Genomic DNA, 57,671 nt, shown 5'->3' with positions numbered 1-57,671 from the left:
TATTACTGGAAAATATCCGTCAGGCAGCGCGTGGCGAGAATGTATTCAGCAATGAAGTTGCACAGTACTTATCCTCCCGCCATGAAGAGATTAATCCTTTCTCCGAGTTAACCGAGCGTGAATTAGATGTGCTGCAAGAAGTGGCGCGCGGTATGTCCAATAAGCAAGTCGCATTTGAATTACACATTTCAGAAGAAACCGTAAAAGTACATATTCGCAATTTATTGCGTAAGTTAAATGTGCGTTCGCGAGTGGCAGCAACCATTTTGTTTTTGGAAAATAAAAAGTACTAACCACCACCCAATTATTTAATAGCCACCAAACTATTCGCTGGCTGTCAGGCTACTCAATGGCCGCTAAAATAAAATCATGGTTATCGTATATCCATTTTTTGTTCAGTGGCCCCCAACTATCTAACTGGTAATAACCCGCGTTATTGCGCACGCCATGCTGCACAAAAGTCAGAGTGATACCCAAACCGGGTAGCGCCTTCAAGACATCTTGCAAAGTGCGCCGTGGCCAGCCGGTCAATTCCATCAAGCGCGGTACATTAAGCGAGTCACCACTGCTGATTAACCAGCAGAGATAGAGACGGCGGGCAAACACTGGATTTAGCTCCATAAAAATTCCTATTTTGAGTGACTGCTATTCCCTGCTTATTTAACATTGCAACCTGGCTGCCACGCTAAATTCTTGGGATATAATCAGTTTACCTGATGCCAGAAAAAACACCTGTTTATCATTATTTTCTACATTGAGATGGATTAACTCAGTTTTATCGAGGTTTTTTACAGGTTCTCCATATTTTCTTCACGTTTCCACCCGCATTCCCGCGTAAAGTGCACAGTAGATTCTGCTGGATATGATTTTTTATTTATAGAGGCTGGCACTGCATGGCTAATTTTTTCATCGACCGCCCGATCTTTGCTTGGGTATTGGCGATAATTTTGTGTCTTACCGGGGCTTTAGCAATCTCAACGCTGCCGGTTGAGCAATACCCGAATCTGGCACCACCTAACGTCCGCATCAGTGCCTCATATCCAGGAGCCTCGGCACAAACACTGGAAAATACCGTCACGCAGGTTATCGAGCAAAGCATGACCGGCCTTGATAAGCTGTTGTATATGTCATCGCAAAGCAGCAACTCTGGCAGCGCATCAATAACCCTGACATTCCAAGCGGGTACTGATCCTAACGAAGCGATGCAGCAGGTACAGAATCAGTTGCAGTCTGCCATTAAAAAACTGCCACAAGACGTACAACAGCAAGGGGTTTCAGTTTCAAAATCCGGTGATAACACCTTGATGATGGTGGCCTTTGTCTCCACCGATGGCAGTATGGATAAACAAGATATTGCTGACTATGTCGCCAGTAATCTACAAGACCCACTTAGCCGTATCGAAGGGGTCGGCAGCATTGATGCCTTCGGTTCCCAATATGCTATGCGTATCTGGCTCGACCCCAATAAACTCAATAATTATCAACTGACCACCCAAGATATTGTCAGCGCTATCCAATCGCAAAATAGTCAGATTGCGGTGGGCCAATTAGGTGGAACCCCTGCCGTCGATAATCAGGCATTAAATGCCACCATTAATGCTCAATCTCAATTACAGACACCAGAGCAATTTAGGGAGATCACGCTGCGGGTCAACCAGGACGGGTCGCTGGTCACATTGGGTGATGTGGCTAAAATTGAGATGGGTGCTGAAAGATATGATTATCTGAGTCGCTTTAATGGCCAGGCTGCATCAGGAATGAGTATCAAGCTCGCCTCCGGTGCCAATGAATTGCAAACCGATGCGTTGGTTAAGGCCCGGATAGCAGAACTGGCCCCGTTTTTCCCGCACGGTCTTGAAGCCAAAATCGCTTATGAAACCACACCGTTCGTTAAAGCCTCAATCAAGGATGTGGTAAAAACATTGTTGGAAGCCATTTTGTTGGTTTTCCTGGTGATGTATCTCTTTTTGCAGAATTTCCGCGCCACCCTTATCCCAACAATTGCCGTCCCAGTGGTGCTATTGGGCACGTTCGCAGTACTGTCGGCGTTCGGATTCAGTATTAATACCCTAACCATGTTTGCCATTGTATTGGCGATCGGGCTGTTGGTTGACGATGCCATCGTGGTGGTGGAAAACGTCGAACGAGTGATGAGCGAAGAAGGACTAGGGCCACGCGAAGCCACTCGTAAGTCTATGGGGCAAATTCAGGGCGCATTGGTGGGTATTGCGCTGGTGCTGTCTGCCGTGTTTATCCCGATGGCATTCTTCGGTGGCACCACCGGGGCCATCTACCGCCAATTCTCCATTACCATCGTTTCTGCCATGGTGCTTTCGGTGCTGGTCGCCTTGATTCTAACCCCAGCACTTTGCGCCACCATGCTCAAACCCATTCAGCAGGGCCATCATCACGCCAAGCGCGGCTTTTTCGGTTGGTTTAACCGTATGTTCGATAGTAACACTCGCCGTTACGAGAAAGGTGTGGCTCAGGTGTTACATCATAGTCTGCGCTATATGTTGCTCTATTTTCTGCTGTTGGGCGGGCTGGCGCTGTTGTTCATCAAGTTACCGACGTCGTTCTTACCATTGGAAGACCGTGGTGTGTTTATGGCCCAAGTCCAGCTCCCGGTGGGTTCAACCCAACAACAGACACTGAAAGTGGTTGAAAAAGTAGAGAACTACTTCCTGACGGAAGAAAAGAATAATGTGTTGTCGGTATTCTCAACGGTGGGGTCCGGCCCAGGTGGTAACGGCCAAAATGTGGCACGCCTCTTCATCCGGCTGTCTGATTGGGATCAGCGTAAAGAGAGTAATAACTCTTCTTTTGCCATTATTGAACGCGCCACCAAAGTATTTAATAAAATTGCCGAGGCCAGAGTGTCGGTCAGTAGCCCGCCAGCCATTTCAGGCTTGGGTGGCTCATCAGGTTTTGATATGGAATTACAAGATCACGGCGGTTTGGGTCATGACAAATTGATGGCTGCTCGCGATCAGTTATTACAGATGGCTGCTAAAGAGCCAGCCCTGACCCGAGTGCGACATAACGGATTGGACGATAGTCCGCAGTTGCAGATAGATATCGATCAACGCAAAGCACAAGCGTTGGGCGTAGCACTGGATGATATTAACAACACCCTGAAAACGGCCTGGGGTTCGACTTATGTTAACGACTTTGTTGATCGTGGGCGGGTGAAGAAAGTCTATGTGCAGTCTGAGGCCACCGCCCGTATGCTGCCGGAAGACGTTAACAAATGGTATGTCCGTAATAAAAGCGGCAGCATGGTGCCCTTCTCGGCGTTCTCTACTACCCGCTGGGAATATGGCTCACCACGATTGGAGCGCTATAACGGTTATTCTGCACTGGAAATTGTCGGTGAGGCGGCACCAGGTATCAGTACCGGTACTGCAATGGATGTAATGGAGAATCTGGTCAAACAGCTACCGAATGGTTTTGGTCTGGAGTGGACAGGTATGTCCTATCAGGAGCGGCTATCGGGTTCACAGGCCCCGGCCCTCTATGCCATCTCGTTACTGGTGGTGTTCTTGTGTTTGGCGGCATTGTATGAGAGCTGGTCAATACCGTTCTCTGTGATGTTGGTGGTGCCTCTCGGGGTTATAGGTGCGGTGGCGGCCACCTGGATGCGCGGGTTGGAGAATGACGTTTATTTCCAGGTCGGGTTGCTGACCATTATTGGCTTATCGGCCAAAAACGCCATTTTAATCGTCGAGTTTGCCAGCGAATTAAACAATAAAGGTAAAGATTTAGTCGAAGCCACTCTTGAGGCTTCCCGCCAGCGGTTGCGGCCTATTTTGATGACCTCGCTGGCATTTATCTTTGGTGTGTTACCCATGGCTATCAGCCAGGGTGCAGGCTCAGGTAGCCAACATGCCGTAGGTACTGGTGTGATGGGGGGGATGATTTCAGCTACCGTGCTGGCGATTTTCTTTGTACCGCTGTTCTTTGTTCTGGTGCGTCGTCGCTTCCCAGGCAGGCCACCGCGCGCGAAAGAGTAACGAGAGCCGCTAACCCCCAAGGATGGGCCGGGTAACTAGAGCCGCCAACACACCTACGGTTTGAAAGATGACTCCTGATTATGCCCAATAGATTTCAAGCTGTAGGCAGACGGCAAGCAAGAGAACCCCGATGAGCTGACATCAAGTCAGTGATTCGGGTGAACGAGAGCCGCCAACACACCTACGGTTTGCAAGATGACGGGCATAAAAAAGGCAGAGCCAATATGGTCTCTGCCTTTCTGGCGAGCGATTTTTCGCCCCTGGGTGTGTAATAAGTCAATCGTTAAAACAACAAAAAGATAGTTACTCTTACTGCCGGTTTATTCGCTTATGCCTTACGCAGCATAGCATCGATAAACTCTTTCCACGTGCTTAACTCAAATTCAACCATAACATCCTCTCTAATTATCGCGGCCAATTATACGCCTATTTTTTGAACAGTCAAAATCGAAAGTAAGCTACCTAACGGTTGAAATGAGATCTGTCGCAGAGATCTTGAATTTTGCCCTGTCACTGAGTTTCCTCAGCCAGCATTACATCACTTGCCTGTTTTATCATTCGAGAGTAGCGTGCTCAGATATATAGGGGTAAACGCCGTTTTTGACAAAACCCGTTATTGGCAAAATACAGAGCACAACCATGAAACACTCCATCGACTCATTAAAAGAGCTGGGCCGTTATGATGATGCGGTGGCAATGGCGCTGGACTTACTGCGTCGTTCACCAGATAACGCCAGTCTGCTGTATAAGATTGCCTCACTGTATGATGTGCAGGGGTTGGAGTTGCAGGCAATCCCATTCTATCGGGCCGCTATTGAGCACAATCTGGTAGGTAAAGAGTTGCAGGAGGCTTATCTGGGGCTGGGCAGCACTTATCGCGCTCTGGGGCTATATCAAGAGTCACTGGATACATTTGACCGCGCGTTAGCCCATTTCCCACAAGCGAAAGAGATTACCTTATTCCGTGCCATGACACTGTATAACCTCGGTGAAACCAAAGAGGCAGTCGCTACGTTATTGATATTGCTGGCTGAAACCTCAAGCCATCAGGACATCAGCCTCTACCAAAAAGCGATTCGCCAATATGCCGCTAACCTTGACCGTATCGGCTAAATCAACAGGTCAGTTCTGATTACCGCCGCGCTCAACAACGCATAGCCGTCTGGATTCAAATCACATTTTCCCGCATTATGGGCAAATTGCTCCCCTTGAGCCGGGCAGTCGTCTATACGGCTGACCTGATTTGCCATTCTAGCCGAGGTATTATTTTTCCATGTCAGATAGCCTAGCCACTCCATCATTGCGCCTTTATGGCATTAAAAATTGCGATACCATAAAAAAGGCCCGCCGCTGGCTGGAAGAGCAAGGTATTGCCTATCAGTTTCACGATTATCGTGCAGACGGATTGAGTGACGAACGCCTGCAAGGTTTTATCGATCAACTGGGTTGGGAACCATTGCTCAATACGCGCGGTACCACCTGGCGTAAATTGCCACAAGCCCAACGTGATGCAATAACCGATGCTCTGGCCGCCAAAGCGCTGATGCTAGAACAGCCAGCCATAATTAAACGCCCGCTACTGGAAGCCACCAATGGCGAAATGCTGCTGGGCTTCAAAATTGAAAGTTATCAACTCTTTATTAAGAAACATAATATTAAACAACACGTTATCGAGGTGCAATAACATGATCTGTCCGGTAATCGAACTGGCCCAACAATTAATTAGACGCCCGTCGCTCAGCCCTTCTGATGCGGGCTGCCAGGCGATCATGATTAAGCGCTTAGAGGCTATCGGTTTTACGGTAGAACCTATGAATTTTGGCGATACCCTTAACTTCTGGGCCTGGCGCGGCGAAGGTGAAACCTTGGCATTTGCCGGTCATACCGATGTGGTCCCCACCGGTGATGAAAGCCATTGGAGCAGCCCACCGTTTGAACCGACCATTCGTGATGGCATGCTGTATGGCCGTGGTGCCGCCGATATGAAAGGTTCACTGGCTGCAATGGTGGTCGCCGCCGAACGTTTTGTCGCGGCTCATCCAGAGCATAAAGGCCGGTTGGCATTTATGATTACCTCCGATGAAGAAGCCAAGGCCATTAACGGTACGGTCAAAGTCGTGAATGCGTTGATGGCGCGTAACGAGCGGCTGGATTACTGTCTGGTTGGCGAACCCTCCAGTACTGACCGAGTCGGCGATGTGGTGAAAAATGGCCGCCGGGGTTCTATTACTGCCAACTTGCGTATCCATGGAATTCAAGGGCACGTGGCCTATCCTCATTTAGCAGATAATCCGGTTCACCGGGCAATACCAGCGCTGAATGAGCTGGTTGCTACACAATGGGATGAAGGCAATGAGTTCTTCCCTGCTACCAGTATGCAGATCGCCAATTTGCATGCCGGAACTGGCAGCAATAATGTGATTCCCGGTGAGTTCTATGTGCAGTTCAACTTCCGTTTCAGTACAGAACTGACTGACAGCATGATTAAGCAGCGAGTAGAGGCGCTGTTGGAACGCCATCAACTAAATTACACCCTCGAGTGGGTGTTGTCTGGTCAACCCTTCCTTACCGCAAGGGGTGCGCTGGTCGATGCAGTAATTAATGCTGTTGAGCACTACACTGAAATCACGCCGCAACTGTTAACCACCGGGGGCACCTCTGATGGCCGTTTTATCGCGTTAATGGGCGCTCAAGTGGTGGAGTTAGGGCCGGTTAATGCCACTATCCATAAAGTGAATGAATGTGTTCACGCCGCTGACTTGCAGCTACTGAGCCGGATGTATCAGCGAATTATGGAGCAGCTCATCGCATGACAGCTAATACATTAACACCAGAGATGCTTACCGGCCGTTCAACCGATCATCTGACGGTGTTAAGCGGCAACCATCGCCTGCAACCACAAGCTGTTGCGGCCTTTCAGGCTATGCAACAAGCCGCTAAACGAGCGGGGTTTGATTTACAACCTGCCAGCACTTTTCGCGATTTTGACCGCCAATTAGCGATCTGGAATGGTAAATTTCGCGGTGAGCGACCAGTATTAGATAAAGACAGCCAGCCGATAGAGATTTGCCAACTTGATGCTCAGGCTCGCTGTGAGGCTATTTTACGCTGGTCTGCCCTGCCGGGAGCCAGCCGCCATCACTGGGGCAGTGATCTGGATATTTACGATCCCTCCCTGTTGCCCGCAGAGACCAAATTACAGCTGGAGCCATGGGAATACCAAGCGAGTGGCTATTTTTATCCGTTGACCCAGTGGCTGGATGTTCATATGGCTGAATTTGGTTTTTACCGGCCATTTAGCGAGGACAACGGCGGTATTGCAGCAGAACCTTGGCACCTAAGTTATCGCCCGTTAGCTGCGGCGGCGGAACATTTACTGACACCCAACATTCTACTAGAAGCTTGGCAATCACAGGATGTGGCAGGCAGTGAGTGGCTGACAAGCCATTTACCCATGATTTTTTCGCGATTTATTCATACCCTATAGATTTCAAGATGCAGGAAGTCGGCAAGCGAGAATAAGGTTGATTAATCCCGACGTGCTTACGCAGTCAGGTGATTCAGGTTCTTGAGTGCAGCCACACTGGCAGTTTGAAAGATGACAGGTATATCAACGGAAGGAACTTAACCATGCACTGGTTAGCAGATTATTGGTGGATCATACTTATCCTGCTTGCAGGCATTATCTTAAACGGTATCAAAGAGTTACGCCGTCTTGATCATAAAAGCTTTTTAAAAAACAAACCAGAATTACCGCCTCATCGCGATAACAATGCGCAATGGGACGACGATGACGACTGGCCGGATAAGAACAAGAAAAAATAAGTGAAGCTCGAGTCACATCAAACGAAGGGGTCAGCCCCTTCGTCAAGGTGAATTACCTCGCAACAATGTCGTCACGTAAATGGTCGTCACGCAAATGGTCGATAGCCAGTTTGAGCATCGGTTGATTAATACCATGCCCGGTATTGGCATCCAGACTCAGTGTTACGCGGCTGCCCAAAGCCATTAAGCTACTGGTTGCAGCCTTGGCATGTTCCACACGAATCACCCCATCCTGCTCACCATGAATAAAATGGATCACCACGTCAGCGATGGGTTGCTGTGGTAATGTTGCAAAACGGCCACTAAACGCCATAACTTGCCCGGCTAACTGCGGCTGAGCTTTCACCCCCTCCAATGACATAATAGTGCCCTGCGAAAAACCGACCAGGGTGGTCTGCTGTGCCCCAAGGCCACTCTTCTGTTGCCAATAACGTATAATATCAATGAATTGCGACATCACCGCATCAACTCGCTCCTGACGATTATCTTCAGTAACACCTTGCACTGAGAACCACTGACGCCCACTCCCCATGTTGCTGGCGAATATACCATCAACACTGACGACCAGCGCCTGAGGAAAGGCTTGTGCAAAATGGCTACCGACCGGTGCCATTCCAGCGGCGCTATCACCAACACCATGAAACAATAGTATTAATTGTTCTGGCGTTGCGGGTTGCTGCACTACGATAGAAGTCTGATTCATCAAGCGGCCTTTAATCATTAAATAACAATAACGTTACTATACGCTGCTGGTTTCGCAGAGATATTGGGTTTTATTGATGGAGTTGGTGGGAATTATTGAAGGTAACGGCGGATGCGGGATCTGACTCGGTGGATATCCTCGCTATACTCATCCTGAATATGGCGAATACCTTACCCTAAGAGCCTCTTCGCCACATCATGAGAAATTGAGTTTTAAGACAATAAAAGATAACTGTCATCAATCCTCTGCCATCCCCTCGGCTGCCTCTTGCCGCCACCGCGCCACTAATGCTTTTCGCCCTGTTAGGGCTAGATTGTTAACAATCTGCGCGGGCGAAATACCCTGCTGTAAATAATACCGTAATGCGGGAAGGGGTAATTGACTGCGTAATAACAAACGCTGTAGTGCGGGTAAACTCGCCTCTAACGGCCGAAAAGCAAAGGCAAAACCAGCCAGTTCACGCCAGTCGTCGTCATTTAAGGCAATGTCAGGTTGTTGAGGCTGGGATAGCGATAAGGGCGTTGGAATGTCGACCCATTGCTGCAACCAATACCAATCACGCTCTAATTGCTGCCGTGCTGCCTCACAGAGCGATTGTCCCGCTAAACTCAGGGGTAATATCGCCATTGCCGCATAACAGCCGCTGCTGGCTTCCTTATGGCTACCAATACGCACCAGATGAAAGCCGCAGGCACGCCAGAAGCGTTCTAATTCGGGGGTATAACCAAAACTGACTGAAATATAATCAAGCCTCTCGCGCTGCCCACGCGCAAGCTCGGCGGCAATCATCTGTTGTGCTATCCCCTGCCGCCGCCATGACGGTGCTACCGCGACTCGACTGATTCGCCGCGACCGTAAGGTGGGTGCATGCCATTGCCCACTATGAGCCGCCAGTGACTGAGCCACCAAACTCCCCTTTGGCCGCCGTTTCCCTGCCCAAACGGCATGGGCTAATGCACTGCTAAGCCCCCCCTCATCCACCAGCCACAGTGCACCAATGACTGAATCAGCCACCCTGGCCGCAGAAAAATGCATCCCTGGCGCATCCATCAAACGCCGCAAATCAAGGGGGGTGGTGCGATAATGCGCACTGGCAAGCAAACCATAAAAACGTCGCAGCAATTCGGGGTAGTGCAGCCAATCGCGCTGCTTACAGGGCATAATATCGACTGACGCTGAGAGAGATTCGCGGCGCGGTAGCTCATCGTCAAATAGCATAACTTCATCCACGACACGCTCTAGCGGATCACCGCTGGCCCAACGAATAGGGTCTGTTAGCGCCAAAGGGTGCCAATCGTGTAGTGTTGTACAGAACTTCAACAAGAAACCACGCCCGGTGCCTTCGTAACCCTGCACGGTGGTGGTTAATAATGCCCGTGGGAAGTACACCAATAACGCCGATAGGAGTGTGGCAGGGATAGCCGCAGCCTCATCAATCAATAACCAGTCAATTCCGCTGACATCGTTTAACCGACAGTAGTCTAATAGTGCATCTGGCGCCCAGAAGTGCGCTCGTTCTCCCGCGCACTGATTCAGCACTTGTGTGGCTGCTTTACCCGGCCCGGTGACCCAGCAGCGACCGGGCCACTGCGCTACCAACATACCGGCCAGCGTCGATTTACCGCGCCCACGGGCTGCCGTCAGCACCCAAGTGCCGCGTTCTGCCTGCATCAGGCGTTGAAGGATAGTATGCTGTTCCGTGGTAGGGGAACCGTCGGGCTGCTGCCAGTCTGGGCGAGAGTACAGCATAGGCATGGATAGCGGCTGGTTCTGTTGCCACAAAATAACATCAGGATCAGCCTGAAGTTGACGTTGCAGATGGTGAATAAAATTCGGTGTAGTGATGGGGGTGAGTTGTTCACTCCAGCGCAAACTATCAGCGTCTGGTAAGCACTGCCACCTATCCCACTGCGGCACTAGCAGCACCAGCCAGCTACCAGCTTGCAATGCGCCGGCCAGCACCGCCAGTGCTTCGGTATTCAAACCATCGGTGGCATCAAATACGCCATGTAACCCTTCCTGCCCGAGTAAGGTTTTTGCCGCTGTCGGGTGAATTGCATTGCCAGTGTCAGCGGCCTGTTCTGCTATCCATAACCAATCACCCGGCAATTGCTGACGCAGATTTAATGCCTGCTGGCGCGACCAATCCGCGCAACCGCTGAGGACCAGTAAACGCCGTATCCCCTGCCGTGCCATTAGTGGTTGGCTGAGCACAATTTGATCGATCACGTTACGATTTACCGATCACCAGTGAAAGCAAGCCCGCGGCGATCAACGGCCCAACCGGAACTCCTCTAAATAACGCAACCCCCAGTACCGTTCCGACCAATAGCCCTGCCACCACGGACGGTTGGTGAGTCATCAACGACACGCCACGGCCACCTAACCAAGAGACCGCAACCCCGACCACAATGGCTAATATCGATTTCCACTGCACAAAGGAGTGCAGCACCTCGCTGGCGCTAATTTTACCACTGGCAATCGGCGTCATCACGCCAATGGTCAGAATCAAAATACCGATGGTTAAGCCATACTTTTCTATCCATGGGAAAAACTGATTTAACGGAGTAATACGAATGGCGAGTAGTGTCAGAATAGCTAATGTGACGGTCATATTGTGGCTAATGATGCCAAGCGCAGCCAACGCCAATAGAATCAATAAAGTTGGATCAAGAGCGGCCATGGTTATCCCTGCCTTGCAATAAATGCCGGCAGCTAGCGTGCCGGTAAGAGGAAAGTGGTCTTATGATAATCTATTTATACTTTTCGTACCTGACGCTACAGCGCTGTTCGCTGTAACGCCAATGATTTTAGCTGATCAGTTTAACGGGTGGAGAACGTGTTGCAGCTATTAGGATCACCGCTATCGAAACCACGTTTAAACCAGGTATAGCGCTGTTGTGATGTGCCATGAGTGAAGCTATCAGGAACGACACGCCCTTGCCTTTGCTGCTGTAAGCGATCATCCCCAATTGCCTGTGCCGCATTTAGTGCCGCTTGTAAATCACCCACTTCCAACACCTGCTGGTCTTCCATGGCTTTGCCCCACACGCCGGCAAAACAGTCCGCCTGCAATTCCATTTTGACCGAGAGGCGATTAGCTTCAGCCTGAGATGCACCCTGCTGCTGCTGACGCACTTTAGTATCAATACCCATCAAATGCTGCACATGGTGGCCAACTTCATGAGCAATCACATAGGCCTGAGCAAAGTCGCCCCCCGCACCCAGTTTATTCTTCATATCTTCATAGAAAGATAAGTCGATATAAACCGTGCTATCTGCTGGGCAATAAAACGGTCCCATAACGGACTGACCGGTACCGCAACCGGTGCGCGTTGCACCACGATACATCACCAGTTTAGGCTCCTGATAGGTACGCCCCATCTTTTGGAAAATAGGTTTCCAGGCGTCTTCTGTATCCGCCAGAACGACCGAGGTGAATTTGGCATATTGGTCATCTTTAGTGCTGACTGAACTTGGAGAACGTGGCTGTGTTTGAGTTTGTGACATCGGATCACTGCCATTTAACAACGGGGTCAAGTCAACCCCGTAGTAGCCCGCAACCAACACCACAATGAGAATAACAATACCGCCCTTGCCGCCAATCGGAGGCCGGAACCCACCACCGCCCCCGGATGCATCCCCGCGCCTATCTTCTACATTGTCACTTTCACGACGACCTTGCCAACGCATAGCAATACTCCCAGATATTTTCCTTACATATTATCGTAGGAAATCTGTTGAGCTAATACCATTAAAAGCTTAAATGATTGGTGTTATTAGCGGAGTTGGGCATTCAAATACATGCTCAAAGTACTTAGAGGAGGCGGCAAGTGAGAGACAAATCTGTCTGGAGCTAAACTAAACGCTGCTTGCTGCGGCTGGCCCAGAGAGGGGCTGAGTGGTGAACATCGCTAATAATGCTGTAGCGTTAAGAAAGAAAAGCATGGGGGAGATAGCGACTATCTCCCCTGCGCCAGACAAAACGGAATCGATTGCGCGGTTAGTCTAATTTTACGCCGATACGGTGTGCAACTTCTTCGTAGGCTTCAATCAAACCACCCAGGCTTTGACGGTAACGGTCTTTGTCCATCTTGTTCAGGGTTTCCTTATCCCATAAACGGCTGCCATCAGGTGAGAACTCATCACCCAAAACCACTTCATCACCGAACAAACCGAACTCCAACTTGAAGTCCACCAGGATTAAACCGGCATCATCAAACAGTTTACTCAACACATCATTCGCCAGATAGCTCAGCTCTTTCATGCGGGCCAATTGTGCTTCTGTCGCCCAGCCAAAGGTCTTGCAATAAGACTCATTGACCATTGGGTCATGCATGGCATCGTTTTTCAAAAACAGGTCGAACAGTGGTGGGTTCAGTTGCAAACCTTCTTCTATTCCTAAGCGTTTTACCAACGAGCCTGCGGCACGGTTACGGATAACACACTCAACTGGGATCATTTCCAGTTTTTTGACCAACACTTCGGTATCTGACAGCAAGCGTTCCATTTGCGTTGGAATACCGGCTTCTTCCAATTTAGTCATAATGAAATAGTTAAATTTGTTATTTACCATTCCCTTACGATCGAATTGTTCAATGCGCTGACCATCCAGTGCTGACGTATCGTTACGGAACTCCAATACCAACAGGTCAGGATTTTCGGTGGTATAGACGGTCTTCGCCTTCCCACGATACAACTCAGCTAGCTTTTGCATCTTAATTACTCCAGTAATGTGAAAATATAACTCGCTATAAAATGACTAAACCCTAAATAATTCGAGTTGCAGGAAGGCGGCAAGCGAGTGACAAATTGGTTGTAAACCATTTTGAACAGCGCCTGCGCTGGCCCGCAGGGTGAGCCTCATTAGAGGCTCATAATCCCGATGAGCTTACTGTGTTGTAAGTGACTCGGGTGATTGAACGTCGCCAACGCACATGCAGCTTGAAGTATGACGGGTTTAAAGGGGCCGAAGCCCCTTTGGTTTTATTTGGTACTTGTAGCACCAGTTTGGCTAAATGCTGCCTGGAACACCGCGACCAGAGCATCGTTCTGAGACTGAGTCAGAGTATGCCCTTTCGGACCGATGAACTGTAAGCTACTGCGGTTATCGAGATCACCGACCTGTAACTTATAATCGCCTTCTGGCAATTCAGGGTCTTTGGCACCCAACGCATCCCAACTGCCGCTACTCATGGATTTATTGGTAACGTTAATCGAACCTTGTGGACGGCTACGATCAGTAACCTTCATGCCAATCTTCTCAAGGGCGGCTGGCAGACGTTCCCACAATACAGCATAAGGGGCACGTACAATCAGTTGCGGTAAACCAGTATCATCGCTGCCGCTTTGAACATCTAGCGTGCCGACTTTACGGGAAGCCTGACTGCTTTCGCTATCAGAACGCACCTTATCCAGACCTTCGATAATGGCATTCAGCATTGCACCGTTGTAGCGCTGGATTTCGGTATAGCTGGTGACCGGTTGCCCACCTTGCTGTAAAGCAAGAGATTTCACCACTAACACCAACTGATAACCTTGCTCCTGCACGCTTATCTGATAACGGCCTTCAAACTGCACGTCTTCATCTGCACGATTCCATTTGACCCAGTCAGTTGTCAACGTTTGGCTGGCATCCTGACGGCTGGCTATCGCCCAGTTTTTATCCTGTAGAACGCGGGTAACTTGCGCCCAAAGATTACGGTTTTGCGGGCTATTTTCTAACAATAGCTTGCTGGTATCGTTAGCATTTTCAGCGCGAGAACCGCTAAGCAATGCCAGTGGTTGTACCGGAGGACGGATGTCCAACTGTTTGCCCACAGCACCTTGAGAGTTGACGGAACGGATATCAAACTCACCATTTTGTATCGGCAGAATCATCCCTGCTGGTGAGTTAAGCGGCTTTAGCCCCGGAGCTTCAAGATAAGACTCGTCACCGCCAACCTGGCGTTTGTAGCGTTGGTCAGTGGAGCAACCTGCCAGCAGCATTGCCAGCGAAACACCCACTACCGTTACCACCGTCGACTTTTGCAATGTTATTGCCATCAAATTTCCCTAAGAGTTACAGCAAACCTGCGCTTTTCAGCGCATCTTCCACAATCCGTTTAGCCGGGTCAGTCAGTGGGGTCATTGGCAGACGAAGAGTGTCATTCGCCATTAATCCCAGCTTCTTCGCGGCCCATTTCACCGGAATTGGGTTTGCTTCTACAAATAAATGCTGATGCAACGGCATCAAGCGCTGATTCAAACGGCGTGCTTCTGCAAAGTTACCCTGTGCAGCCAAGTCACAAAGTTCAGCCATTTCACGCGCAGCAATGTTCGCTGTCACCGAAATAACCCCTTTGCCGCCCAGTTGCATAAAGTCCAGTCCGCTCGCATCGTCACCACTGAGCAGGATGAAATCTTCATCATCAACCAGCACTTGGATCTGACTAACCCGACTTAAGTTCCCTGTTGCTTCTTTAACAGCAACAATATTTTTAATTTTGGCTAAGCGAGCAATGGTCGGCGGTAACATATCGCAACCGGTACGCGAAGGCACATTATAGAGAATTTGTGGCAAATCGGTACTTTCAGCAATCGCTTTGAAGTGTTGATATAACCCTTCCTGCATTGGCCGATTATAATATGGCGTGACAGTCAAACATCCCACCACACCGGTATTATTAAACCGTTGGGTGAGAGAAATTGCTTCGGAGGTGGCATTAGCGCCGGTTCCGGCAATGACTGGGATTCGGCCGTCGGCCAGTTCGAGCGTCTGCATGACCACATCGACATGTTCGTCATGGTTCAGTGTTGCAGACTCACCAGTTGTGCCCACGGAGACAATCGCCGCAGTACCACTGGTTACATGGTAATCAATCAGTTTCTTCAGGCTTGCACGATCGACCGCACCTTTATCGTCCATCGGCGTTACCAGTGCAACTATGCTTCCTGTAAACATTGGACTTCCCGTAAACATTGCCCACCCCCTCCTTAAACAAGTTCCTCATGGTACTTTTGACCTCTATCCAAAAGCAAGCAAACAACTGTGTTGTAAGCGCTTGGCAGCAGGTTTTTTTTATGTTTACCATGGTAACCCCAAAGAGCATGACAGGAAGAGCGATTTTGCCGCAGCTTGATGAACATTATCTGGTCATTACCGCACTGGGTGCTGACCGCCCAGGAATCGTGAATACCATCACCCGCCATGTCAGTAGCTGCGGTTGTAATATTGAAGATAGCCGGCTAGCCATGTTCGGTGAGGAGTTCACATTTATTATGCTGCTTTCAGGCAGTTGGAATGCGATTACCCTACTGGAATCCACCTTACCGCAAAAAGGGGCAGAGCTTGATTTGCTGATTGTGATGAAGCGAACCAATGCCCAGGACCAAAAAGCGATGCCTGCCACAGTATGGGTAAAAGTTGAAGTCAATGACTCCCCCCATATTATTGAACGGTTTACCAACTTGTTTCATTGTCACAATATGAATATCGCCGAGTTGGTTTCCAAAACTCAGCCGGCTGAAGGTGGCAACCCTCCTCGGTTGCATATCCAGATTAGTGCGCACAGTCCCGCCAGCCAAAACAGTTCGATAATTGAACACGCTTTTTATCAGCTATGTACAGAACTCAACGCGCAAGGCAGTATTAGCGTTGTGAACTATCCACAGCATGACTCACGAATGGAGAGTTAGTAATGAGCCCATTGAAAGCCGGTGATATAGCGCCGAAGTTTAGTTTGCCCGACCAAGATGGCGAGCAGATTAGTTTGGCCGACTTCCAGGGACAACGTGTCTTGGTCTACTTCTACCCTAAAGCCATGACACCAGGCTGTACTGTTCAGGCCTGCGGTCTGCGCGACAACATGGATGAATTGAAGAAAGCGGGTGTCGAAGTGCTCGGTATTAGCACCGATAAACCTGAAAAGCTGTCACGTTTCGCTGAAAAAGAGCTACTGAACTTCACATTGCTGTCTGATGAAGATCATCAGGTTGCAGAGCAGTTTGGTGTCTGGGGCGAAAAAAGCTTTATGGGTAAAACCTACGACGGTATCCACCGTATCAGTTTCTTAATTGATGCCGACGGTAAGGTGGAGCATGTGTTTGATAATTTCAAAACCACCAACCACCACGATATCGTAATGGATTACTTGCGCCAAAGTGCCTGAGTCATCACACCCTGGCCCTGGCCGATAAGTTGCAAAAAAAGAGCGCTCAAGTGCTCTTTTTATTGGCAATAAATCGAATGTTCCCCAAAGCCATTGCTGTTGCAGCAACGCAGCCAGCTAACACCGCTGCGGCATCAAGGGCACAGGGGATAGTTAATCTGCGTCGGGGATAAACTCCTCCGGCCAGGCATGAATAACCGCTTTCACCAGCGTAGCTAACGGGATAGCAAAAAATACCCCCCAAAAGCCCCACATGCCGCCAAAAATGATCACTGACAGAATAATCACCAAAGGATGCAGGTTTACGGCCTCAGAGAACAGTACCGGCACCAGCAAGTTACCATCCAGCCCTTGTACTACCAGATAGGCGATAAAAAGTGTCCAGAAATCGGCCCCAACCCCCCACTGGAATAACGCCACCAACACCACTGGAATCGTGACAATCACTGCGCCAATATAAGGGATCAGTACCGAGAAGCCGACTAACACCGCCAGTAACAGCGCGTAATTCATGCCCATAACAAAGAACACTAAATACGTGGCGATGCCAACAATCACCATCTCCAATACTTTGCCACGAATATAATTGGTTATCTGCTGGTTCATTTCCAGCCAGACTTGCCCAGCCAGACCGCGATTACGCGGTAAAATACGCCGTACTGCATTCAGCATCTGCTCTTTATCTTTGAGCAGGAAAAACAGCATCAGTGGCACCAGAATCAAATAAATTGCCAATGTCAGTAAACCTATCAGTGAAGCGAGAGAGATTTTAACCACGGACTCCCCCATCCCCGACAGCTTGCTTCGCAGATTTTCTGCCATCATATCGACAATGCCGGCATCCACCAGCGCGGGATAACGCGCAGGTAACGTCTGAGCAAACGCATTGAATTTATTTAGCATTTTCGGCATGTCTGATATCAGATTATTGCCCTGTTGCCACACCGTTGGCGCCACAACAAATACCGCCAGTAGTGTGATACCACCGAAAATCACCAGTACGATACTGGCCGCCCATGGGCGAGAACAACCAATACGTTGTAATCGGGCGGTTGGCCATTCTAACAAATACGCCAACACGATCGCCGCCAGCAGAGGAGCCAAAATGCCACTGAAGAAGTAGAGAATGCAGAATCCAGCCAACAGAATAACCAATAAAGCGATAACCTGCGGGTCGGTAAAACGCCGACGATACCACTGTAACAACAGCTCTAGCATCCGTAATTGCTCCTTAAGTGCCATGAGAGATCGACAAATTAGTCGATCCCTTTAACCGCCCCGACATGCAGGGACATAACGAAGGTAAATTGTTTTCGTCAGACGTTCCCTTATCTCCACATGCTGGCTAAGATAGTTGCGGGCCTCAGCACGGAGGTTGAGCTTAACCTTTGACGTATTTGATGCTATTTATGTGATCTATACCCAATTGTACTGGAGAGTAGAGTAAGGAAGAAGAACTCTTACACATCTCGGAGTCTAATTGTCATTACATTAGCAAGGGCAGCCTCGTTTATGACTTATCGGTTAACTAAAACAGGTCGGTTAAGTAAGACAATGATCGCCACACTACTCAGTAGCTTGCTGCTCACTGGCACAATACCTGCCAGCGCTGAGACACAAGACCTGCTGCCCGATATTGGTACCTCTGCGGGTGCCACTTTGAGTATCGATCAGGAAAAGGCAATGGGGGATTTTTATGTCCGCCAAATGCGCGCCAGCACCCCGCTGATTTATGACCCGCTATTGACTCAATATATCAATACGCTGGGTAATCGGCTGGTCGCCAATGCCTACTCAGTACGTACGCCGTTTCATTTCTATTTAGTGAATAACGATCAAATTAACGCTTTTGCTTTCTTCGGTGGCAATGTGGTACTCCACTCTGCCCTGTTTCGCTATACCGAAAACGAAAGTGAACTAGCATCTGTATTAGCACATGAAATATCTCATGTGACTCAACGCCATCTGGCGCGCGCGATGGAAGAACAGCAAAGAATGGCGCCGCTGACGTGGGTCGGGGTACTAGGTTCTATTCTGTTAACCATGGCCAGCCCACAAGCAGGGATGGCGGGTTTGAGCGGTACGTTAGCAGGCGCTCAACAAGGCGTCATCAGCTTTACTCAAGGCAACGAACAGGAAGCTGACCGTATAGGTATTCAGGTATTACAGCGTTCGGGGTTTGATCCGCAGGCCATGCCTAACTTCCTGCAAAAGTTAGCCGATCAGTCACGATATACATCAAAACCACCGGAAATGCTGCTGACTCACCCCTTACCAGATAGCCGTTTATCTGATGCGCGTAACCGTGCTAATCAGATGAAACCGCACCCTATCGCGTCATCACAAGATTATTTATTCGCCAAAGTTCGTATTCTGGGTATGTATGGCTCAACTGAGAACAGCCTCACGCCAGACCTACTGGAAACATTGAGTAAAGGCACGGTGCGCGAGCAATTGGCGGCCAAATACGGTCAGGCCATTTTGTGGTATCAGGCCAAAAAGTACGATGAAGCCCGCAATCTGTTACAGCCCCTGTTAGCGCAACAACCGGGCAATATTTGGTTCCTTGATTTGATGACTGATATTGATCTGGGGCAAAACAAAGCCGCCGCCGCCATTGCCCGCCTGCAAGCGGCAACCGCTAAACAAAATGATGAGCCGGTGTTGCAATTGAACCTGGCCAACGCTTATGTCCAAGGTGGCCAACCGGCAGCGGCAGTCAAGATACTAAATCGCTACACCTTTGCTAATCCAAACGACCCTAATGGCTGGGATCTGTTAGCCCAGGCAGCAGCTGCACTGGGTTTACGTGATCAGGAACTGGCTGCTCGGGCAGAGAGCCTGGCTTTGAGCGGCAAATTGCCACAGGCCATCGGCCTGCTCAGCGATGCCAGTGCTCGGGTGAAATTGGGGAGTCTGGAACAGGCGCGTTATGATGCGCGCATTGACCAGTTACGCCAGCTAGATAAGCGCTTCCAGAAATACCAGAAGTCTTAAGGAAATTTATCATGAAAGATGTCACGTTTTATCATAATCCACGCTGCTCTAAAAGCCGGGAAACACTCGCACTGGTTGAACAGCAGGGGATTCAGCCACAGGTCATATTATATTTAGACAATCCACCGTCTGTGGCGGGGTTAAAAGCGTTACTGCAACAACTCGGCTTTCATGACGCGCGGCAGCTTATGCGCACCAAAGAAGATCTCTACCAAACACTGAATTTGGCAGATGAGACATTGACGCAGGATCAGTTACTGCAAGCGATGAGCGATAATCCAAAACTTATCGAGCGCCCGATTGTGGTTTATAACGGCCAGGCACGTATCGGCCGCCCGCCAGAGCAGGTGCTTGAGATTTTACCGTAACTTGATTGCAACCCATGATTGAACGCTGCGTATCGAAGCGAGGCCGATGGAAGGGCCGAGTCACCAACGCAGCGCCCCCTACCACTTGCCAAAGGAAGGGTATTAAAGGCTAAGAGTTTCTTTTACAAAAGGAATGGTGAGCTTACGCTGGGCGGTGATAGAGGCCCGATCAAGTTGATCCAGGGTCATAAACAGTGTGCGCATTTCCCGATCCAACCGTTTTAGCAAGAAACGGCCAACGTCTTCGGGTAATTCAAAACCACGCAATTTGGCACGTAACTGTAAAGCCTGCAATTTTTCATCATCCGACAACGGCTGCAATTTATAGATCTGCCCCCAATCCAGACGTGAAGCTAAATCAGGCAAACCGAGATTTAATTGCCGTGGTGGGCGATCACCGGTAATCAATAAACGGGTGCGGCCGGTTTCAACAATGCGGTTATAGAGATTAAATATCGCCATTTCCCACTGCTCATCGCCCGCGATACACTCAATGTTATCAATACACACCAGCGCCAACTGCTCCATACCATCTAATACTTCGGGCACAAAATAAGCGCGTTTATCGAGCGGGACATAGCCTACCGCCTCGCCTTTTTGCGATAACTCCGCACAAGCTGCATGTAATAGATGACTCCGACCACCGCCTTCGCGCGACCAAAAATAGATATAACTGCCGTGGGACTGATGAACAGTAGACTGGATCGCCGCTAACAGGGACGGGTTCTCCCCCGGATAAAAACTGGCAAAAGTTTCATCATCGGGAAGATAGAGTGGCAGTGAAAGCTGTGCCGGCGTATTCAGAAGCACCTCAACCAACAAAACGGGCGGGAAAACGTGGCAAGCTTACCACAAAAATTAACAACAGCATAAAAACCTGATCTGAAGCGAAAAACTGGCCGAACCCACAATAACCGCCCGGCCAGATATCACTTTTTATTGCACCGATATTAACGTGTGGACTCGTCTTCCTGAGCGTCAATAATCTCTTCTTCAGGTCGAATCAGACTGATCACTTTAAACAGCAGGCTCAAGCCAATCCCCACAACCGTTGCCAAAGCCATGCCTTTCAGTTCGGTTGCGCCGATATTCACTTTCGCGCCACTCACCCCGATGATCAGGATAACGGAGGTTAAGATCAGGTTTTGTGCTTTGTTATAGTCAACTTTTGACTCGATCAGCACGCGGATACCTGATGCGGCAATAACACCGTACAGCAGTAGTGAAACACCGCCCATCACCGGTACCGGCACCGCTTGAATGGCAGCAGCCAATTTACCGATACAAGACAGCATGATCGCCAGAATCGCAGCGCCACCGATCACCCAAGTACTGTAAACACGGGTGATCGCCATAACACCGATATTCTCACCATACGTGGTATTGGGGGTTGAGCCAAAGAAGCCGGAAATCACCGTCGAAATACCGTTGGCAAACATCGAGCGATGCAGACCGGGTGAGCGAATCAAATCTTTTTTCACGATATTAGCAGTCACCACCAAGTGACCGATATGTTCAGCAATAACCACCAGCGCCGCAGGCAAGATGGTTAAAATAGCGAACCATTCAAAACGTGGGGTATAAAACGTCGGTAAGGCAAACCAATGGGCCTGACTAATTGGGGTTAAATCAACCACCCCCATCACAAATGACAAAGCATAACCGACCAACACACCGATCAAGATAGGGATAATGGCGAAGAAGCCACGGAACAGCACCGATCCCAGAATGGTTACCCCTAACGTCACCATTGAAATGATGATAGTGGTTGAATCTACTGTCACACCTTGGGCGGGCAATAATCCGGCCATACCCGCAGCAACGCCAGCTAACTCAAGGCCGATAACGGCAACAATCGCCCCCATCGCCGCGGGCGGGAACAGCACATTCAGCCAACCCGTTCCGGCTTTTTTCACAATCAGCGCCACCAGACAAAACAGCACGCCGCACATGATAAAACCCCCCAAGGCAACTTCGTATCCCAAGGGTAATAGCAGCAGTACCGGTGAGATAAACGCAAAACTTGAGCCGAGGTAAGCCGGGATTTTTCCCTTACAAATAAACAGATAGAGCAAGGTTCCGATACCGTTGAACAGCAGCACCGTGGCCGGGTTAATTTTAAATAGAATAGGAACTAAAACGGTGGCACCAAACATGGCGAACAAATGTTGAAAACTCAGGGGGATCGTCTGGAGCAGCGGTGGACGCTCGCTGACACCGATGGTGCGACGGCTCATTTCTCTATCCTCTTAATGGTGTGTTTAAAAATGATTATGCTAAAAGTTATTCAAAAAAAAGCCGACTATCGAGTCGGCTATCTAAAGGTTATTCCAGTATGCGGTAATGAGCACAGGCAGTTTGGACACGGACAGCGCACAGAAACCGGGAGCGTACACCATGACCTTGTAAATCATAAGTACGTGAGGATTCCGAGCACTGCTCAGGTTCAAAATGGCAAGCGAATAGCATAATAGTGTGACCTTTTATTTTGTTCCGAAAATCTTATCCCCGGCATCACCCAAACCTGGAATGATATAACCGTGTTCGTTCAGGCACTGATCGATGGCGGCGGTATACAGCTCTACGTCTGGATGCGCCTCTTCCAGCGCTTTGATACCCTCCGGTGCGGCAACCAATACCAACACTTTAATGCTCTGGCAGCCGGCTTTCTTCAGCAAATCGATAGTCGCAATCATCGAACCACCGGTTGCCAGCATAGGGTCAACAACCAACGCCATACGTTCGTTGATATCAGCAACCAGTTTCTGGAAATACGGTACCGGTTTTAGTGTCTCTTCATCACGATAGACACCCACCACGCTGATGCGGGCACTCGGTATATTTTCCAACACCCCTTCCATCATGCCTAAACCAGCACGTAGGATCGGCACCACCGTAATTTTCTTACCTTTAATCTGTTCAATCTCTACCGGCCCGTTCCAACCCTCGATGGTGACTTTCTCAGTTTCCAGATCGGCGGTTGCCACGTAAGTCAGCAAACTCCCTACTTCAGACGCTAACTCGCGAAAACGCTTCGTGCTGATATCATTCTCACGCATCAAACCAAGTTTATGTTTTACTAGCGGGTGTTTCACCTCAACGATCTTCATTATTTTTCTCCTGGTTAGGCGGTTGACGGCCAAAAAAATCGCGAGATTATACCGCCTTTTTTTTTGAACACCACAATGAATAGCCTGATTCAGATCAATAGAAAATCAATCTTAAGTCAAGAAAGCTAAAAATCAGCGTGATATCACAAGCTACTCGCAAACGTTTGCCTGCGCTGTTAGAATTGTCGCGTTTTCTTCCTATAGCCAAAGTAATTGGCGTTGCAGGTAGGCTGCCAGCAAGCGACCCCCGATGAGCTGACTCAAGTCAGTGATTTGGATGAGTTCGTGCAGCGAGCCCTCTTGCGGCTTCAAGTATGAAGGATATAAGCTCAAACAGCCAACCGCCGTGGGGACCTCGCTGTGACCAACAAAACCTCTCTCAGCTATAAAGACGCAGGCGTAGATATCGATGCCGGTAATGACCTTGTTGATCGCATAAAAGGTGTGGTTAAACAAACTCGTCGCCCAGAAGTGATGGGTGGATTGGGCGGGTTCGGTGCCCTGTGTGCTTTGCCACAAAAATACCGTGAACCTATTTTAGTCTCAGGCACCGACGGCGTAGGCACTAAGCTGCGCCTGGCGATGGACCTGAAACGCCACGATACCATTGGTATCGATTTAGTGGCCATGTGTGTCAATGACCTGGTGGTTCAGGGTGCTGAACCGCTGTTCTTCCTTGACTACTTTGCCACCGGTAAACTGGATGTGGATACTGCCGCCAGTGTGATTACCGGTATCGCCGAAGGGTGTAAACAATCAGGTTGTGCACTGGTTGGCGGCGAAACCGCAGAAATGCCGGGGATGTACCACGGTAAAGATTATGACGTTGCCGGTTTCTGCGTTGGTGTAGTTGAAAAGTCTGAAATCATTGATGGCAGCAAAGTGACACCGGGTGATGCGTTGGTTGCCTTAGGTGCCAGCGGCCCGCATTCCAATGGTTATTCCCTGGTACGCAAAATTCTGGAAGTCAGCAACACCAATCCTGAGCAAACTCAGTTGGATGGTAAATCGCTGGCTGACCATTTGCTGGAACCGACCAAAATCTACGTTAAATCCATTCTCAGCCTGATTGAGCAGCTTGATATTCATGCTATTGCTCATCTGACTGGCGGCGGCTTCTGGGAAAACATCCCACGGGTATTACCCGCAGGGACTCAAGCGGTTATCGATGAAGCTAGCTGGCAGTGGCCTGCGGTATTTAGTTGGTTGCAGCAAGCCGGCAATGTCAGCCGCCACGAAATGTATCGCACCTTTAACTGTGGTGTCGGCATGGTTGTTGCGCTCCCGGCAGAACTGGCTGATATCGCCGTTGAGTTACTGACCGCATCCGGTGAGAAAGCCTGGAAAATCGGTGTGATTGCGGCGGCGACTGATGGTGCAGATCAAGTCATCATCAATCCATAACATTGCTGATTCAGCCCGCAGCTTCAAAATCCCGATGAGCTGACTCAAGTCCGTGATTCGGGTGACAAATCTGCCGGGAGCAGATTTCAACGCTGCTTGCAGCGGCCTCAACGAGGCGAGGCCCACGGATGGGCCGAGTAATGCGCGCAGCCAACACCCCCGCAGCTTCAAGTACGAAGGGTATATGAAAAAGATAGTGGTTTTGGTCTCCGGCCAGGGCAGTAATCTACAAGCGTTGATCGACGCCCAACAACAAGGGCGTATTTCAGGCACCATCAGTGCCGTGTTCAGTAATAACCCCGATGCTTATGGGTTGGAACGAGCTGAATTGGCGGGTATTCCCCACCATGCTGTGGATGCCAAGTCCTATGCGGATCGCGCCAGTTTTGATTTGGCATTGGCGCAAGCCATTGACTACTATCAGCCTGACTTACTGGTGTTAGCCGGTTATATGCGCATTCTCAGTGCAGAGTTTGTTCAGCACTATGCTGGACGAATGTTAAATATCCATCCGTCACTGTTGCCGAAATACCCCGGTCTGCACACTCATCGTCAGGCACTGGAAAACGGTGATCAGGAGCATGGCACCTCGGTGCATTTCGTTACTGAAGAGCTGGACGGCGGCCCGGTTATTCTGCAAGCCAAAGTACCGGTTTTCAGTGAGGATAGCGAAGAGGATGTGGTCGAAAGAGTACAAACTCAGGAACACAGCATTTATCCGCTGGTAGTCAGTTGGTTTACCGATGGCCGTCTTGCTATGCGTGATAATGCCGCCTGGCTGGATGGTGAACGCCTACCTGCGCAAGGCTACGCGGCTGAATAAAACAAGTTAATAAATATTGATTAAAGGCGCGGCCATTAATGGTTAGCGCCTTTTTTAATTCCCCTGTGCTTACCTCTTGTGCTAATAGTATAATTTTTAGGGCAGCAACCGCTGTCGCCAATGAGGAATATGTATGTCTACCACTAACAGCGTCAGGTTACGCCCACTGGAACGGGATGACTTGCCGTTTGTTCACCAGTTAGATAACAATGCCAGCGTAATGCGCTATTGGTTTGAAGAGCCTTACGAGGCCTTTGTTGAACTGTCTGATCTGTATGATAAACATATCCATGACCAGAGTGAGCGCCGCTTTATTATTGAAAGCCAGGGGACAAAAGTCGGTCTGGTGGAGTTAGTTGAAATTAACCATATTCACCGCCGTGCTGAGTTTCAGATAATTATCGATCCGGCTCATCAGGGTCAAGGCCATGCCGGGGCTGCCGCAAGACTGGCGATGGAATATGGTTTTTCGGTACTGAATTTGTACAAACTTTATCTGATTGTTGATAAAGAAAATCAAAAAGCCATCCATATCTATACAAAATTAGGCTTTGAAATAGAGGGTGAATTAAAGCAAGAGTTCTTTATCAATGGTGAATACCGTACTGTAATTCGTATGTGTATTTTCCAGCCACAATATTTGGCTAAATATAAAACACCATCGATAAAGAGTGCTTAATCCACTGGGGCCAGTTCAGTTGGCCCCAATATCAATTCAACATATTCATCACTGGATAGCACCCTATTAAGAACAGATAACAAACGACACAACCCGCCACTAAGTTAAATACTATTTCACGCCAACAACGATAATAATGAAAAATCTTCTTTTAGCGCCCAAGCCATAACGTCTTGTTTAAATTTCTGGCTTGAGCTATCCGTGGATTCCCGACACGCATGATAAGAATAGATAATACCAATCACGTCATCTTCGGTTAGCTCCCCATGCTGGCTGGCATAGGCTGAAATGAGTGCTTTCAAATAGAAGAAATCTATGGCTTGTAGATTAAATACCGTAACCGCCGCTTGCTCATCCCCCATCGCCAATTGGTCATGATGAATGCGTAACAGAAAATAATTGCGCCATACCGACGGGTATTTGGTAAAAAAGGGCAAGGCATACTGTTGCCATGCATTGTTTAGTTGTTGTTTATTGTGATTTTGCCCAACCAAATCATTAGTGGCGTAGCTCAGCAACGGTTGAGCATAAGCCGCCAGCGTATTTCGCCCCCGAATATCAGCCAGTTGTGCAATAAAATCAGCCAAATAATTTAATAGTTCATCACTGATAGCCGGAGCTATCTTCATCGCTGCCAGTTCATGGGCTGCTTGCCCTGCCGTCATAGTGGCGATAAGTTCAGTGCGCAGGTTGTCTATCTCAACCATTTTAATTTTATTCACGTCATCCCAGGCTTGATAATTATGTAAAAAACAATTTATCGCCCAAAGATTTTCTTCAATATTCGGTTGCTGGCTGGCTGCAATTGCCGCACAAGCGCGATTAACCAACCGCTCTTCAATAACAATATCCGGTGCTTTGTAATAGTCATATTGGTTGATAGTAGAAAAACGCAACGTTAGCGCGTCATCGGAAAATAATGCCTGCCGGGTTACCTCAGGGCAAGAGAGTGACATGCTTTTGATTTTCTGATTTTTATAAACATGTTCAACGCGGGGGAAAGTTGCGCAACTGTGACTCAGTGCATGAGCGCCGGCATGTTTGTGAATTTGACATAACCGTTGTTCATCAAGAAAGGGGCAATTCCCCTGACTATCCGGGTGAATATTAGCCCAAGAGGCAAGGCTGGCTTGAGTAACCGAAATCTGGTTAATGGCAATACGTTTAATTTCTGCGTAAGGGCTTTTAATGTATTTTTGATAACGATTTCTATCAAGCGTGACATTTTGGCCTTTGCAGCAGTGTTCGCGACATGCTGTGCCGACACAACTAAATGTCTCCATAAAATCAGGCTGAGTTATCAATAGCTCTTTCACTTAACGCTTCCATTCAGTAGTCACCTAAATAACGAGCGGCACATGAAAGTGTAAACTTAAATCGCAATTGATAAATAAAGCAAACACCTTAGAAACTGCTGTACTGGCGCTAAATGTTCAACCGTAACGCCCGGTGATATAATCTTCCGTCCGGCGCTGACGCGGTGAAGTGAACAACGCATCGGTATCGTTATATTCCACCAGGCTCCCTTGATGAATGAAGGCGGTGTAATCCGAGACCCGCGCCGCCTGCTGCATATTATGGGTGACCAGTACCACGGTGTATTGCTGCTTGAGTGTGGTTATCAACTCTTCGATGGTTAGGGTGGATATTGGGTCCAGAGCGGATGTCGGCTCATCGAGCAATAACACCTCAGGTTCAATAGCAATGGCTCTGGCGATGACCAGGCGCTGCTGCTGGCCGCTGGAGAGACGAAAGGCATTTTCCCGCAACCGGTCCTTCACTTCATGCCACAATGCTGCGGCCCGCAATGAGCGCTCAACAGCATCATCAAGCACCCGACGGTCACGAATCCCCTGTAAGCGCAGGCCATATACCACATTCTCATAAATTGACTTAGGGAATGGGTTGGGCCGCTGAAACACCATGCCAACCCGCCGACGCAATGCGGCAACGTCAGTGGTTTTATCGGTGATAATTTCACTACCTAGCCGGATTTCACCCTCAAGATGACAGTTATCCAGCAAATCATTCATGCGGTTAAAGCAGCGCAATAAGGTAGATTTACCACAACCAGACGGGCCAATCAGCGCAGTAACACGGTGCTTAGGCACATTAAATGAAATATCGTGCAACACCTGTTTGTCACCATAAAATAAATTGAGCTTTTCGACCGCCAGCGCCGTTTGCTCGTCGGTCAATTGCTGTACATCAAGCAGCGGCAGCGAATCCGGCGTCAAAAGTCCCATATTTCGTCCTGCGGGTTAAAAAGTTCAGTCACAACAATAAACCTCGATATTTTTCACGCAAATGATGGCGAATACCAATAGCCGCTAAATTAAGGCCGACCACAATGATCACCAGCAGCAGAGCTGTGGCAAAGACTAATGGGCGAGCCGCTTCCACATTGGGGCTTTGAAATGCCATATCGTATATCTGGAAGCTCAAATGCATGAACTTACGTTCTAAATGTAGGAACGGGAAGATACCATCGACTGGCAAGAGCGGCGCTGATTTCACCACCCCTACCAGCATCAGCGGCGCGGTTTCCCCCGCAGCCCGTGCCACCGCCAAAATAAGCCCGGTAATCATCGCCGGTGCCGCCATCGGTAACACAATATGCCACAGTGTCTCAGCCTTAGTGGCTCCCAGCGCTTGCGAGCCTTGCCGCAAGCTGGCCGGAATGCGTGACAGCCCCTCTTCGGTGGCAACAATCACCACTGGCAACGTCAGCAGTGCTAGCGTTAACGCCGCCCATAAAACGCCAGGGGTACCGAATGTCGGGTTGGGGAGCGCCTCTGGGTAAAACAGTTTATCCAGTGATCCACCAATCAGATAGACAAAGAAACCGAGGCCAAATACGCCATAAACAATAGAGGGCACCCCAGCCAGATTCACCACAGAAATACGGATCATGCGGGTCAGCCAGTTTTTGCCGGCATATTCATGTAAATACACCGCTGCAATCACCCCTAATGGCATGACCACGATAGACATCAGTATCACCATCAGTACCGTGCCAAAAATCGCTGGGAACACACCGCCCTCGGTATTGGCATTGCGCGGATTATCGGTCAGGAATTTCTGAGTTTGTGCTGCCCAATGATGTAGTTTTTGCCCGAAAGTCATGTCATTGGGATACCAGGCGCGGTTAATCTGGCTAAGTGACAGTGGGTGGATTTGCCCATTCATGTCGCGCAATAACAGCGTGTAGCGACTTTGCTCGGTTTGTAGCCCGCGTAATGTTTCCATCATGGCTTGATGGCTACGTTGCAGCGCCCCCCACTCCGCCTCGATACGGTCCTGCGATTTACTGTCAAGGTCGCCATTCATTTGTAGCCGTTTTTTCTCTAGCCGCAACGCCTCAAACTGTTGATTGAGCATATTCATTTGGCGGAACTGAATATCATTCGCGCGCTTGACCAGACCTTGTATCACAGGAATACGTTTTTGCAGTTCCTGAGCCAAATCATTGCCCACTAACGGTTGGCCGTTATCCAACATGCCAGCGAGGAAACCGTATGCCATACCATTGTTTTGGCGATCCAGCACCAGCAGATCTTTAGGCAAAGTGCGTTGCTGGATATCACTGTCCAGCAGGCGATGGAAATCCTGCCCCTGAATCTCGCGGTTACCGGTTTTAATCAAATAGCGGGTTACGGTCTCACCGGCCTGCGACGGTAACATCACGCCGGCTTGTTCTAATTGCTGACGTGACAGCGTCTGCTGTTGATAAATTTCGCCAATCATTTTGACCGGGCCTGCCGCCGTTTGCTTAAGCTCAAACAGATAGACCGGGGCGGGCCAGAAATATCGCATCCCTTGGCCTGCCAACAATAATATGATCCCAAGCAACGCCAGCAGGCTGATACTGACAGCACTGGCGGTTAGCCAGATCCACGGGGAACCCGATGCAAACCACTTTTTGGTCACGCCAGACACGTTAGGCTTAATGTTCATCACGCCGTCCGCTCCATCTGATAGCGTTCACGCAACCGCAGACGAATAGCCTCGGCCAGTGTATTGACTAAAAATGTGAAGCAAAACAGCACCAGTGCGGTCAGGAATAGCACCCGATAGTGGCCGCTACCGACGACCGCTTCCGGCATCTCGATAGCGATATTGGCTGCCATCGCCCGTAACCCCTGAAAAATGCTGCCATCAATAATGGGTGTATTGCCGGTCGCCATGAGCACAATCATGGTTTCCCCCACCGCACGGCCAAAACCAATCATCAGTGCAGAGAAGATACCAGCGTAGGCTGAGGGCAGAATGACCCGGGTTAACGTCTGCCACGGGGTCGCCCCTAGTGCCAATGAGCCTTGGCTGAGTGACGGCGGCACACTGAATAGTGCATCCTCTGCCAGCGAAAAGATGACCGGGATCAGCGCAAACCCCATGGCGACACCGACCACCAGCGCATTACGTTGAGAGTAGTTGTCACCCAACCACTCATGTAATGGCCCTCCTAGCACCCACTGCGCCAGTTGTGGTCCCAACCATAATGCGAACCAGCCGGTCAGCAGGATAACCGGCAACAGCACAATCACGTCCCAGCCCGCAGGTAACCGCCATTGTGTCTTTTCCGCCAGACAACTACTCCCCCAGCCACACAATAAAATAGCCAGCGCCAACAGCGGCGGAAGTAGCAGAATGCCCGTCAGATAATGTTCAATTACCGGAGCCAACCAAATACCGGCAATCAAACCTATAACCACGGTTGGGAATGCCCCCATCATCTCAATGGCCGGTTTAACCACTCGCCGCAAACCTGGCGACATAAAATAGGCCGTATAAATTGCCCCCGCCAATGCCAATGGAACGGCAAATAACATGGCATAGGCGGCAGCCTTTAATGTGCCGAAAATAATCGGTACCAGGCTGAATTTAGCCTGATAGCTCTCTTCGGCCGAGCTTGATTGCCAAACATAGGCTGGCTCAGGGTAATTCTCATACCACACCCGTTGCCACAAGCTACGCCAGCTAATGTCTGGATAGCGATTGTCCAATTGATAGGTAGACCAACCGGCAGCATTCTCAAGCAGCAAACTATCACCCCAAGGGGAGAACGCAGCGTCGGTAACGCCGTCAGCTAATTTATGTTGCAGCAAAGGCGTTGACTGGATACTGGAGAAGAGTGATAGCTCGCCTTGTGGCGATAATGAGGCAAAAACCCGACGCGCGCTCTCCGTGGTCAATAAGCCCTTACCTGTCGGAGTGAAACTGCGTATGCGCGTCAAGTGAAATTGATTATCCGACCCTTTCTGCACATCAAACCATTGGCTGATTACGCCGCCCGGCGCTTGCACCAGCAACGACTTGCCACCTGGCAGCAAAGAGAGGGTCAATGGCCCATCAGACGCATGCTGGTCATCCAGTAACGACACAGTTTCACGCAATTTCAGTTCCGGACCAAATTGATAGATAGATAACTGCTGGCCGGATAACAGATAGAGCAAACGCCCGTCAGGTGCCAATAACAGTTGACTGACCGTTTTCGGCACATCCGTCAGTTCAGTGACCTGCTGCCCCTGGGCAGTAAACGTCCCTGCCAGCAAGCGGCCATCATCGGTAACCGCGGCAAGGGTAAATTGCTGTGATTGCGGTTCAGCCAGCACCAAATGCTGCAAGCGTTGGCCTTTCAAATCCATAAACCGCGGCTGTTCACCCAGCGGAAATTGCCAGCGTGGCGGTGTGGCTGAGAAATCGGGTTGCAGTAGAGTAAGACGGCCATTGCTCAGGCCAACGCCATACAAAGGTTGCCCATTGGCTGCACGGCTGATTGATACCGGTGGCGGCGATAACCGCTGTTCGCTTATCAGACTACCTGCCGGGGATGCCCCCAGTGCATTGAGCCGAATAAAGTAGCCATAGCCTTGATTATCAATGCGATATCCGACCTGCCCTTGAATATCAATACCCAGCGCGGCCGTCGGCGCACTGCGAGTGACAGCGAACTGATTATGCAAACTGATAGAGGCCGGTTTAAACAACGGTAATACGGCATACAATAGGTAAACGAAAATCAACATCAGTGTCAGCAGCACTAACAAGCCACTACTCGTCACCGCCATGTGCACTAAACGATCAATGGCAGCCCGGCGCTTATCTCTCCCTGATGGTGTTGCTTTGCCTGTTCGCTGCATACTCTTCGATTGCCCCATACCCCGTCTACTATTATCAATCCAAGCGTATATCTATACCGCCAGATGACCGAGCATCTTATGTCACTTTTGTGGCGTTTGCATGACAATGTTTTATACCCATCATCTTTCAAAATGCAGGTGTGTTGCTCAAACCCGTCTTTGACCAATCTGCCTGTTGCTTACAGCTTTCCTGCAACTTAAGATCGATTGGGTATAAGGTTTAACGGACAAAGTTAACTAATGATATCTGTTGGACTTTCTTGTCAAACTTTCGCAATAATGATTGAGGACACTAAATACTCCCACAATAATCTTACTGGAGTTGCAATGGGTCAGGAAAAGCTCTACATCGAAAAAGAACTTAGCTGGTTATCTTTTAATGAGCGGGTATTGCAGGAAGCAGCAGATAAGAGCAATCCACTCATCGAGCGGATGCGATTTCTTGGCATTTACTCCAATAATCTGGACGAATTCTATAAAGTCCGATTTGCCGATCTGAAACGGCGCATTTTGATCAGCGAAGAGCAAGGCTCTGCCGTGACCTCTCGCCATTTGCTGAAAAAAATTCAGAGCAAAGTGGTGAAAGCCGATCAAGAATTTGATGGGTTATATAATGATCTTTTACTGGAAATGGCGCGTAATCAGATTTTCCTGATTAATGAACGGCAGATTTCCGAAAATCAGCAAGCCTGGCTAAAAATCTATTTTAAACAGCATCTGCGCCAACACATTACGCCGATCTTGATTAACCATGACACCAACCTGGTGCAGTTCTTAAAAGACGATTACACCTATCTGGCGGTGGAGATTATCCGCGGGCAGGAAATTGCCTATGCCCTGCTGGAGATTCCTTCAGATAAAGTCCCGCGTTTTGTCAATTTGCCACCAGAAGCACCTCGCCGCCGCAAGCCAATGATATTACTTGATAATATATTGAGATTTTGCCTCGATGAGATTTTTAAAGGCTTCTTTGATTACGATGCGCTAAACGCCTACTCCATGAAGATGACCCGTGATGCCGAATATGATTTGGTCACTGAAATGGAATCCAGCCTGCTGGAGCTGATGTCGTCGAGCCTTAAACAGCGCCTGACGGCAGAGCCGGTGCGCTTTGTTTACCAACGTGATATGCCCGATGAGATGGTGGAATTACTGCGCAATAAATTGGGTATCTCTAATGATGACTCGGTTATTGCAGGTGGCCGTTACCATAACTTCAAAGACTTTATCAGCTTCCCGAATGTGGGCAAAAGCAATCTGGTTAACCGGCCAATGCCGCGCCTGCGCCATATTTGGTTTGATAAATTCCGCAATGGCTTTGATGCTATCCGTGAACAAGATGTCCTGCTGTATTACCCTTATCACACCTTTGAACACGTATTGGAATTACTGCGTCAAGCCTCTTTCGATCCCAGCGTATTAGCGATTAAAATCAATATTTATCGGGTCGCCAAGGATTCACGCATCATCGAATCGATGATCCATGCCGCCCATAACGGCAAGAAAGTCACGGTAGTGGTAGAGTTACAGGCGCGCTTCGATGAAGAAGCCAATATCCACTGGGCCAAAAGCCTGACGGCCGCTGGTGTACACGTTATTTTCTCAGCACCTGGTCTGAAGATCCACGCCAAATTATTCCTGATTTCCCGCCTTGAAGGCGAGGAGATCGTGCGCTATGCCCATATCGGTACCGGCAACTTCAATGAGAAGACCGCCCGAATCTATACCGACTACTCATTACTGACCGCAGATGCCCGTATTACCAATGAAGTACGGCGGGTATTTAACTTTATCGAAAATCCTTATCGCCCGGTCAAATTCGATAATCTGATGGTGTCACCGCAGAACTCGCGTTTAATGTTGTATCAATTGATTGATCAGGAAATTATTCATGCTCAAGCCGGAGAAAGCGCCGGTATTACCCTGAAGATAAATAATTTAGTAGATAAAGGTCTGGTAGATAGGTTATATAGCGCCTCCAGTGCTGGGGTAAAAATCCGATTATTGGTACGTGGCATGTGCTCGTTAATCCCCAATATGCCGGGGATCAGCGATAATATTCAGGTCACCAGTATCGTTGACCGTTTCTTGGAACATGACCGGGTCTATGTGTTCGAGAATAAAGGCGACAAACTGGTGTATCTCTCTTCCGCTGACTGGATGACCCGTAACATCGATTACCGTATTGAAGTCGCGGTCTCATTGCTGGATCCGAAATTAAAACAACGGGTGCTAGATATTTTAGAGCTGTTATTCAACGACACGGTAAAAGCCCGTTATATTGATAAAGAACTGAGTAATCGTTATGTACCGCGTGGTAATAGGCGCAAAGTACGTGCACAGATTGCCATCTATGATTATTTAAAAGCGCTGGAACAACCAGACGCATCGAGCTAAATTATGCCGCTATCCAACAGTTCATCGACCACCAAGCCGCAGGAAATTGCAGCTATCGATTTGGGTTCTAACAGTTTTCATATGGTCATTGCCCGGGTCGTCAACGGCGCGCTACAGGTTTTAGGTCGCCTAAAGCAGCGCGTACATCTGGCTGATGGTTTGGACCACAATAACATGCTTAGCGAAGAAGCCATCGAACGGGGTTTAGCCTGTTTGGCGCTGTTTGCAGAACGCTTGCAGGGTTTCTCACCTGATAATGTGTGTATTGTTGGCACCCATTCGCTGCGCCAAGCCGCTAACGCGGAGGCATTCCTCAAGCGGGCGGCGGCGGTTATTCCGTATCCGATCGAAATCATTTCCGGCCAAGAAGAGGCCCGTTTGATTTTTATGGGCGTCGAACACACTCAGCCGGAAAAAGGCCGCAAGCTGGTCATCGATATTGGTGGGGGTTCAACAGAGTTAGTTATTGGTGAAGATTTTGAGCCTCTGTTGGTAGAGAGCCGCCGTATGGGGTGCGTGAGTTTTGCCCAGCAGTTCTTCCCACACGGTGAGATAAGTAAGGCCAATTTCAAACGTGCCCGTCTTGCGGCAGCACAGAAACTGGAAAACCTGGCATGGCAATACCGCATTCAGGGTTGGCAATATGCGCTGGGGGCATCCGGTACCATTAAGGCCACCTATGAAGTGTTGGTGGAAATGGGCGAAAAAGACGGTTTGATAACACCAGATCGCCTCGAAATGCTGGTTGAGCAAGTGTTACAATTCAAACACTTCTCAGCCCTGAGCCTGCCGGGATTGTCAGAAGATCGCCAGTCGGTATTTGTACCGGGCCTGGCTATCTTGTGTGGGGTATTTGATGCGTTAGCAGTCAAAGAGTTACGCTTATCCGACGGCGCGCTGCGCGAAGGTGTGCTGTATGAGATGGAAGGCCGTTTCCGCCATCAGGATATTCGTCAACGCACGGCAAAAAGCCTGGCGGAACACTATAATATTGACCGCGAACAAGCCCGCCGAGTGCTGGAAACAACCGAACAACTTTATACCCAGTGGTTAGCGCAGAACACCAAGTTGGTGCAGCCGCAGCTTGAAGCATTGTTGAAATGGGCGGCAATGTTGCACGAAGTGGGTCTGAGTATTAATCACAGTGGGATGCACCGCCATTCTGCCTATATCCTGCAAAACACCAACTTACCGGGCTTTAATCAGGAGCAACAACTGCTGCTGGCAACGTTGGTACGGATGCATCGTAAAGGCATCAAGCTGGATGAATTACCGCGTTTAAATTTATTCAAGAAAAAGTATTATTTACCGTTAATTCAGTTATTACGTTTGAGTACGTTACTGAATAATCAGCGTCAGTCGACTACCACGCCAGAGAGTCTGCGTTTGATAACTGACGATAGCCATTGGACATTACGTTTCCCCGTCGGTTATCTGACACAAAATAATCTGGTACAACTGGATTTTGAGCGTGAGCAGGCATACTGGGATGATGTAGTAGGCTGGAAGCTGATCATTGAAGAAGAAGAAGAGCCAGAAGCAGCGGATGTGGTTACCGTCAAAGAGTAATCAGAATCAATCCCGCATCACTGACTGTAGTCAGTGATTCGGGTGACAAATCTGCCGGGCGCTGATTTGAACGCTGCTTGCAGCGGCCTCAACGAGGCGAGGCCCATGGATGGGACGAGTAGTGAGAGCAGCTAACATTAATTGTGACAAACACCGCTGCAACGCCAAGAGCGAAGGGTAGGAAGGTAAATGATGAGAAGACGGCCATCGACACAGCTAACAAAAATAATCCTACTGGTGAGCTTTCTCATTCTGTTTGGCCGTTTATTGTATGCGGCGGTCGCTTCTATTTCCCATCATCAGGAGCGCAGGCAGTCACAGCAACTTGAACTGACTGTAGAAGGCGAACCACCTGGCCCCCATGAGAGCGATCTCAGCCCCTAGATGTTTTGTCGTTAATGTTTTAGTGCCTATCCCTACGACTTCAGGGGCAAAGGGTCGTTTTCGAATTAAGGACACATTATGCCAGTGCCGATTATTCCTGTGCCAATTTCTGCCGTTATAAAGAATAAAACTAAAAATAATACGAAAAAACTGGCTGAAATACGCAACCGGATACTTTCTCTATTATTGAATAATAAGGCTTTGGTTGATGGCATTCTTGGCCGTCAGGAAGAGAAAGAAAAGCTCAGTGATGAACAACTGTCCGAGCAAACGTTAGAAATCAGAAGTCTACTTGATGATCTGCATGCAGCCGACCTTGCTGACTTACTGGAGGCGTTGCCTCATGACGAACGTTTGGCATTGTGGCGGTTGGTCAAAAATGAGAAACGCGGCCAAACGCTGGTTGAAGTCTCTGAAACAGTGTGGGATTCGCTGATTAAAGAGATGAGTGATAAAGACCTGTTGAGGGCCATGCGCACTTTGCATGTCGATGAACAGGCTTATTTGGCTGAATACCTGCCACGTAATTTGATGGGCCGCCTGCTCACCTCATTGGACCCGGATCAACGCGCCCGAGTGCGGGAAGTTATCCAATATGCCCGTGACACTGTCGGTCAGATGATGGATTTCGAGCTGGTGACGGTACGTGCCGATATTACGCTGGCAGCCGTGCAACGCTATTTGCGTTATCGGAAAAATATTCCCGATGCCACGGATAAAATCTTTGTGGTTGACCGCAAAAATACCTTGCTTGGCGAGTTACCATTGACCTCTATCCTGCTCAATGCGCCCGATGCTAAAGTATTTGAGGTGATGGATAGCAACCCGACCACGTTCCAACCCGAACAGAAAGCAGAAGATGCTGCCGGTGCTTTTGAACGTTATGACTTAATCAGTGCCGCGGTAATTGATGCCAAAGGCAAACTGATGGGTCGTTTGACCATCGAAGAGATTGTTGATGTGGTCAACGAAGAGAGCGACACCACCCTAAGACGCATGGGGGGCTTAAGCCCGGAAGAAGATGTGTTCTCCCCGGTAGGCCGCGCGGTTCGCACCCGCTGGTCATGGCTGGCAATCAACCTCTGTACGGCATTTGTTGCCTCACGCGTGATCGGCTTATTTGAGGACACCATCTCACAATTAGTGGCTCTGGCAGCATTAATGCCGATTGTGGCCGGTATTGGCGGCAATACCGGTAATCAAACCATTACCATGATTGTCCGAGCGTTGGCATTACACCATATTCAACAAGGTAACGTGACCTTCCTGATGTTCAGAGAATTGGGCGTGGCGTTGATTAATGGTTTGGTGTGGGGCGGGATTATGGGGGTAGTCACCTATCTGCTCTATGGCGATCCGGCAATGGGGGGGGTGATGACATTAGCCATGATCCTTAACTTGCTGATGGCAGCACTCATGGGGGTTATTATCCCGATGACCATGGCTCGGATGGGGCGTGATCCGGCTATCGGATCGAGTGTTATGATCACCGCCATCACAGATACCGGTGGGTTTTTCATCTTTCTGGGACTGGCAACTATATTCTTGGTCTGACTATTATGCTAATAAACAAATCATTAATTAAGCACTGAGAAGAGGAATAACACTCGACAGTGTTTATCTATACTAAACTTTTGAATATGACCGTATTTTAACGGCGGTATATTCTTTATGTGATGGGCTTTTCCTATCATAATCTAAATCTGTGTGAGCAAAATAAGGCGTTATATGGATCTCAGTGCGTCCGAAAAACCGGCACCTGACAATAGAACCATTCTCCACATTACTATCATCAGCATAGTCGTATTTTTGCTCGCACTCTTTTGTATCCAGCTTTCTGAACAGTCAGAAAACCTTGCCCCATTATGGTTCCCGACGGCAGTATTAATGGTGGCGCTGTTCCACCATCCTATGCGCTACTGGTTATGGCAATTATTGGCCGCAGGGATATGTATTGTTGCCGCTAATTTTATTTTATATGGCCTCAGTTGGTTCCCGTTACCCCTAACATTTATCAACCTGGCAGAGGCATCCGCCGGGGCCTGGTTACTGCGTAAATTCCTGCAAACCAAAGACCCGCTCAATAACCTGCTCAGTTGGCTTAAATTCTCGGTTTGCACTGTGATTGTGGTCCCTCTGGCCAGTGGGCTGGCAGCGGCTTGGTATTTATCCCCACAAAACGGGGGCTTTACCCAAGTGCTCACGGTGTGGTTTATGTCCGAGGCGGTAGGAATGTTGGCCTTAGGGCCGGTCGGGTTACTTTACCGTCGAGGTTACTTCGATATCGCGACCAAATCCAAAGCGCTGTTTGATATGATTTTTATGATGATAATATCACTATCAGCTTGTTATATCGGACTGATTTATCTGCCTTTCCCCTTTACTTTTGTCATCATGACGTTGATCTGGACCTCAATCCGCTTACCGCGTTTTGAGACATTTTCCATCTGCTTTATGGCAACATTGCTGATTGCATTGATGCTTAATTTCAAGCTGTATACCATTAATTCCGATACTAACCTGTCAATTCAAGCGTTCTCCTTTATTCCTTTATTAATGGTGTTAATTCCGCCCCATGCCATGGCAATGGTAATGCACTCTTTTCGCATGGAGAAAGAGCATATTATTGAAAGCGAAAATCGCTTTCGTAACGCGATGGAATATTCAGCCATCGGTATGGCCTTGGTCTCACCGCAAGGCCAATGGATGCAGGTCAATCAGGCCTTATGCAAGTTATTAGGCTATTCCCAAGAGACATTACTGACCCTGACTTTCCAGCAAATTACTCATCCAGACGATCTCTCTGCGGACCTGAAATTACTCGACGACCTGTATCATGGCCGTATTCCCAGCTATTCGATGGAAAAGCGCTATATCCGCAGCGATGGTGAAATTGTGTGGGCACTACTGGTGGTCAGTGTGGTGCGGGATCACCAACAGCAACCGCTCTATTTCATCTCGCAGGCTGAAGATATCAATGAGCTGAAAAAAACCGAGATTATTAACCGCCGCCTAATGGAGCGTATTACGCTGGCTAACGAGGCTGGGGGGATCGGTATCTGGGAATTGGATATCAAAACGCAGGTTATCAGTTGGGATAAGCGGATGTATGAACTCTATCATATTCCTTTTAATACCCAGGTTGATGAACGTGTTTGGCAGAAATACATTCATCAGGAAGATATCAATCGGGTTAATCGCGAATATAGCGCCGCCCTCAAGCAGCGCCAGCCATACCGTCTGGAATTCCGGCTGTTATTACCGGATGGTGAAATTGTCCATCTGCGTAATCAAGCCAATATGATATGTGATAAAAATGGCAATATTCTGCGTCTGATTGGCACCACGCTGGATATGACGGAAATCAGAAATCTGACGGAAGCGCTGCACGAAGAGAAAGAGCGACTGCATATCACGCTGGACTCCATCGGTGAAGCTGTGGTCTGTACCGATCAGGAGATGAAGATTACCTTTATGAACCCGGTGGCCGAGAAAATGACCGGCTGGGCAAATACCATCGCATTGGGCCAACCGGTCAACCATATCATCAAGTTGACTAACGGCGTAGACGGCGCGGAGATTGATAACCCGATAGAGCATTGTCTTAATCATCGCCCATACTCTTCGTTCAATGAGTCAATGGTATTACACCATCGTGATGGCCAGTATTATGATATTCAGGAGTCGGTCGCGCCGCTGAAAACGTTGGAAGGGGACATTGTCGGGGCGGTACTGGTGTTCCAGGATGTCGGGGAATCGCGCGCAATGATGCGCAAACTCAGCCACAGCGCCTCTCACGATAATCTCACGGGTCTGCCAAACCGCGCCAATTTTGAGAATAAATTGAAAGCGGCAATCCAAATTAGCGTCGAACTTAACCAACAACATGCATTGGCTTTCCTTGATTTGGACTATTTCAAAGCCATTAATGACACTGCCGGGCACCCAGCAGGAGATGCATTATTGAAAGAGTTGAGCCAATTGATGCGCCAGCACTTACGTAACAGTGATTGTGTTGCACGCCTCGGCGGTGATGAGTTTGGCTTACTGATGCTCAACTGCACCCTACCCCATGCCAAAGCCATTACCCAAAGTCTGGTATCACTGATTAATGGCTATCATTTCTACTGGGAAGATAAGCTCTATCGTGTTGGGGCCAGCGCCGGTGTGACGCAAATAAGTAGCAATAACAATCAGCGCAGTGAAATTATGGCACAGGCAGATATCGCCTGTTACACCGCTAAACACAGTGGGCGCGGTCAGGTTTATCTCTATCAGCCACGGCAAAAGCAGCTATTAGCACGCCAACACGAGCTGTTGAGCAGGGAAGATGTTGAGAATATTCTCAATGATAACCAACTGGTATTGCAACTCACCCCAACCGCGCCCCCCAGAACGCCGTTGTCTGTCTGTTTCTATCAAATCAGTTTCGAGGTTAATCGGCCACATAGCCTTAACATCAGTCAGGCCGAGTTTCAGGAAGCCGCGCTGCTCTATAGCTTGCTGCCGCAGATTGATAATTGGGTCTGTGAGCAACTGTTAATGACACATGCCCAAGCTATCAAACATAAAGGGCTGGCGCTGGCTATCCCGCTGTCAGAGGCGGCGCTGCTCAAAGAAGAGTTCCGCCAATCATTGCTGACCTTGGTGCGGCAAACCGTACTGCCAACACAAAGTCTCTATTGGATGGTCGATGAATCCACCTTACTGCAATACCCCTTCGCGATTGGCAATTTTCTCGCCAAATTGCAACAACTGGGCTGCAAACTCATCGTTAAAGAGTTTGGTCATAACCTGAATGATTTCGAGTTACTGGCGGATCACACTATCGATTATCTTAAGTTTAACAGCGACTTAATTTCCCATATCCATATTAATCAGATGGATGAAGTGCTGGTCTCTATCATTAATGGTACCGCTCAGCGAGCCAATATCGCCACTCTGGCTGGGCCAGCAGAACTCCCTCTGACGCTCAATAAACTGATAACCATCGGTGTCGATTTAGCTGACGGTGAAACCATTAGCCCGCCGCAGCCGTTGTCTGATTTACTCAACAGTGGCTATTTTGCGATTAAATAACCGGCTCATCATGTTGCATCCTCAACCATGATTAAAAAATCACTAACATGACGATTGCCCCGCTGCCCACTCTCGGGTAAAGTCGCACCCCTTTATTTGGCCTGGGGGGCAATTATGTTCATTGGTTTTGACTACGGCACAGCAAACTGCTCAGTTGCCGTGATGCGGGATGATGCTCCCAACTTACTGGCACTGGAAAATAATGACGTCTATCTGCCCTCCATGTTGTGCGCGCCAACACGGGAAGCGGTCAGTGAATGCCTGCACCGCCACTGGCAGGTACCCACCGGTAGCGACGAAAATCAGCAGCTATTACGCCGGGCCATGGCATTCAATCGCGAAGAGGATATTCCGGTTGCCGCCGACAGTCTGACATTTGGCCTGTCTGCCCTCGCCCACTATATCGAAGACCCTGAAGACGTATACTTTGTAAAATCACCTAAATCCTTCCTGGGTGCCAATGGGCTGAAACCTCAGCAATTAGCGCTGTTTGAGGATTTGGTCTGCGCCATGATGTTCCATATCAAACGTCAGGCAGAATCCGTACTGGCATCAGAAATCAGTCAGACCGTAATTGGCCGTCCAGTCAACTTCCAAGGCTCTGGCGGTGAGGATGCTAACCGCCAGGCGGAAGGGATTTTACTGCGCGCCGCCCAACGCGCCGGTTTTCGCGATATTGCTTTCCAGTTTGAACCGGTCGCGGCAGGGCTGGATTTTGAAGCGACGCTGACAGAAGAAAAAACCGTACTCGTGGTGGATATCGGTGGTGGTACCACTGACTGCTCGGTGCTATTGATGGGGCCTAAATGGCAGGGGCTGGCAGACCGTCAACAAAGCCTGCTGGGTCACAGTGGTTGTCGCGTTGGTGGTAACGATCTGGATATTATGCTCGCGTTTAAACAACTGATGCCGCTGTTTGGTATGGGGGGCGAAACCGAAAAAGGGATTGCTCTGCCGTCACTGCCCTATTGGAATGCCGTTGCGACTAACGATGTTCCGGCACAGAGCGATTTCTACAGCACGGTTAACGGCCGCTTCCTGCGTGATTTGATTCGTGACGCGGCAAATCCACAGCAAGTAGAGCGCCTGCTGAAAGTGTATCAACAGCGCCTGAGTTATCGTTTAGTTCGGGCGGCGGAAGAGAGCAAAATCGCGCTATCCGAACAAGCACAAGTGGCGACTGCACTGAATTTTGTCGAGCCTGAGTTAGGCCAGACTATCAACCAGCAACAGCTTGCTGAAGCCATATCTCAGCCACTACAACGGATTCAGGAACAAGTCAGTTTGGCATTATCCACCAGCCATATCACTCCAGATGTCATCTATCTGACAGGCGGCAGTGCTCGCTCCCCGTTATTGCGAGCCGCCCTGCAACAGCAACTACCGGGTATCCCGTTGGTGGGTGGCAATGACTTCGGCTCAGTGACCGCCGGTTTGGCCCGTTGGGCGCAGACCCTGTATCGTTAATGCTATTTTGATTACCCACTGCGCAGTGGGTAATCAAGAAACAGATCACATCACTTAATCGAATATCAACCGCAACCAAACCCTATCAGTTTTGAATCCTAAAATTATAAAAACCAAAATCCCACATACCCTGACACTACTTCCATATTTCCTCCATTTTTATCCGGTAAATCCCCGCTAAACTAGTAACATATCAATACCCAATTGATTGCATCTATGTGCGCATAACAAAATAAACAAAAAGGACTCCCGCCATCATGAAAGCTCAATCCAAACGCACTTCCAGGGTACTGATGTTACTCGGGGCGGTGGTGGCGATTACTGTTGCTATATTTGCCTGGCGCTATTTTAGCGCGGCCGCCACCAACACCGCGCCAGGTGCGCAGCACACCGCTGGCGGGACGACAACAGCCCGCGCCGGTGGCCGACGTAATATGCCCATGTCGCCGGTACAGGCGGCCACAGCCACCGAACAAGCCGTACCCCGTTATCTTACCGGCCTAGGTACCGTGATTGCCGCCAATACCGTCACCGTGACCAGCCGGGTCGATGGCCAATTAATGGCAATCCACTTTACTGAAGGGCAACAGGTCAACGCCGGTGACTTACTGGTGGAGATTGACCCGCGCCCTTATCAGGTACAACTGACCCAAGCACAGGGCCAACTGGCAAAGGATCAGGCCACGCTGGACAATGCCCGCCGTGATTTGGCCCGCTACCAAAAACTGGTGAAAACCGGGGTCATTTCACAACAAGAGCTCGATACTCAAGCCTCATTAGTGCGCCAAAGTGAAGGCAGTGTTAAAGCCGATCAAGGCGCTATCGACAGTGCCAAACTGCAACTGACTTATAGCCGAATTACCGCCCCCATATCTGGCAAAGTGGGGCTAAAACAGGTCGATGTCGGTAATTACATTACCAGCGGTACCACAGCCCCCATAGTGGTGATCACTCAGACACATCCGGTTGATGTGGTCTTTACGCTGCCAGAAAGCGATATCCCCGCCATCATGCAAGCGCAGAAAAATGCGGCCAAAAATAACACTACCGTGCCAGTAGAAGCTTGGGATCGCACCAATAAACAGCGACTGGCACAGGGCTATTTGCTCAGTATTGATAACCAAATTGATACCACCACCGGCACCATTAAGCTGAAAGCACGCTTTGCCAATGACGATGACATCCTGTTCCCCAACCAGTTTGTTAACGCCCGTATCAAAGTAGATTTACTGCAAAATGCCGTGGTGGTGCCAACCGCCGCCGTACAAATGGGCAACGAAGGGAGCTTTGTCTGGACCCTAAATGATGAGAATAAAGTCAGTAAGCATCTGGTCACTACCGGTATTCAAGACAGCAAACAAGTGGTTATTAGCGCCGGCCTCAATGCAGGTCAACGCGTGGTCACTGACGGTATTGATCGCCTGACCGAAGGCTTACAGGTCGAAGTAGTAACACCACGGGCCGCAGCAGCAAACCAAACGGGTGTCGCAGAGAAAGCAGCCACGGAGGAGAAAGCCACACATCGGGGCACAAGAGCGGCGAGTAACACTGTTCCTGCGGAGAAATCCTGATGCAAGTGATGCCTCCAACACCTGGTGGCGGGCCGTCACGGCTGTTTATCCTACGCCCGGTTGCCACCACATTATTTATGATTGCCATTCTGCTGGCCGGGATTCTCGGTTACCGCGCGCTGCCGGTTTCTGCCCTGCCGGAGGTTGATTACCCGACGATTCAGGTCGTGACACTCTATCCTGGGGCCAGCCCGGATGTGGTGACATCATCCATTACCGCGCCACTGGAGCGCCAGTTTGGCCAAATGTCCGGCCTCAAGCAGATGGCATCACAAAGTTCGGGTGGTGCATCAGTGATTACGCTGCAATTCCAGCTTACCTTGCCACTGGATGTAGCAGAGCAAGAGGTGCAGGCTGCCATTAACTCCGCCACCAATCTACTGCCCAATGACCTACCTTATCCCCCGATTTACAGCAAAGTGAATCCGGCTGATCCGCCGATTATGACCTTGGCTGTGACCTCCACTGCCATCCCGATGACGCAAGTAGAAGATATGGTCGAAACCCGGATTGCGCAGAAAATATCGCAAGTCACCGGGGTCGGTCTGGTCACTATTTCCGGCGGACAGCGCCCCGCCGTGCGGGTGAAACTGAATGCCCCAGCGGTCGCCGCATTGGGGCTGGACAGCGAAACCATTCGTACTGCCATCAGCAATGCTAACGTCAATTCCGCCAAAGGTAGCCTCGATGGCCCCACCCGTTCGGTGACATTGTCGGCTAATGACCAGATGAAATCTGCCGAGGATTACCGTGATCTGATCATTGCATACCAAAATGGAGCGCCGATCCGCTTGCAGGATGTCGCCACCATTGAGCAGGGCGCGGAAAATAACAAACTGGCTGCGTGGGCCAATACCCAGCAGGCGATTGTGTTGAATATCCAGCGCCAGCCGGGGGTCAACGTCATTGCCACCGCGGACAGTATTCGCGAGATGCTGCCGGAGTTGATCAAAAGCTTGCCCAAGTCGGTTGATGTCAAGGTACTCACCGATCGTACCACCACCATCCGCGCCTCCGTCAGTGATGTGCAGTTTGAGTTATTGCTCGCCATTGTGCTGGTGGTGATGGTGATTTATCTGTTTCTGCGCAATGCCGCCGCCACCATTATCCCCAGTGTCGCAGTACCGCTATCACTGATTGGGACCTTTGCGGCGATGTATTTTCTCGGGTTTTCAATCAATAACCTGACGTTAATGGCGCTGACCATTGCCACCGGCTTTGTGGTCGATGACGCCATCGTGGTGATAGAGAATATCTCCCGTTATATCGAAAAAGGCGAGAGACCGCTGGATGCGGCACTAAAAGGGGCCGGTGAGATTGGCTTTACCATTATTTCACTCACCTTCTCATTAATTGCAGTGTTGATTCCGTTGCTGTTTATGGGCGATATCGTGGGCCGGCTGTTCCGCGAATTTGCCGTAACACTGGCGGTGGCGATCTTGATTTCAGCGGTAGTTTCGCTGACCCTGACCCCAATGATGTGCGCGCGGATGCTCAGTTATGAGTCACTGCGTAAGCAAAACCGCCTGTCACGCGCCAGTGAGAAGTTCTTTAACTGGGTGATCGCCCATTATGCCGTGGCACTAAAAAAAGTGCTTAATCATCAATGGATAACATTGGGCGTAGCGGTGAGCACACTGGTCCTGACGGTGCTGCTTTACCTGCTGATGCCGAAAGGTTTCTTCCCGTTGCAAGACAATGGTCTGATTCAAGGAACCCTGGAAGCACCGCAATCCGTTTCATTCAGTAATATGGCGGAACGCCAGCAACAAGTGGCCGCCATTATCCTTAAAGATCCAGCGGTAGAAAGCTTGACCTCATTTGTCGGCGTTGACGGTACCAATGCCACGCTGAACAATGGCCGGTTGCAGATTAACCTTAAACCACTTAACAGCCGTGACGATCGCATCCCACAGATCATTACCCGCTTACAGGAAAGCGTTACCGGCGTCCCGGGGATTAAACTTTACTTACAGCCGGTACAGGATCTGACCATTGATACGCAACTGAGCCGGACACAATATCAGTTCACCCTGCAAGCCACGACACTTGAGGAGTTGAGCACTTGGGTACCGAAGCTGGTTAGTCAGTTGCAGCAACAAGCTCCCTTCCAGGATGTCACCAGTGATTGGCAGGATCGAGGATTGGTGGCGTTTGTTAATGTCGATCGCGATAGCGCCAGCCGTTTAGGTATCACGATGGCGGCTATCGACAGCGCGCTATATAACGCCTTCGGTCAACGCCTGATTTCCACCATTTATACCCAAGCCAACCAATACCGCGTGGTGCTGGAACATGACGTGCAGGCCACGCCGGGGTTGGCGGCGTTTAACGATATCCGCCTGACCGGCAGCGACGGTAAAGGGGTGCCGCTGAGCAGTATTGCCACCATTGAGGAGCGCTTCGGGCCATTATCGATTAACCATTTGAATCAATTCCCGTCAGCCACTATCTCCTTCAATCTGGCGCCGGGATATTCCTTGGGTGAGGGGGTAAACGCGGTGACACAAGCTGAGCAGGCAATTCAGCTACCGGCGGATATCACCACCCGCTTCCAAGGCTCTACGCTGGCATTTCAGGCCGCACTCGGTAGCACGCTGTGGCTGATTATCGCCGCGATTGTGGCGATGTATATCGTGCTCGGCGTGTTATATGAAAGCTTTATTCATCCGGTCACTATCTTGTCAACTCTGCCCACCGCCGGTGTCGGTGCCTTGCTGGCGCTGATGCTGACCGGCAATGAGCTGGATGTGATTGCCATTATCGGCATTATTCTGCTGATCGGGATTGTGAAGAAGAATGCCATCATGATGATCGACTTTGCACTGGCCGCAGAACGGGATCAGGGGATGACCCCGTATGATGCTATCTATCAGGCGTGCTTGTTACGTTTCCGCCCCATTCTGATGACCACATTGGCAGCGCTGTTTGGTGCATTGCCATTAATGCTCAGTACCGGGGCCGGGGCCGAGCTACGCCAACCGCTGGGTGTGTGTATGGTCGGCGGGCTGATTGTCAGTCAGGTACTAACCCTGTTTACCACCCCGGTTATCTATCTGTTGTTCGATAAACTGGCACGCAACTCCCATGGCAAAAATCGCTATCGCCATCAGGATACTGACACACCTGAATTACCCCATGGGCAGGAGCAGCCGTGAAATTCTTCGCTCTGTTCATCCATCGCCCGGTGGCTACCACCCTGCTGACACTGGCTATCACCCTCAGCGGAATTATCGGTTTTAGCTTATTGCCGGTATCACCGCTGCCGCAGGTGGATTATCCGGTGATTTCGGTGAGTGCATCGATGCCAGGGGCCGATCCTGAGACCATGGCGTCCTCAATTGCCACACCGCTGGAACGCGCTCTGGGCAGAATTGCGGGCGTCAATGAAATGACCTCTACCAGTTCATTGGGCAGCACGCGGATCATTCTGCAATTTGATCTTAATCGAGATATCAACGGTGCGGCCCGTGATGTGCAGGCAGCGCTTAATGCCGCGCAAAGCTTGCTACCTACCGGCATGCCAAACCGCCCGACCTATCGCAAGATGAACCCGTCGGATGCACCCATCATGATAATGACGCTGACCTCGGATACCTTTACCCAAGGTCAGTTGTATGATTTTGCCTCTACCAAATTGGCGCAGAAAATTGCTCAAACCGAGGGGGTCAGTGATGTCTCGGTGGGAGGCAGTTCCCTGCCTGCGGTGCGGGTTGAATTGAACCCTGGTGCGCTGTTTAACCAAGGCGTTTCGCTGGATGCAGTGCGACAAGCAATCAGCGCCGCCAACGTCCGCCGCCCACAAGGCGCTATCGATTCCAGCCAACAGCACTGGCAGGTGCAGGCCAATGATGAGATCAAAACCGCAGAGGGTTATCGCCCGCTGGTAATTCATTACAACAATGGTTCAGCGGTACGGCTACAGGATGTCGCCACGGTGGTGGACTCAGTGCAAGATGTGCGTAACGCCGGGATGTCCGATGGCAAACCGGCGGTGCTGTTAGTAATCAGCCGCGAGCCGGGGGCAAATATTATCGCCACCGTCGACCGGATCCGAGCAGAACTTCCGGCCCTGCGTGCCTCGATCCCCGCCTCAATTCAGTTGACTATTGCACAAGATCGCTCGCCGACCATTCGTGCTTCGTTAGATGAAGTGGAGCGCTCATTGATGATAGCCGTAGCTTTGGTGATTCTGGTGGTATTCCTGTTTCTGCGCTCCGGCCGTGCCACGCTTATTCCCGCGGTTGCCGTGCCGGTTTCGTTGATCGGAACATTTACCGCTATGTATCTGTGCGGTTTTAGCCTGAATAACTTGTCATTGATGGCATTGACCATCGCCACCGGCTTCGTAGTTGATGATGCCATTGTGGTGCTGGAGAATATTTCCCGCCATCTGGAAGCGGGGGTAAAACCAATGGCCGCCGCCCTGCGCGGGGTGCGCGAAGTGGGCTTTACCGTGTTGTCGATGAGTATTTCGCTGGTGGCCGTGTTTATTCCACTGCTGCTGATGGAAGGGTTACCGGGCCGTTTATTCCGCGAGTTTGCCATAACACTGTCGGTGGCTATCGGCATCTCACTGGTCATTTCCCTCACGTTGACGCCAATGATGTGCGCCCATTTGCTACGATCACACCCGGTTGGTCAGCAACCCCGGATTCGCGGGTTTGGTAAAATGCTGCTGTCTATTCAGCAAGGTTATGGTCGCTCACTCAATTGGGTACTGGGTCATACACGTTGGGTAATGGTGGTGCTGCTTTCCACTATCGCGCTCAATGTTTGGCTCTATATCAGTATCCCGAAAACCTTTTTCCCCGAGCAGGATACTGGCCGGATGATGGGCTTTATCCAAGCTGATCAAAGTATTTCGTTTCAGTCGATGCAGCAGAAGCTGAAGGATTTCATGAAGATAGTCAACGATGACCCGGCGGTCGACAATGTCACCGGCTTCACCGGTGGCTCACGCACGAATAGCGGGTCGATGTTTATCTCGCTCAAACCCTTGAGTGAGCGCAGTGAGAGCGCTCAGCAAATTATCACTCGTCTGCGTGCCAAACTAGCCAAAGAACCGGGGGCGAGCCTGTTCCTTGCACCAGTGCAGGACATTCGCGTCGGTGGCCGTCAAGCCAACGCCAGTTATCAATTTACGCTGTTAGCTGACGATTTAGCCGCACTACGTGAATGGGAACCCAAAGTCCGCGCCGCGCTGGCTAAATTGCCGGAGCTGGCAGATGTTAACTCTGACCAGCAGGATAAAGGCTCGGAGATGGCACTGACTTACGATCGCGAGACCATGGCGCGCTTGGGGATTGATGTGTCCACAGCCAATGCCCTGTTAAACAACGCCTTTGGTCAACGGCAGATCTCCACCATTTATCAACCGTTGAACCAATACAAAGTGGTGATGGAAGTCGCCCCCCAATACACTCAGGATGTCAGTTCGCTCGATAAGATGTTTGTGATTAATAGTAGCGGTCAGTCAATTCCATTGTCTTATTTCGCCAAGTGGCAACCGGCCAATGCGCCACTGTCGGTTAATCATCAAGGCTTATCCGCCGCCTCGACCATCTCATTTAACTTACCGGAAGGCGGCAGTTTATCTGAAGCAACCGCCGCCGTTGAGCGGGTAATGACGGAACTTGGGGTGCCTGCCACCGTGCGCGGCACCTTTACTGGTACCGCACAGGTATTCCAGGAAACACTGAAATCGCAGTTGTGGCTGATTATGGCCGCTATCGCTACGGTGTATATCGTGCTCGGGATGTTGTATGAGAGCTATGTTCATCCACTGACCATTCTGTCCACACTGCCCTCTGCTGGGGTGGGCGCGCTACTGGCGCTAGAACTGTTCGACGCCCCCTTTAGCCTGATCGCACTTATTGGCATTATGCTATTGATTGGTATCGTGAAAAAGAACGCCATTATGATGGTGGACTTTGCCCTCGACGCGCAACGTAATGGCAATCTCAGCGCCCGCGATGCTATTTTTCAGGCCAGTTTATTGCGCTTTCGGCCGATTCTAATGACCACATTGGCCGCCTTGTTCGGGGCGCTGCCACTGGTGCTAAGCAGTGGTGATGGGGCAGAGTTACGTCAACCACTGGGGATAACCATTGTCGGTGGGCTGGTAATGAGCCAATTGCTAACACTGTATACCACACCGGTGGTTTACCTCTATTTTGACCGATTACGTAGCCGCTTTAGTAAGCAGCCGCTAATGAAGCTGGAATAGCCTATGGCGATATATCCAGGCGGCAAGCGAGAGAGTCCCGATGAGCTGACTTATATTTTAAGGTCAAAACCCGTAAGTGATTCGGGTAAGCGAATGCAGTCAACACAGCAGCAGGTTGAAAGATGACGAGTATACGCTGGCAACTGTGGATCGTTGCCTTCGGTTTCTTTATGCAGACGCTGGATACCACCATCGTCAATACCGCCCTGCCCTCGATTGCGGCCAGTTTGGGTGAGAACCCATTGCGTATGCAATCGGTCATTGTGTCGTATGTGTTGACGGTGGCGGTGATGCTGCCCGCTAGCGGGTGGTTGGCTGATCGTGTCGGGGTTAAGTGGGTATTTTTCTCAGCAATCATTCTGTTTACCCTTGGTTCACTGATGTGCGCGCAATCTGAAACCCTGAATGAGCTTATCGCCTCTCGCGTGATTCAAGGGGTCGGTGGCGCAATGATGGTACCCGTGGGCCGCCTGACGGTGATGAAGATCGTGCCACGCGAACAATATATGTCGGCGATGGCCTTTGTCACCCTACCCGGCCAGATTGGGCCATTGGTTGGCCCGGCGCTGGGGGGATTTCTGGTGGAATACGCCAGTTGGCACTGGATCTTCTTGATCAACCTACCGGTGGGGGTGGTTGGCGCGTTAGCTACTCTGCTGCTGATGCCTAACTACACCATGCGTACCCGTCGCTTTGATATCAGCGGCTTTATCATGCTGGCTATCGGCATGGCAACCCTAACACTGGCGTTAGATGGCCATAAAGGGCTGGGTTTGCCACCGCTGGCAATTGCGGGTTTAGTCTTGTCTGGGATGTTGGCTCTGGCCGGATATTGGTGGCATGCCCGAGGTAATAACGCTGCGCTATTTTCACTGAGATTGTTCAAAAACAAATCCTATGCCCTTGGCCTGACTGCAAGTATGACTGCGCGCATTGGCAGTGGCATGCTGCCCTTTATGACCCCGATTTTCCTGCAAATCGGGCTGGGATTCACGCCGTTCCATGCAGGTTTAATGATGATCCCGATGATTATCGGCAGTATGGGCATGAAGCGAATTATCGTGCAGGTGGTTAACCGCTTCGGCTACCGGCAAGTGTTGGTCAGCGCGACATTGCTGCTGGCGGTGGTTAGTCTGAGCTTCCCGCTGGTGGCACTGATGGGCTGGCTATGGCTACTGCCGGTGGTGCTATTTTTCCAGGGAATGGTTAACGCACTGCGCTTCTCCACCATGAATACCTTAACCCTGAAAGATTTACCAAACCGCCTTGCCAGTAGCGGCAATAGCTTGCTGTCGATGGTGATGCAACTCTCCATGAGTCTGGGGGTCAGTACCGCCGGGATATTGTTGGGCGTGTTTGCACATAATCAGGTGGTTACCAATACCCCGGCAACCCACAGCGCGTTCTTGTACAGCTATATGTGTATGGCCATTATTATTGCTCTGCCCGCCCTGATATTTAATCACGTGCCGCCGGATACCGGCACCAATCGTAATCTGGTCCGCCAACCCATTAAACCGGCCAACCGATAGAACAGGTGAAAACATAATGAGAATCGGCATTACCGGAAAACTGTTTATGGCAATATTTGCTACCTGCATGCTGGTGTTGATCACCATGCACTGGGGGGTTAGAGCCAGCTTCGAGCGCGGATTCATTGATTACATCAAACAAAGCAATGAACAACGTATCGCCATGTTGGGAGACGCGCTTGAGGTGCAATATCAGCGTTACGGTAACTGGGATTTCCTGCGTAATAATGATCAGGTGATTTATCAGATCATGCGCTCTTTCGAGCAGAGCGGTGATAACAGCCGCAATCTGCCGCCACGAGGCTGGCGCGCTCAGTTCTGGGTGGTCGATAATCACAATAATCTACTGGTCGGGCACACCGGTCAGGTGCCGAAAGAAGCTAGCCGTCGCGCCATCAAGGTGAATAAAAACGTGGTGGGCTGGGTGATGTCCACACCCCCCGAAAAACTGACGCGTAATGCAGATATTAACTTTGACCAGCAACAGCGCCGCACCAGTTGGATTATTGTCGGCTTATCAACCCTGCTGGCGGCAGCGGTGACCTGGGTTTTATCGCGCGGGATGTTGGCACCGGTAAAACGGTTAGTGGAAGGCACTCACCGCTTAGCTGCCGGTGATTTCAGCACTCGAGTGGCGGTCAGTAGCCGTGACGAACTGGGCCGTTTGGCACAAGATTTTAACCAACTTGCCAGTTCGTTGGAGAAAAATGAGCAAATGCGGCGCGACTTTATGGCCGATGTCTCGCATGAATTACGCACGCCACTGGCGGTACTGCGCGGCGAGTTGGAGGCGCTACAGGATGGTGTGCGCCAACCAACACCTGAATCCTTGATCTCACTGCAAGCCGAGGTAGGAATTCTGACCAAACTGGTCAACGACCTGCATCAGTTATCGCTCTCAGATCGTGGTGCACTGGCCTACCGTAAAACCCAACTGGATGCCGTGCGTCTGTTACAAATCGCTATCGCCAGCTTCCATGGTCGTTTCCAAAGTAAAAATATCACCATTACCGCCCATCTGCCTGAACAGGCAATAATGTTCGGCGACCCCGACCGATTGAATCAGCTATTTCATAATTTACTGGAAAACAGTCTGCGTTATACCAATGAAGGCGGGCAGCTTGAGATTATCGCACTGCCAGAAGAAGAAGCATTAACCCTACACTGGCAGGACAGTAAACCGGGCCTTAGTGATGAACAGCTACAACGTATTTTTGAGCGTTTTTATCGCACCGAAAGCTCACGTAACCGCGCAAGCGGCGGCTCAGGACTAGGGCTGGCGATATGCCACAATATTGTCGAGGCCCACGGTGGCAAAATCAGCGCCGAACATTCACCTTTGGGTGGCCTGCGGATTACGGTAGTATTTCCGCTATTCCATTCCATAGGGTAGTTCATTGTAATGCACGAGCCGCTTCAGTCTGCCAGCCAATCTGGCTCCGTATTGATTGTTGAAGATGAACCGAAGCTCGGCCAGTTATTGGTCGATTACCTGCAAGCTGCGGGTTATCAGACCCAATGGCTCACCAGGGGTGACGAGGTAGTGGCGGCAGTCCGTCAGTCGCCACCGGCCATTATTTTGCTGGATTTAATGTTACCCGGTAGCGATGGCATTACCATTTGCCGAGAAATTCGCCGTTTCTCTGATGTGCCGATTATGATGGTGACGGCAAAAACCGAAGAGATTGATCGATTACTGGGGCTGGAGATCGGTGCTGACGACTATATCTGCAAACCCTATAGCCCGCGGGAAGTGGTGGCGCGGGTCAAAACCATTCTGCGCCGCTGCCGACCGCTACCGCAGCAGCCAAGTGATACGGTGCCACTGCTGATTGATGAATCCCGCTTTCAGGCCAGTTATCTGGGCCATCAGTTGGAATTGACCCCGGCAGAATTTCGTCTGCTGAAAATACTGGCAACCCAACCAGGCCATGTGTTTAGCCGTGAGCAACTGCTGAATAATCTGTATGACGATTACCGCGTGGTGACGGATCGCACTATCGATAGCCATATCAAAAATCTCCGGCGCAAGCTGGAATCACTCGATGGCAAGAAGCCATTTATCCGTGCAGTGTACGGTATGGGGTATCGCTGGGAAGCAGAGATCTGTCGTTTACTGTAATGCCGTCTTTGCCAAAGGTGCGTTATGTTGGTGGTGCATGGCGCATTGACCTGACATCCGGTCAACGTTGACTACACTCATTAGAGGTATCACAACCAACAGGAGAACCACTATGACCATGGGTTACTATGAGCTTAATAAGGCAAAGAATGGGCAGCACTATTTCAATCTAAAAGCCAGCAATGGCGAAACTATTCTCTCCAGTGAGATGTACGCCAGTAAGGCTTCGGCTGAAAACGGCATATCATCAGTGCAAAGTAACTCCCCACTGGAAAGCCAATATGAGCTGAAGCACAACGTCAAAAATGAACCTTATTTCGTTTTGAAAGCGAAAAACCATCAGGTTATTGGCGTCAGTGAATCCTACAGTTCTGACGCTGCTGCCAAAAAAGGCATTGCCTCCGTAATAAAAAATGGCCCGACCACCATAATTAAAGATTTGACGCTGTAATTTTTATTTATCTGATAGCGCTATTTTACCTACATTCGTTGCTTAAACGTACCTGCGCGGGGCGAGTGACCGCGCATCTCACTTCAAACGTTTCTGATCTTCGGTTACCGCTGCAAACTCTTTCTCCAGCATTTTTTTCAATACCTGCTGGTTACGTGGTAATAAACCTATTTTCAAACCAAAAGGCCGAAAAACACGCCCAAGCACAGATAACGTCTGGCCCCCTTTATCCGTTTCAATATCAGACAAAGTACGTCGGCTGATATTAACCAAAGATGAAAACTCGTCCTGAGACATGGTTAGCATCTCTTTTCTAAGTTTGCGCAGTAATTCCCCTGTAGATATCTGTTCACTAAATAGCTGGCTTAGTAACAGCAGCAACAAGTTCTCACGCTCTTGCGGTGAAAGTTTCACTTTCATAAATGTGCCCAGCGTTGTAATTTTTCATCCAAATAATCAAAAGCCATTCCCGGCATATTAAGAATGCTGTCCGGTACTCCTCGCATTTTAAGACGAGCCTTCAAACCTATTAGATTTTCAGCCATTTGCTGGAATGCCAAAAAGACACGGTCAGGGTCAGGGTCAGGGTCAGCAAGATCAGATAACTCAGTAATAATGCCCTTCCAGTCAAAATTCCCTCCCTCTTCATAGGGCGAGTCCCATTGAGTCACTCTGGGAATACCTTTAGGATCTGCTTTCATCGGGGCAAAATTATAGATAGGCGAGAGCCAGATCCCCTCAGGCCGTTTAATTAATGCAGTATTGCGGCATCATGCCAAAGACCGTGATTGAAGATCTGTATCGTTAGTTTAGCCACCAACACCTCTTGAGCAAAAAACTGCTCATAAAAAGAATAAATCAGCATTTATGTGCAAAAAACTGCTCAATTAACGGATTATTTCCTTAGGCTCTAAGACATTAAAATCCGCTTAAACTGATCCAGATCATTTAAACCCTACAAAAATTGTGCAATGGCTGATTTTCATGATTGGCGAGGTTACAATCCCCGGCTTTTAACCACCCCTTCGGGCGTGGTTCTGACTTGAACTCAGACTGAGAGCCACTTATATGTCTTCATCTATTCCTTTTACCCCGGAATTATTATCGCCTGCCGGTACCCTTAAAAACATGCGTTATGCCTTTGCTTATGGGGCGGATGCGGTTTACGCCGGCCAACCGCGTTATAGCCTGCGGGTGCGTAATAATGAATTTAATCACGAGAACCTGGCATTAGGTATTCAGGAAGCGCATGCCCTCGGTAAGCGCTTCTATGTGGTCGTGAATATTGCCCCCCACAACTCCAAACTGAAAACCTTTCTGCGTGATTTAAAACCGGTGATCGATATGGGGCCGGATGCACTGATTATGTCGGATCCCGGCTTGATCATGATGGTACGTGAGGCATTCCCGCAGATGGATATTCATCTGTCAGTACAAGCTAACGCCGTCAACTGGGCTACCGTCAAATTTTGGCAACAGATGGGTTTGACCCGCGTTATTCTCTCCCGCGAGTTATCACTGGAAGAAATTGCAGAAATACGCGCACAAGTTCCTGATATGGAGCTGGAGATTTTTGTCCACGGCGCACTGTGCATGGCCTATTCCGGCCGTTGCCTGCTATCTGGTTATATCAATAAACGCGACCCGAATCAGGGAACCTGCACCAATGCCTGCCGCTGGGAATATAATGTTCAGGAAGGCAAAGAAGATGAAATCGGCAACATCGTGCATATTCACCAACCGATTGCGGTAAAGAATATCGAGCCAACACTGGGTATCGGTGCACCGACCGATAAAGTGTTTATGATTGAGGAAGCACAGCGCCCTGGTGAGTACATGACCGCCACCGAAGATGAGCACGGCACTTACATCATGAACTCAAAAGACCTACGCGCTATTCAACATGTGGAACGCCTGACGCAATTAGGTGTGCATTCACTGAAAATTGAGGGTCGGACTAAATCCTTCTACTATTGCGCCCGTACCGCACAGGTTTACCGCCGTGCTATCGATGATGCGGTTGCGGGTAAACCTTTTGATCCAACCTTGTTGACCACACTGGAAGGCTTGGCTCACCGGGGTTATACCGAAGGCTTCCTGCGCCGTCATGTGCATGAAGAGCAACAAACTTACGATTACGGCTATTCAGTTTCTGAGCGCCAGCAATTTGTCGGTGAGTTTACCGGAGTGCGTCGTGACGGCTTGGCTGAAGTGGTGGTCAAAAACAAATTCTCGGTTGGTGATAGTGTTGAGCTGATGACACCAAACGGCAATATCCAGTTTATTCTCGACAGCATGCAAGATAAAAAAGGTCAGCCGGCAGATATTGCACCGGGTAATGGTCATATCATGTATTTGCCCATCCCCGCGGACATTAACGTGGAATATGGCTTACTGGTACGTAATCTAAATGGGACAAATAGCCGAAACCCCCATGAAAAAGCGTAACGTAAAGCGATAAAAAAATAATGCCATCGCCAAGATGGCATTTTTAGCAAATATTAGAAATGGATCACATCAATTATAATTACGCTGGGGTAGCATAGCTCGAGTACAATCAAGAACTAAAAAAGTTTTACAGCAAGACTAGGAACCACCTCCTTGGCTAGCCCAATCTCCCTTGGGCTGGCCTTTTCTTTTTACGGCCCTATCCAT

General features: G+C 49.7%; 46 protein-coding genes (1 of these 46 running past the window's edge). 28 read left to right on the top strand and 18 right to left on the bottom strand.

The features are described from left to right. On the top strand, nt 1–293 hold the 3' end of the coding sequence (narP, locus tag V2A85_RS02520; protein ID WP_372559617.1) for a nitrate/nitrite response regulator protein NarP. It extends 337 nt beyond the left edge of the window; only the last 293 of its 630 coding nucleotides appear in the window; the start codon falls outside the window, past its left edge; it ends in the stop codon at nt 291–293. Between the two features lie 49 nt (nt 294–342). Here narP and V2A85_RS02515 read toward each other — a convergent pair whose 3' ends face one another. Then, nucleotides 343–621: a winged helix-turn-helix domain-containing protein gene (locus V2A85_RS02515; protein ID WP_372559618.1), complete on the bottom strand. Its 279-nt coding sequence runs from the start codon at nt 619–621 to the stop codon at nt 343–345. A gap of 272 nt (nt 622–893) precedes the next feature. Here V2A85_RS02515 and acrD point away from each other — a divergent pair, with 272 nt between their 5' ends. The 6 genes from acrD (at nt 894) to V2A85_RS02485 (ending at nt 7,838) form a co-directional block, all read left to right on the top strand. Beyond that, entirely contained in the window at nt 894–4,013 is a 3,120-nt protein-coding gene (acrD, locus tag V2A85_RS02510) for a multidrug efflux RND transporter permease AcrD (RefSeq protein WP_420070847.1), read from the top strand. A gap of 639 nt (nt 4,014–4,652) precedes the next feature. After that, nucleotides 4,653–5,126 carry a tetratricopeptide repeat protein gene (locus tag V2A85_RS02505; RefSeq protein WP_372559620.1) on the top strand — a complete coding sequence of 158 codons (474 nt, stop codon included), beginning with the start codon at nt 4,653–4,655 and terminating at the stop codon, nt 5,124–5,126. Between the two features lie 160 nt (nt 5,127–5,286). Beyond that, on the top strand, nt 5,287–5,697 hold the full coding sequence (locus V2A85_RS02500; protein ID WP_420070846.1) for an ArsC family reductase: 411 nt from the start codon (nt 5,287–5,289) through the stop codon (nt 5,695–5,697). Between the two features lies 1 nt (nt 5,698). Next, nucleotides 5,699–6,826, top strand: a complete 1,128-nt coding sequence (gene dapE, locus V2A85_RS02495) for a succinyl-diaminopimelate desuccinylase (RefSeq protein ID WP_372559622.1) — start codon at nt 5,699–5,701, stop codon at nt 6,824–6,826. Continuing rightward, on the top strand, nt 6,823–7,500 hold the full coding sequence (locus V2A85_RS02490; RefSeq protein ID WP_083163318.1) for a M15 family metallopeptidase: 678 nt from the start codon (nt 6,823–6,825) through the stop codon (nt 7,498–7,500). Before dapE ends, V2A85_RS02490 begins: the two co-directional genes overlap by 4 nt. Before the next feature lie 143 nt (nt 7,501–7,643). Continuing rightward, nucleotides 7,644–7,838, top strand: coding sequence for a YpfN family protein (locus V2A85_RS02485; RefSeq protein ID WP_083163315.1), 195 nt, complete (start codon nt 7,644–7,646; stop codon nt 7,836–7,838). A gap of 52 nt (nt 7,839–7,890) precedes the next feature. Here V2A85_RS02485 and ypfH read toward each other — a convergent pair whose 3' ends face one another. From ypfH to dapA, 7 genes are all read right to left on the bottom strand, one after another. Beyond that, a complete protein-coding gene (gene ypfH / locus V2A85_RS02480; protein WP_420070845.1) occupies nt 7,891–8,541 on the bottom strand; it encodes an esterase in 651 nt (216 codons plus the stop codon). A gap of 237 nt (nt 8,542–8,778) precedes the next feature. Continuing rightward, a complete protein-coding gene (locus V2A85_RS02475; RefSeq protein ID WP_420070849.1) occupies nt 8,779–10,737 on the bottom strand; it encodes a tRNA(Met) cytidine acetyltransferase TmcA in 1,959 nt (652 codons plus the stop codon). A gap of 34 nt (nt 10,738–10,771) precedes the next feature. Next, entirely contained in the window at nt 10,772–11,224 is a 453-nt protein-coding gene (locus V2A85_RS02470; RefSeq protein ID WP_004876835.1) for a DUF441 domain-containing protein, read from the bottom strand. 140 nt (nt 11,225–11,364) lie between these two features. Further along, nucleotides 11,365–12,234, bottom strand: a complete 870-nt coding sequence (locus V2A85_RS02465) for a neutral zinc metallopeptidase (protein WP_083163309.1) — start codon at nt 12,232–12,234, stop codon at nt 11,365–11,367. Between the two features lie 310 nt (nt 12,235–12,544). Then, nucleotides 12,545–13,258 (bottom strand): phosphoribosylaminoimidazolesuccinocarboxamide synthase, encoded by a 714-nt coding sequence (gene purC / locus V2A85_RS02460; protein WP_083163306.1) that lies wholly within the window; start codon nt 13,256–13,258, stop codon nt 12,545–12,547. Nucleotides 13,259–13,527: 269 nt separating this feature from the next. Continuing rightward, a complete protein-coding gene (gene bamC, locus V2A85_RS02455) occupies nt 13,528–14,586 on the bottom strand; it encodes an outer membrane protein assembly factor BamC (protein ID WP_083163303.1) in 1,059 nt (352 codons plus the stop codon). A gap of 16 nt (nt 14,587–14,602) precedes the next feature. Continuing rightward, nucleotides 14,603–15,484: a 4-hydroxy-tetrahydrodipicolinate synthase gene (gene dapA, locus V2A85_RS02450; RefSeq protein WP_372559626.1), complete on the bottom strand. Its 882-nt coding sequence runs from the start codon at nt 15,482–15,484 to the stop codon at nt 14,603–14,605. Nucleotides 15,485–15,648: 164 nt separating this feature from the next. Here dapA and V2A85_RS02445 point away from each other — a divergent pair, with 164 nt between their 5' ends. Beyond that, nucleotides 15,649–16,218, top strand: a complete 570-nt coding sequence (locus tag V2A85_RS02445) for a glycine cleavage system transcriptional repressor (protein WP_083164144.1) — start codon at nt 15,649–15,651, stop codon at nt 16,216–16,218. A gap of 2 nt (nt 16,219–16,220) precedes the next feature. Beyond that, entirely contained in the window at nt 16,221–16,691 is a 471-nt protein-coding gene (gene bcp / locus V2A85_RS02440; protein ID WP_372559627.1) for a thioredoxin-dependent thiol peroxidase, read from the top strand. Nucleotides 16,692–16,844: 153 nt separating this feature from the next. On the opposite strand, the gene V2A85_RS02435 is transcribed toward bcp, so the two are convergent. Then, entirely contained in the window at nt 16,845–17,909 is a 1,065-nt protein-coding gene (locus V2A85_RS02435; protein WP_372559628.1) for an AI-2E family transporter, read from the bottom strand. 336 nt (nt 17,910–18,245) lie between these two features. Here V2A85_RS02435 and V2A85_RS02430 point away from each other — a divergent pair, with 336 nt between their 5' ends. Together V2A85_RS02430 and arsC are read left to right on the top strand one after the other, a co-directional pair. Beyond that, nucleotides 18,246–19,688 carry a M48 family metalloprotease gene (locus tag V2A85_RS02430; RefSeq protein ID WP_372559934.1) on the top strand — a complete coding sequence of 481 codons (1,443 nt, stop codon included), beginning with the start codon at nt 18,246–18,248 and terminating at the stop codon, nt 19,686–19,688. 11 nt (nt 19,689–19,699) lie between these two features. Continuing rightward, nucleotides 19,700–20,056, top strand: a complete 357-nt coding sequence (gene arsC / locus V2A85_RS02425) for an arsenate reductase (glutaredoxin) (protein ID WP_372559629.1) — start codon at nt 19,700–19,702, stop codon at nt 20,054–20,056. A 102-nt stretch (nt 20,057–20,158) separates the two neighbouring features. Here arsC and hda read toward each other — a convergent pair whose 3' ends face one another. From hda to upp, 3 genes are all read right to left on the bottom strand, one after another. Further along, on the bottom strand, nt 20,159–20,866 hold the full coding sequence (gene hda, locus V2A85_RS02420) for a DnaA inactivator Hda (RefSeq protein ID WP_032906019.1): 708 nt from the start codon (nt 20,864–20,866) through the stop codon (nt 20,159–20,161). A gap of 140 nt (nt 20,867–21,006) precedes the next feature. After that, nucleotides 21,007–22,293 (bottom strand): uracil permease, encoded by a 1,287-nt coding sequence (uraA, locus tag V2A85_RS02415; protein WP_420070844.1) that lies wholly within the window; start codon nt 22,291–22,293, stop codon nt 21,007–21,009. A gap of 246 nt (nt 22,294–22,539) precedes the next feature. Then, nucleotides 22,540–23,166, bottom strand: coding sequence for a uracil phosphoribosyltransferase (upp, locus tag V2A85_RS02410; protein ID WP_005183956.1), 627 nt, complete (start codon nt 23,164–23,166; stop codon nt 22,540–22,542). A gap of 360 nt (nt 23,167–23,526) precedes the next feature. On the opposite strand from upp, the gene purM reads away from it, so the two are divergent. From purM to speG, 3 genes are all read left to right on the top strand, one after another. Next, nucleotides 23,527–24,570, top strand: coding sequence for a phosphoribosylformylglycinamidine cyclo-ligase (gene purM, locus V2A85_RS02405; RefSeq protein WP_420070843.1), 1,044 nt, complete (start codon nt 23,527–23,529; stop codon nt 24,568–24,570). Between the two features lie 184 nt (nt 24,571–24,754). Further along, entirely contained in the window at nt 24,755–25,393 is a 639-nt protein-coding gene (purN, locus tag V2A85_RS02400) for a phosphoribosylglycinamide formyltransferase (RefSeq protein WP_372559631.1), read from the top strand. Nucleotides 25,394–25,526: 133 nt separating this feature from the next. Continuing rightward, a complete protein-coding gene (gene speG / locus V2A85_RS02395) occupies nt 25,527–26,072 on the top strand; it encodes a spermidine N1-acetyltransferase (protein WP_083163283.1) in 546 nt (181 codons plus the stop codon). 116 nt (nt 26,073–26,188) lie between these two features. Here the strand turns inward: speG and fliB are convergent, their stop codons facing one another. The 4 genes from fliB to V2A85_RS02375 form a co-directional block, all read right to left on the bottom strand. Then, nucleotides 26,189–27,388 (bottom strand): flagellin lysine-N-methylase, encoded by a 1,200-nt coding sequence (gene fliB, locus V2A85_RS02390; protein WP_420070842.1) that lies wholly within the window; start codon nt 27,386–27,388, stop codon nt 26,189–26,191. Between the two features lie 117 nt (nt 27,389–27,505). After that, complete coding sequence (pstB, locus tag V2A85_RS02385; protein ID WP_083163277.1) at nt 27,506–28,318, bottom strand: phosphate ABC transporter ATP-binding protein PstB; 813 nt, start codon at nt 28,316–28,318, stop codon at nt 27,506–27,508. A 28-nt stretch (nt 28,319–28,346) separates the two neighbouring features. Then, complete coding sequence (gene pstA / locus V2A85_RS02380) at nt 28,347–30,029, bottom strand: phosphate ABC transporter permease PstA (protein ID WP_420070848.1); 1,683 nt, start codon at nt 30,027–30,029, stop codon at nt 28,347–28,349. Then, nucleotides 30,029–32,215, bottom strand: coding sequence for an ABC transporter permease subunit (locus tag V2A85_RS02375; protein WP_420070841.1), 2,187 nt, complete (start codon nt 32,213–32,215; stop codon nt 30,029–30,031). The genes pstA and V2A85_RS02375 overlap by 1 nt, the downstream gene beginning before the upstream one ends. A gap of 327 nt (nt 32,216–32,542) precedes the next feature. Between V2A85_RS02375 and ppk1 the strand changes: the two genes are divergently transcribed. The 13 genes from ppk1 (at nt 32,543) to V2A85_RS02310 (ending at nt 55,016) form a co-directional block, all read left to right on the top strand. Continuing rightward, on the top strand, nt 32,543–34,612 hold the full coding sequence (ppk1, locus tag V2A85_RS02370; protein WP_083163271.1) for a polyphosphate kinase 1: 2,070 nt from the start codon (nt 32,543–32,545) through the stop codon (nt 34,610–34,612). A 3-nt stretch (nt 34,613–34,615) separates the two neighbouring features. After that, nucleotides 34,616–36,181: an exopolyphosphatase gene (gene ppx / locus V2A85_RS02365; protein WP_420070840.1), complete on the top strand. Its 1,566-nt coding sequence runs from the start codon at nt 34,616–34,618 to the stop codon at nt 36,179–36,181. 192 nt (nt 36,182–36,373) lie between these two features. Next, nucleotides 36,374–36,565: a YfgG family protein gene (locus tag V2A85_RS02360; RefSeq protein WP_372559936.1), complete on the top strand. Its 192-nt coding sequence runs from the start codon at nt 36,374–36,376 to the stop codon at nt 36,563–36,565. 78 nt (nt 36,566–36,643) lie between these two features. After that, nucleotides 36,644–38,119, top strand: a complete 1,476-nt coding sequence (gene mgtE / locus V2A85_RS02355) for a magnesium transporter (protein WP_083163267.1) — start codon at nt 36,644–36,646, stop codon at nt 38,117–38,119. Between the two features lie 174 nt (nt 38,120–38,293). Continuing rightward, nucleotides 38,294–41,644, top strand: a complete 3,351-nt coding sequence (locus tag V2A85_RS02350; RefSeq protein ID WP_372559635.1) for a diguanylate cyclase — start codon at nt 38,294–38,296, stop codon at nt 41,642–41,644. A 114-nt stretch (nt 41,645–41,758) separates the two neighbouring features. Next, nucleotides 41,759–43,111, top strand: coding sequence for a molecular chaperone (yegD, locus tag V2A85_RS02345; protein ID WP_372559636.1), 1,353 nt, complete (start codon nt 41,759–41,761; stop codon nt 43,109–43,111). 257 nt (nt 43,112–43,368) lie between these two features. Continuing rightward, nucleotides 43,369–44,682, top strand: coding sequence for an MdtA/MuxA family multidrug efflux RND transporter periplasmic adaptor subunit (locus V2A85_RS02340; protein ID WP_420070839.1), 1,314 nt, complete (start codon nt 43,369–43,371; stop codon nt 44,680–44,682). Next, nucleotides 44,682–47,840 carry an MdtB/MuxB family multidrug efflux RND transporter permease subunit gene (locus V2A85_RS02335; protein WP_083163259.1) on the top strand — a complete coding sequence of 1,053 codons (3,159 nt, stop codon included), beginning with the start codon at nt 44,682–44,684 and terminating at the stop codon, nt 47,838–47,840. The genes V2A85_RS02340 and V2A85_RS02335 overlap by 1 nt, the downstream gene beginning before the upstream one ends. Next, nucleotides 47,837–50,911 (top strand): multidrug efflux RND transporter permease subunit MdtC, encoded by a 3,075-nt coding sequence (gene mdtC, locus V2A85_RS02330; protein WP_372559639.1) that lies wholly within the window; start codon nt 47,837–47,839, stop codon nt 50,909–50,911. Before V2A85_RS02335 ends, mdtC begins: the two co-directional genes overlap by 4 nt. 122 nt (nt 50,912–51,033) lie before the next feature. Further along, a complete protein-coding gene (locus V2A85_RS02325; protein WP_420070838.1) occupies nt 51,034–52,443 on the top strand; it encodes an MFS transporter in 1,410 nt (469 codons plus the stop codon). A gap of 16 nt (nt 52,444–52,459) precedes the next feature. After that, a complete protein-coding gene (gene baeS / locus V2A85_RS02320; RefSeq protein ID WP_372559641.1) occupies nt 52,460–53,836 on the top strand; it encodes a two-component system sensor histidine kinase BaeS in 1,377 nt (458 codons plus the stop codon). Between the two features lie 9 nt (nt 53,837–53,845). Beyond that, nucleotides 53,846–54,565, top strand: coding sequence for a two-component system response regulator BaeR (gene baeR / locus V2A85_RS02315; protein ID WP_083163251.1), 720 nt, complete (start codon nt 53,846–53,848; stop codon nt 54,563–54,565). Nucleotides 54,566–54,677: 112 nt separating this feature from the next. Continuing rightward, nucleotides 54,678–55,016, top strand: coding sequence for a YegP family protein (locus tag V2A85_RS02310; protein WP_372559642.1), 339 nt, complete (start codon nt 54,678–54,680; stop codon nt 55,014–55,016). 78 nt (nt 55,017–55,094) lie between these two features. On the opposite strand, the gene V2A85_RS02305 is transcribed toward V2A85_RS02310, so the two are convergent. Next, nucleotides 55,095–55,436, bottom strand: coding sequence for a helix-turn-helix transcriptional regulator (locus V2A85_RS02305; protein ID WP_372559643.1), 342 nt, complete (start codon nt 55,434–55,436; stop codon nt 55,095–55,097). After that, nucleotides 55,433–55,717 (bottom strand): hypothetical protein, encoded by a 285-nt coding sequence (locus V2A85_RS02300; protein WP_372559644.1) that lies wholly within the window; start codon nt 55,715–55,717, stop codon nt 55,433–55,435. The genes V2A85_RS02305 and V2A85_RS02300 overlap by 4 nt, the downstream gene beginning before the upstream one ends. Nucleotides 55,718–56,084: 367 nt before the next feature. Here V2A85_RS02300 and yegQ point away from each other — a divergent pair, with 367 nt between their 5' ends. After that, complete coding sequence (yegQ, locus tag V2A85_RS02295; RefSeq protein WP_372559645.1) at nt 56,085–57,464, top strand: tRNA 5-hydroxyuridine modification protein YegQ; 1,380 nt, start codon at nt 56,085–56,087, stop codon at nt 57,462–57,464. Nucleotides 57,465–57,671: the final 207 nt, after the last annotated feature.

It is taken from the genome of Yersinia sp. 1252 StPb PI (genome assembly GCF_048593885.1).
Taxonomy (GTDB): domain Bacteria; phylum Pseudomonadota; class Gammaproteobacteria; order Enterobacterales; family Enterobacteriaceae; genus Yersinia; species Yersinia enterocolitica_E.
Note: the sequence above shows the minus strand (reverse complement) of the source record. Positions and strands in the feature narration are given on the sequence as shown.

Excerpts from the sequence above, each read along its gene's own strand:
- V2A85_RS02515 (WP_372559618.1), bottom strand. The coding sequence starts at position 621 with ATGGAGCTAAATCCAGTGTTTGCCCGCCGTCTCTATCTCTGCTGGTTA.
- acrD (WP_420070847.1), top strand. The coding sequence starts at position 894 with ATGGCTAATTTTTTCATCGACCGCCCGATCTTTGCTTGGGTATTGGCG.
- V2A85_RS02505 (WP_372559620.1), top strand. The coding sequence starts at position 4,653 with ATGAAACACTCCATCGACTCATTAAAAGAGCTGGGCCGTTATGATGAT.
- V2A85_RS02500 (WP_420070846.1), top strand. The coding sequence starts at position 5,287 with ATGTCAGATAGCCTAGCCACTCCATCATTGCGCCTTTATGGCATTAAA.
- dapE (WP_372559622.1), top strand. The coding sequence starts at position 5,699 with ATGATCTGTCCGGTAATCGAACTGGCCCAACAATTAATTAGACGCCCG.
- V2A85_RS02490 (WP_083163318.1), top strand. The coding sequence starts at position 6,823 with ATGACAGCTAATACATTAACACCAGAGATGCTTACCGGCCGTTCAACC.
- V2A85_RS02485 (WP_083163315.1), top strand. The coding sequence starts at position 7,644 with ATGCACTGGTTAGCAGATTATTGGTGGATCATACTTATCCTGCTTGCA.
- ypfH (WP_420070845.1), bottom strand. The coding sequence starts at position 8,541 with ATGAATCAGACTTCTATCGTAGTGCAGCAACCCGCAACGCCAGAACAA.
- V2A85_RS02475 (WP_420070849.1), bottom strand. The coding sequence starts at position 10,737 with ATGGCACGGCAGGGGATACGGCGTTTACTGGTCCTCAGCGGTTGCGCG.
- V2A85_RS02470 (WP_004876835.1), bottom strand. The coding sequence starts at position 11,224 with ATGGCCGCTCTTGATCCAACTTTATTGATTCTATTGGCGTTGGCTGCG.
- V2A85_RS02465 (WP_083163309.1), bottom strand. The coding sequence starts at position 12,234 with ATGCGTTGGCAAGGTCGTCGTGAAAGTGACAATGTAGAAGATAGGCGC.
- purC (WP_083163306.1), bottom strand. The coding sequence starts at position 13,258 with ATGCAAAAGCTAGCTGAGTTGTATCGTGGGAAGGCGAAGACCGTCTAT.
- bamC (WP_083163303.1), bottom strand. The coding sequence starts at position 14,586 with ATGGCAATAACATTGCAAAAGTCGACGGTGGTAACGGTAGTGGGTGTT.
- dapA (WP_372559626.1), bottom strand. The coding sequence starts at position 15,484 with ATGTTTACAGGAAGCATAGTTGCACTGGTAACGCCGATGGACGATAAA.
- bcp (WP_372559627.1), top strand. The coding sequence starts at position 16,221 with ATGAGCCCATTGAAAGCCGGTGATATAGCGCCGAAGTTTAGTTTGCCC.
- V2A85_RS02435 (WP_372559628.1), bottom strand. The coding sequence starts at position 17,909 with ATGCTAGAGCTGTTGTTACAGTGGTATCGTCGGCGTTTTACCGACCCG.
- V2A85_RS02430 (WP_372559934.1), top strand. The coding sequence starts at position 18,246 with ATGATCGCCACACTACTCAGTAGCTTGCTGCTCACTGGCACAATACCT.
- arsC (WP_372559629.1), top strand. The coding sequence starts at position 19,700 with ATGAAAGATGTCACGTTTTATCATAATCCACGCTGCTCTAAAAGCCGG.
- uraA (WP_420070844.1), bottom strand. The coding sequence starts at position 22,293 with ATGAGCCGTCGCACCATCGGTGTCAGCGAGCGTCCACCGCTGCTCCAG.
- upp (WP_005183956.1), bottom strand. The coding sequence starts at position 23,166 with ATGAAGATCGTTGAGGTGAAACACCCGCTAGTAAAACATAAACTTGGT.
- purN (WP_372559631.1), top strand. The coding sequence starts at position 24,755 with ATGAAAAAGATAGTGGTTTTGGTCTCCGGCCAGGGCAGTAATCTACAA.
- speG (WP_083163283.1), top strand. The coding sequence starts at position 25,527 with ATGTCTACCACTAACAGCGTCAGGTTACGCCCACTGGAACGGGATGAC.
- pstB (WP_083163277.1), bottom strand. The coding sequence starts at position 28,318 with ATGGGACTTTTGACGCCGGATTCGCTGCCGCTGCTTGATGTACAGCAA.
- pstA (WP_420070848.1), bottom strand. The coding sequence starts at position 30,029 with ATGAACATTAAGCCTAACGTGTCTGGCGTGACCAAAAAGTGGTTTGCA.
- V2A85_RS02375 (WP_420070841.1), bottom strand. The coding sequence starts at position 32,215 with ATGCAGCGAACAGGCAAAGCAACACCATCAGGGAGAGATAAGCGCCGG.
- ppk1 (WP_083163271.1), top strand. The coding sequence starts at position 32,543 with ATGGGTCAGGAAAAGCTCTACATCGAAAAAGAACTTAGCTGGTTATCT.
- ppx (WP_420070840.1), top strand. The coding sequence starts at position 34,616 with ATGCCGCTATCCAACAGTTCATCGACCACCAAGCCGCAGGAAATTGCA.
- V2A85_RS02360 (WP_372559936.1), top strand. The coding sequence starts at position 36,374 with ATGAGAAGACGGCCATCGACACAGCTAACAAAAATAATCCTACTGGTG.
- mgtE (WP_083163267.1), top strand. The coding sequence starts at position 36,644 with ATGCCAGTGCCGATTATTCCTGTGCCAATTTCTGCCGTTATAAAGAAT.
- V2A85_RS02350 (WP_372559635.1), top strand. The coding sequence starts at position 38,294 with ATGGATCTCAGTGCGTCCGAAAAACCGGCACCTGACAATAGAACCATT.
- yegD (WP_372559636.1), top strand. The coding sequence starts at position 41,759 with ATGTTCATTGGTTTTGACTACGGCACAGCAAACTGCTCAGTTGCCGTG.
- V2A85_RS02340 (WP_420070839.1), top strand. The coding sequence starts at position 43,369 with ATGAAAGCTCAATCCAAACGCACTTCCAGGGTACTGATGTTACTCGGG.
- V2A85_RS02335 (WP_083163259.1), top strand. The coding sequence starts at position 44,682 with ATGCAAGTGATGCCTCCAACACCTGGTGGCGGGCCGTCACGGCTGTTT.
- V2A85_RS02325 (WP_420070838.1), top strand. The coding sequence starts at position 51,034 with ATGACGAGTATACGCTGGCAACTGTGGATCGTTGCCTTCGGTTTCTTT.
- baeS (WP_372559641.1), top strand. The coding sequence starts at position 52,460 with ATGAGAATCGGCATTACCGGAAAACTGTTTATGGCAATATTTGCTACC.
- baeR (WP_083163251.1), top strand. The coding sequence starts at position 53,846 with ATGCACGAGCCGCTTCAGTCTGCCAGCCAATCTGGCTCCGTATTGATT.
- V2A85_RS02310 (WP_372559642.1), top strand. The coding sequence starts at position 54,678 with ATGACCATGGGTTACTATGAGCTTAATAAGGCAAAGAATGGGCAGCAC.
- V2A85_RS02305 (WP_372559643.1), bottom strand. The coding sequence starts at position 55,436 with ATGAAAGTGAAACTTTCACCGCAAGAGCGTGAGAACTTGTTGCTGCTG.
- V2A85_RS02300 (WP_372559644.1), bottom strand. The coding sequence starts at position 55,717 with ATGAAAGCAGATCCTAAAGGTATTCCCAGAGTGACTCAATGGGACTCG.
- yegQ (WP_372559645.1), top strand. The coding sequence starts at position 56,085 with ATGTCTTCATCTATTCCTTTTACCCCGGAATTATTATCGCCTGCCGGT.